Source organism: Jannaschia sp. S6380, from assembly GCF_023015695.1.
Lineage (GTDB): Bacteria > Pseudomonadota > Alphaproteobacteria > Rhodobacterales > Rhodobacteraceae > Jannaschia.
This window is the reverse complement of sequence record NZ_JALKAS010000002.1, coordinates 223,223-279,780: the sequence shown is the minus strand read 5'-3', so window position 1 is coordinate 279,780 and position 56,558 is coordinate 223,223. Positions and strand designations below refer to the sequence as shown.

Sequence of the window (56,558 nt, the reverse complement as noted above, 5' to 3'; positions counted from 1 at the left end):
GACACGCTCGGTCTTGGGGGGCACGAAGGCCTCATGGCTTACGCGCGTGTCGTCGTCCATCGCCACGAAGGTGTCGATCACCGGCAGGTCGTACTTGCGCGCGAAATCCAGGTCGCGCTGGTCATGGGCCGGGCAGCCGAAGATCGCGCCGGTGCCATACTCCATCAGCACGAAGTTCGCGACCCAGACCGGCAGCGTGCCGCCCAGCGGATTGTCCACCGTCAGTCCCGTGTCATAGCCGCGCTTCTCGGCCGTCTCCAGCGCCTCCTCGGTGGTGCCGCCGCGGCGGACGTCGGTGGCGAAGGCGGCGAGGTCGGCATCCTCCCCGGCCAGCGCCTTCGCCAGCGGATGCTCGGGCGCGATGGCGATGAAGGACGCACCGCGAAGCGTATCGGGGCGGGTCGTGTAGACCGCGATGCCGTCGTGGCCGTAGGCCGGCGCCGACAGCGGGAACGTCATCCGCAGCCCCCGCGACTTTCCGATCCAGTTCTCCTGCATCAGGCGAACCTTTTCGGGCCAGTCCTCCAGCCGGCCCAGCCCCTCCAGCAGGTCCTCGGCCATGTCGCTGATGGCGAAGGCCCATTGCGTCAGCTCGCGCCGCTCGACCTCGGCACCCGAGCGCCAGCCGCGGCCGTCGATCACCTGTTCGTTGGCCAGAACGGTCATGTCGACCGGGTCCCAGTTGACCACCGCCGGCTTGCGATAGACCAGACCGGCATCGAGCATGTCGAGGAACAGCGCCTGCTGCTGGCCATAATACTCGGGGTCGCAGGTCGCGAACTCGCGCGACCAGTCGATCGACAGGCCCAGCGGCTTCATCTGGCCGCGCATCGTGTCGATATTGGCGTAGGTCCAGTCCTTGGGGTGGCCGCCGCTCGCCATCGCCGCATTCTCGGCCGGCATCCCGAACGCGTCCCAGCCCATCGGATGCAAGACGCTGAAGCCACACGACATCTTGTAGCGCGCGATGACGTCGCCCATCGTGTAGTTGCGCACGTGACCGATATGGATGCGCCCCGACGGATAGGGAAACATCTCGAGCACGTAGTATTTCGGCCCCTCGCCGCGTCGGGCGGTGAAGACGTCGGCGCCGGTCCAGGCCCGCTGCCACTTCGCCTCGATCGAGGTCGGATCATAGCTCATGTTCAAGTCCCTCGGGCCGCCACGCGCCCCGGTCGGGACGTGGCGTTTGAATGTCAGAGGCCGCCGTCGCGGATGCGCAACTGCCGGGCGCGGGTCAGGATCGCGTCCTCGATCGCGCGCTGCGTGTCGCGGCTGACGGCGCCGCCGCGGGTGCGCAGCGCGACGTTCAGGCTGCGCGCGTCGAGCGCCGGGTCCTGCACCAGGACCGTCGCCTGATAGGCGCGCCCGCCACCGGGCGGGGTGCCGTAGCCGAACTGGATCACGCCCGAGAACGGATCGGCGTTCTGCACCGGCAGGAACGACAGCACGTCCAGCGACGCCGCCCAGAGGTAGCGGTTCACCTCCAGCGTCGTGTTCGGGTCGTCGCGATTCTCGAACAGGTCGAAAAGCGATGACCGGTTGGAGGTGCGCTGCGCCTCGCGCCGGATGGTCAGCGGGTTCTCCTGCGCCGCGATCCTCTCCTCGCGGGTCTGGCCGAACACGGTGCCATCGCCGCAGCCTGCCAGGGTCAGGGCCACGGCCATCGTCGCCATCCCCCGCATCATTGCAGCCTTACGCATCCTTGGTCCCCCGATCGCACCGTCTAGTCGCGCCCTGACTAGCCCATGCGCGGGCCCGCGAACAAGACGTGCTGGGCCGCCCCGGCAACAGTCGGATGCCAACCTTGGCGCGACTTGGGCGGGTCCGGCATCACTGTGGCACGAAAGCACCATGGATCGGGCGAATTCCGGGCCGACCCCGCCCGTTTCGTTGCGGGACTCAGCCCGATGGTGGAAACGACATCTACGCCCAACGCGATTCCCGTGGTGGGGACGACTGAAACACGAGGGAAATCATGAAAAAAGTTCTCCTTACCTCGACCGCTCTGGTTGCCTTCGCCGGCGCCGCGCAAGCCGAGGTCCTCATCACCGGTAACGCCGAGATGGGTATCTACAACTCCGACGGTCACGCCAACGACAACGGCGGCGACACCGAGTTCTTCCAGGACGTCGACGTCGACTTCACCCTGACGGGTGAGACCGATGGCGGTCTGGCCTTCGGTGCCAACGTCGATCTCGACGAAGCCGGCAACCTCGGCGACGAAGATGAGAACCAGGGCGTCGACGTCTTCATCTCCGGCAGCTTCGGCACGCTGACCCTTGGCGACACCGACGGTGCGCTGGACTGGGCCCTGACCGAGGTCGCGTTCAACAGCGGCTCCATCAACGACGACGAGACCGAGCACGCCGGTTACAACGGCAACTCCGGCCTCGACGGCACGTTCGACGGCCAGATCCTTCGCTACGACTACTCGTTCGGTGACTTCGGCGTTGCCGTGTCGGCCGAAATCGACGACAGCGACGACAACGACAGCGACCCGATCCTCGGCCTGGGCTTCAAGTACCAGTTCGACTTCGGCGCCAACACCGTCGGCGTCGGCATCGGCTACCAGGCCACCGACATCGACGACTCGACGCCGCTGGGCATCGACTCCGGTGACTGGGAAGCGATCGGCGCCTCGATCAACGGTGGCTTCGGCGACTTCCAGGCCGGCCTCAGCTTCCTGACGGTCGATGCTCCGACGGACGTGAATTCCTACGACCACATCGGTGTGGGCGTTGGCTTCTCCTCGGGCGCCATCTCGCTGTCGGCCAACTACGGTGAGTTCGACTACGACGCCGGCGAAGACTCCGACGGTTACGGTCTGTCGGCCGGTTACGACCTCGGTGGCGGCGCGGCGATCCAGCTGGGCTACGCCAACGGCGACGAGCGTGGCACGGACGAGGACTCGTTCTCCTTCGGTGTCAGCATGAGCTTCTGATCCAACCGGATCAGCACTTCGGGAGAGAGCGGGCCTTGCGCCCGCTCTTTTCTTTTTGTCCTCTGACGCCCCGCCCACCTTTCGCGCCCGAGGTCGCCGATGTCCCTGCCCACGATCACCGCACGCATCGCCGACGCCTGCACACGCGCCGGGCGCAGCCCCGCCGAGGTGACCCTGATCGCGGTGTCGAAGGTCCAGCCCGTCGAACGGGTCGAGGCGGTCCTGGCCGCCGGCCACCGCATCTTCGGCGAGAACCGCGTGCAGGAGGCCGAGGGCAAATGGCCGGCCTGGAAAGCCGCGCATCGGGGGATTGAGCTGCATCTGCTGGGGCCGCTTCAATCGAACAAGGTCCGCCCGGCCCTGGAGTTGTTCGACGCCATCCACTCGGTCGACCGGCCCAAGCTCGTGCGCCGCATCGCCGACATCGCGCAGGAGACCGGACGCTGCCCCGACCTGTTCGTCCAGATCAACACCGGGGCGGAGCCGCAGAAGGCCGGCCTGCCCCCGGCCGAGGCCGATGCCTTCATCCGTAACATGCGGGCGATGGATGTGCCCCCCGCGGGGCTGATGTGCATCCCGCCCGTGGACGAGGCGCCCTCGCTTCACTTCTCGCTTCTGGCGAAGATCGCCGCGCGGAACGGGCTCGCCGGCCTCAGCATGGGCATGTCCGCCGATTTCGAGGAGGCGATCGCCTTCGGTGCCACCCATGTCCGGGTGGGCTCGGCGATCTTCGGGGAACGCGTGGCGGGCTAGACCACGATCAGCCGGGTACCTGGCTGTACATGCCGGGCGATCCAGCGCAGGTCGCCCGGATCGAACGCGACGCAGCCTTCGGTCGGATAGCCCGGCCGGCGCCAGCGATGCACGAAAATGGCCGACCCGCGCCCCGCCCGCGCCACAGGCCAGTTCCAGTCGGTCAGCAGCACGAGATCGTAGAGCGGGTCGGCCCGTCGCAGACGCTCGGCAGAGGCGGCGAAGGGTGCGCGCACAGCGTGGTTGTAGGCCGCCGCGCCGGGATCGTCGCACCACAGGTCCCGCGGTCCGATCGGCCGGGCCCATCCCACCGGCCGCGCCATCCGGTCGGGGCGATAGAGCAGGCCCACGATCCGATGTACGCCACGCGGCGTCGCACCGTCGCCCTCGCGCTTACAGCCGGTAGTCCCGCCGCGCCCGATCACGCAGGCGAAACGCCGACCGCGAAACCGCACGCCCGTGGGGATCACGACCAGATCCCCGGTCGTCGTGTTCGGGATGTTCCGATCTGAACCTTGCCCGACCGTCACTCCAGATGGCCGGACTTGATGCGTTTGACGTCCAGATAGGCGGCGTTCTCGGGCGTCAAACCGACATGCAACGGCACGCGTTCGGTCACCTCGATCCCTTGTGCGGCCATCATGGCCAGCTTGCGGGGGTTGTTCGTCATCAGGCGGACCGCGTCGATCCCCAGCCGCCGCAGGAGGCCGGCGCCCAGACGGAAGTCGCGCTCGTCATCCTCGAAGCCCAGCCGATGATTGGCCTCGACGGTGTCGAAGCCCTGGTCCTGTAGGTCGTAGGCGCGCATCTTGTTGGCCAGCCCGATGCCCCGCCCCTCCTGGTTCAGATAGAGGAGCACGCCGCCCCCCGCGGCGGCCATCGCGTCCATCGCGGCGTGCAGTTGCGGGCCGCAATCGCATTTCAGCGAGCCGAGAACATCGCCGGTGAAGCAGGCCGAATGCAGCCGCGTCAGCACCGGTCGCGCGCGGTCGATCGTGCCGATCTCGACGGCGTAATGCTCCTCGCCGCCGCCCTCCTCGCGGAAGACATGGACCCGACCCCTGGAATGGGCCGCCATCGGCAGCCGGGCCGCGGCCACCGGCAGGGGCGCGATCCCGGGCGCGTCCTGCGTGAGCGACGGCAGGCGGGTCACCCCCTGAGGTGCGGGGGCCGCCACGCCCACCACCGCCGGCAGCAGATGCGCCGCCTTCGCCAGCGCGATGCCCGCCCGCCACGGCGCCGCATCGCCGTCGCGCAGCGTCCGCAGCGGCCCCTTCATCGGAACGCGCAGATCGTCGGCCGGGTCGGCCACCGCACGCAGCCAGGCCGCATCCGCATCTTCGGGCACCACGATGCGCGCCACTTCGCCGTCATAGGCCCGCGCCTTCAACGTCTCGGCGCGGCGGCCCGACACCGCCAGCGTCAGCGCGCCCTCGGCCCGCATCGCCGCCAGCCGACCCGCCGGCAGCGCCTCGACCGACGCCAGAAGGATATCGCCCACCGCCACCGGCAGCCCGACGCGCAGGTCGGCGCGCGCACGGGCCACGAGTTCGGACGGCGTCGGTGCAAGCATGAGGCGTGAGATCCTGTAACAATCGTCCCGGGGTATCGGGCCCCGGCCTTCACTTATGAAACATTTCACCGCTTGGCGACACGTCGCCGTGAAACCGCCCGCCCGGACTTCCCTGATCGCGGCCATGCAGGCACCAATAGGGCAACGAACAGACCGGAGACGACCCGATGGCGAACCTCAAGAAGATCCTGCTGGTAGATGACGATGACGATCTGCGCGACGCGCTGGCCGAGCAACTGGTGATGACCGAGGATTTCGACGTGTTCGAGGCTGACTCGGGCGCGACCGGCATGTCGCGCGCCAAGGAACAGCTCTACGATCTGATCGTCCTCGACGTAGGCCTGCCGGACACCGACGGGCGCGAGCTGTGCCGCCTGATGCGCAAGCAGGGCGTCAAGTGCCCGATCGTGATGCTGACCGGCCATGACACCGACAGCGACACGATCCTGGGGCTGGATGCCGGGGCGAACGACTACATCTCCAAGCCGTTCAAGTTCCCCGTCCTGCTGGCCCGCATCCGCAGCCAGCTGCGCACCCATGAGCAATCCGAGGATGCGGTGTTCGGCCTGGGGCCCTACACGTTCAAGCCGGCGATGAAGATGCTGGTGACTGAGGACGACCGTAAGATCCGCCTGACCGAGAAGGAGACGAACATCCTCAAGTTCCTCTACCGGGCGGGCGACGGCACTGTCGCGCGCGACGTGCTGCTGCATGAGGTCTGGGGCTACAACGCCGGCGTGACGACCCACACGCTCGAGACGCATATCTACCGCCTGCGTCAGAAGATCGAACCCGATCCGTCGAACGCGCGGCTCCTCGTCACGGAAAGCGGGGGATACCGACTGATGGCGTGACCGCTATGTCACAGGACATCGCGATTGTTGCCGCGGCGCAGATTAACCTTACGTTAACTTTCGTCTGTCATTAGATTCAAAACACACCGGGCATCGGCGGATCTTCCGATGCAACCTCCCTGTTGGACTCGCCCGGGCTTCGTGCCCGGGTTTTCTTTGACATTCCGTCCTTCGCAGAGGCCCGACGCCCCTCGCTTCGACGGCCGACCGGCGATCGTTTCGGGGGGTCCGGGACATGGCGTCCCCTTCTGCGTTATCGTGGTCACGGACCGGACGAAGGCGCATGGCATGACCGATGGCTTCACCGAATTTCTGGACCGTGCGCAAGCCTTCTACGGCCAGCTTGCCGCGAACAATTCCCGCGACTGGTTCGAGCCGCGCAAACAGGGCTGGAAAGACGACATCGAGGCGCCGGCCAAGCTGTTGTCGGAGATCATGGCCGAGGAGATCAGCCGCATCACCGGCGACGCCCATATCCCCAAACTGTTCCGCATCCATCGCGACGTGCGCTTTTCCAAGGACAAGGCGCCCTACAAGACCATGCTGGCGATGACCTGGACGACTGCGGATGCCGATGACCTGGCGCCGGCCTTCTATTTCGGTATCCGGCCCGAGGACACATTCGTCGGTTGCGGGACGCCCGGTTTCGACAAGGACGCGCTGACCCGATACCGCACCATGGTCGACCGCTGGGGCGACCGATTGGCCGCGATCATCGACGACAGCGGCGGCCATCTGGCGCAGATCGGGCCCGCGCCGCTGAAACGCGTGCCCCGGCCCTATTCCCCCGACCACCCCCATGCTGAGTTGATGCGCCGCAAGTCGCTGGCTCTCGGCATGCCGCTTCCGCCGGGGTGGCGCGACACGGGCGACGGGCTGGTCGCCGCCCTCACCGACCGGGTCGAGGCGTTGATGCCGTTCCGCGACTTCCTGGCCGAACGGCTCTAGCTACGCTCCCGGATAAGGGTCGCCTGCCTGCCCGGATCGCGCCCGCCGGTCGACGACGCGTCACGGACCCTCGCCGGCATCGAACCTCCGACCATGGTAGCAGCGCGTCACGTTCGCGATCCCCACGGCGTCCGTCGCGCAGGTGCCGCGTCTGTCTTCGCAACCCGTACCGCCTCAGGCATTAACCTGACCTTCGGAACCCCTTCCAGACGACATCCCGACATGGACGTCCGGCCCCATGGCGCGGCGGGCGCCGACACGCCCGGGGCGGCAGGCGGCGCGAGGCGTATCGAAAATCGTCGGCGCGGCGCGCGTACGGGGGGTGCGCATCCGGTGGCCATGCTAAAAGCCTGCGAATCCCGAACGTCGGAGCGCGCATGCCTTTCACCCTCGCCACCTGGAACATCAACTCGGTCCGCCTGCGCGAAGACCTGGTTCTGCGCTTTCTGCGCGAGGAGGAACCGGACGTCCTGTGCCTGCAGGAATGCAAGTCCCCGGTCGAAAAGATTCCGCGCGAACAGTTCGATAGCCTTGGCTACACCCATATGGTCGCGCGCGGACAGAAGGGCTACAACGGTGTGGCGATCCTGTCGAAGCTGCCCATCACGGAGGTTTCGGCCCATGACCATGCGAATCTCGGCCACGCCCGGCACATCGCGGGACGGCTGGAGAACGGCGTGGTGATCCACAATTTCTACGTCCCCGCCGGCGGCGATATCCCGGACCGCGAGATCAACGAGAAGTTCGGACAGAAGCTCGACTACCTGACCTCGATGCGCGACGCGTTCCATGCCGACCGCCCGGCGCGGTCCATCTTGGTGGGCGATCTGAACATCGCCCCTCGCGAAGACGACGTCTGGTCGCACAAGCAGCTCCTCAAGGTCGTCAGCCACACCCCGGTGGAGGTCGAGGCCCTCGCCCAGACGCAGGACTCCGGCGCCTGGGTCGACGTGACCCGGAAGGACATTCCCGACGGCCCGCTCTACAGTTGGTGGTCCTACCGGGCCCGCGACTGGGATGCGGCCGACAAGGGCCGGCGGCTCGATCACGTCTGGGCCACGCCCGATATCGCCGGCGCGGCGCATTCCAGCCGCATCCTGCGCCACATCCGCGGCTGGGAGAAGCCATCGGACCACGCGCCCGTCCTGGCGCGTTTCGACCTGTAGGACCTGGGCGACCGGGCTGCCGCGGGCACGGCCCGCTTGCTCCGCCGGGCCCGCGCCCCTAGATCAGCAACGACCCGACCTACCGTATCCCGCAGGAGTCGCCCATGCTCGAATTCGGCCAAGCCAAGCCCGACGCCGCCCCCGCCGACCTGATCCGCGACGTCACCGAAGCCACCTTCATGGCCGAGGTCGTCGAGGCGTCGATGACCACACCCGTCATCGTGGATTTCTGGGCGCCTTGGTGCGGCCCGTGCAAGACCCTGGGCCCGCAGCTTGAGGCGGCGGTGACCGCCGCCAAGGGCAAGGTGCGCATGGCCAAGGTCGATGTCGACCAGGCCCAGCAGATCGCCGCGCAGCTGCGCATCCAGTCGATCCCCACGGTCTATGCCTTCTGGCAGGGTCAGCCGGTCGACGGGTTCCAGGGCGCCGTCAGCCAGAACGAGGTGCAGGAGTTCGTCAAGCGCACGGCCGCCCTGGGCGGCGAGGAAGATGACGGTCTGGCCGAGGCCATCGCCGCCGCCGACGAGATGCTGTCCGAAGGCGCCGCCGTGGACGCGGCCCAGACATTCGCCGCGATCCTGGGCGAGGAGCCGGAGAACGCCGCGGCCTATGGCGGTCTCGTCCGCGCGCATGTGGCCCTGGGCGAACTGGACCAGGCCCAGGCGCTGCTGGACCAGGCCCCCGCCGCCATCGCCGGTGCGACCGAGGTCGAGGCGGCGCGGGCGCAGTTGGCCCTTGCACGCCAGTCCGCCGATGCCGGTCCCGTCGCCGATCTGCGCGCGGCGGTCGATGCGGATCCGGAGGACCACCAGGCGCGGTTCGACCTGGCAGCCGCGCTTCAGGCGTCAGGTGACACCGAAGGGGCCATCGAGACCCTGCTGGAGTTGTTCCGCCGCGATCGCGACTGGAACGACGGCGCCGCGCGCAGCCAGCTGTTCACGATCTTCGACGCGGCGGGCCCGAAGGATCCCGCGGTCCTCGCCGGGCGGCGACGGCTGTCCTCGATGATCTTCGCCTGACAGGGTTTCATGTCGGGACGCGCGCCCTATCTCAAAATCATGTACCGCGCGGCCGACCTTCCACGGACGATCCCCGTCTTTCCGCTGCCGGGTGCGCTGCTGCTGCCCCGTGCGCGGCTGCCGCTGCACATATTCGAACCACGCTACCTGCAGATGATCGACGACAGCCTGAAGACCGAGCATCGGTTGATCGGGATGGTCCAGCCGCGCGATCAGGCGTCCGGCGACGGGCGCGCGTTGCAGACCATCGGTTGCGCCGGGCGCATCACGCAGCTGAGCGAGACCGAGGACCGCCGCTACATGATCACGTTGTCCGGGGTCAGTCGATACCGCATCCTGCGCGAGATCTCGGGCTTTCAGCCTTACCTGCAGGCGGATGTGAGCTGGGACGGATACGACCGCGACCTTGGCAAGGCCGAGGTCGATGCCGGGTTCGACCGCCCCGCCTTCCTGGATCTTCTGCACCGGTATTTCGACAGCCAGGACCTGTCGACCGACTGGGACAATCTCAAGGACGCCGACGAGGAACTGCTGATCGACTCGTTGTCGATGCTGTGTCCTTTCGACCCCGAGGAGAAGCAGGCCCTGCTGGAGGCGCCGTCGCTGGCCACGCGGCGCGAGACCGTGGTCACGCTGATGGAGTTCGCCCTGCGCGGCGGGGCGGGCGAGGAGGCGCTGCAGTGACAGAAGAGCCGACCCACGACCGCCGCATGCTCGAGGCGTTGGTCTGCCCGCGCACCCAGGGCACACTGACCTATGACGCCGAACGTCAGGAGCTGGTGTCCCGGGCCGCGGGTCTGGCCTATCCGATCCGTGGCGGCATCCCGATCATGCTGGTCGACGAGGCGCGCGCCCTCGACTGACGGTCAGCCGCGCATCAGGTCGGGCAGGTCGCCCGAGATGCCCGCGGCTTCGCGGATGAAGCGCCGGCGCAGGCCGGGCATTGCCGATATCGCCCCCATCCCGAGGTCGCGCCCCAGCCGCAGGATCGGATTGTCGTTCGAGAACAGTCGGTTCACGGCGTCTGTCGCCAGGCCCATCGCGCCGGTATCGAAGCGCCGCCACCGCTGATAGCGGGCCAGCACATCGGGGGCGCCCACGTCCTCGCCCCGCGCGCGGGCATGCCCGACGACATGCGCCAGCGCGGCCACGTCCTTGACGCCGAGGTTCAGGCCCTGCCCCGCGATCGGGTGGATGCCATGCGCCGCATCTCCCAGCAGCGCCACGCGATCGGCGACGAAGGATTGCGCCAGTCCCAGCGCCAGCGGATAGGAATGCCGCGCCCCGGCGAGCCTGATATCGCCCAGGAAACTGCCGAAACGCGGTCGCAGCACATCGAGATATTGTGGATCGGGCAGCGCGTGCAGGTCGGCGGCGACGTCCGGCGCCTCGGTCCAGACGATGCTGGACCGGTTGCCGCGGAGGGGCAGGATCGCGAGCGGCCCCGGCGGCATGAAGAACTGATGCGCGATCCCGCGATGGGGCAGGTCGTGCTCCACCGCGCAGACCAGCGCCGTCTGTCGATAGTCGCGTCCGACGCGGTGCAGGCCCGCGCGCGCAGCCACCCCGCTGTCGCGCCCGTCGCAGCCCAGCAGGATACGCCCCGCCAGCGGGCCCGACGGCGTCGTCACCGACACCCGGCCCCCGTCGGCCGCCTGATCCGTGACCGGTGCGTCGAAGCGCAGGTCGATCCGATCCTCGGCATCGCAGGCGGCCAGAAGGGCGGGGCGCAGGTGCCGATCCTCGATCATGTGGCCCATCGCCGTCTCGCCGATCTCGCTGGCATCGAAGGCCAGGTGCAGGGGCGAGGCCCCCTCGCCCGCCCGGCCATCGCTGGCGCGGATCGCCGTGATCGGCTGCGCATGGTCCGCCAGCCCGTTCCACAGGTCCAGCGCCCGCAACACACGGACGGATCCCAGCGCAATCGCATAGGCGCGCCCGTCGAAACGGTCGTCGAACACGGCCCGGGGGCGCGTGTCGAGCACGATGCTCGACAGGCCCGTCCGGGCGAGCGCAAGCGCGGTGAGCGGGCCGGTCAGGCCGCCGCCGACGATGAGGGCATCGGTGTCCATGCGCAGACATATGATCGCCCGCGCCCCATTGTCCAACCATCGCCGGGCCCCTAGCCTGCGCCGGAACGGCGGAACGTGACGGAGACGGGCATGCAGGAATGGCTCTGGGCGGGTGCGGGCGATCTCGGTCGCGGCATCGCCCGCGGCGAGATCGACCCCGAGGCGCTCTGCGAGGCGTTCCTCGCGGCGATCGACGCGCACCCGGCCCGCGACCGCATCTTCGCCCGCCTCACGGTGGACCGCGCCCGTGCCGAAGCCCGCACCGCCAGTGCCCGCGCGAAAGCCGGCCTGCGTCGCGGACCGCTCGACGGCGTACCGGTCAGTTGGAAGGACCTATTCGACACCGCCGGCGTCGCGACCGAGGCGGGAACGGCGCTTCTGAAGGGGCGCGTGCCGCAGGACGACGCGGCCGTCCTGGCGACGGCGACCGCCGGCGGATCGATCTGTCTGGGCAAGACGCATATGAGCGAACTGGCCTTTTCCGGACTGGGCCTGAACCCCAAGACGGCGACGCCGCCGAACGTGCATGACGCGAACCTCGTCCCCGGCGGGTCTTCCTCGGGGGCGGCGGCGTCGGTGGCGTTCGGCCTCGCGCCGCTGGCGATCGGGTCCGACACCGGCGGATCGGTCCGCAACCCGGCCGCGTGGAACGACCTGGTAGGGCTGAAGACATCGTTGGGGCGCGTCGACACCACCGGCGCCGTCCCCCTGGTCGAGAGCATGGACACGATCGGCCCGCTTGCGCGCACGGTCGAGGATACGGCCCTCGGGCTCGGCCTGATCGAAGGCCGCCCCGCCCCCGACCTGACGGGCGCGACGCTGGAGGGACGACGCCTGCTGGTCCTGGCCGACTATGCCGACAGCAGCCACGACGCCCCCCGCGCCGCATTCGCCCACGCCGTCGAGCGGTTCCGCGCCGCCGGTGCGACGATCGAACGCGCCGAGATCGCGGCGGTCGGCCGGGCGATGGATCTGACCCCGCTCCTCTTCGCGCCCGAGGGTTACGCGATCTGGCACGCGGAGATCGAGGCCGCGCCGCATCTGATGTTCGACCGGATCCTGGAGCGGTTTCGCAGTGGCCGCGACGCGTCCGCCCGCGACGTGCTGGACGCGCATCGCAAGCGGCGCGCCGCCGAGGCCGAGTACCTGGCCGCAACGGCGGAATACGACGCCGTCATCCTGCCGACCTCGGCCATCCTGCCGCCTGAGGCCGATCGGCTGCTGACGGACGAGGAGTATTACGTGGCCGAGAACCTGATGGCGCTGCGCAACACGCGCGTCGGCAACGTCCTGGGACTGTGCGGCCTGACGCTGCCCACCGGCGTCCCGATGTGCGGCGTGATGGCGCTGGCGCCGCCGATGCACGAACACCGCCTGCTGCGACTGGGCGCGGCCATGGAGCGTGCCCTAGGCTGACGGTCTGGCGCGAAAGCCACACCCGGCCCCGCGCGCGCCCCTTTTCGTTGGACCCCGCCGGCACCCCTTTGCTATCGTGGTGGAAACGGGGCCGGCAGAGCATCCGTATCGAGGCACAGGCATGAATTTTCCGCAGCGGTTCTCCGAACTGCCCGAATACGCGTTTCCGCGCCTGCGGACGTTGCTCGGCGACCTGCCGCCGGGGGCCGAGCCCATACAGATGACCATCGGCGATCCGCGCCATGCGCCCCCCGACTTCGTGGGGCCCGTTGTGGCCGAACACGCCGCCGGTTTCATGTCCTATCCGCCCAATGACGGCCATCCGCAGCTTCTGTCGGCCTGCGCGGGGTGGCTGCGTCGCCGTTATGGCTTCGATGCCGATCCCGAGACGCGGATCCTCGCCCTGAATGGCACGCGCGAAGGTCTCTACAACGCGTCGATGGCGCTCTGCCCCGAGACGAAGGCCGGCGGACGGCCCGCAATCCTGACGCCCAATCCGTTCTATCAGGTCTATGCCGTTGCCTCGCTGTCGGTCGGGGCCGAGCCGGTCTATGTGAACGCGACGGCCGAGACCGGGCACCTTCCGGATTTCGCCTCGGTGGACAGCGGCGTCCTTGACCGTACCGCGCTCGTCTATGTCTGCTCCCCCGCCAATCCGCAGGGTTCCACCGCCTCGATGGCCTATTGGACGGACCTTCTGGCCTTGGCCGAGCGACATGAATTCCGGATCCTGGCCGACGAATGCTATGCCGAGATCTATCGCGGCGCCCCGCCCACCGGCATCCTCGAGGCCGTGCGCCAGACCGGCGCGGACCCGGAGTGGGTCGTGGCGTTCCACTCGCTTTCCAAGCGGTCGAACCTTGCAGGGCTGCGGTCGGGCTTCGCTGTTTCCGGCCCGCAGACCATCGCGCGCATGAAGCAATTGCGGAACTATGCCGGCGCGCCGCTGCCGCTTCCGTTGCAGATGGCGGCCGCCCGGGCCTGGAGCGAGGACGCCCATGTCGAGGCGAACCGCGCCCTTTATGCCGAGAAGTTCCGCGCCGCGGCCGCGATCCTGGGCCCGGACCATATCCCGGAGGCCGGGTTCTTCCTGTGGCTGCCCGTGCCCGAGGCGCGTGGCGACGGTGAGGCGGCCACGGTCGCGCTCTGGCGGGAACAGGGCGTCAAGGTCCTGCCCGGCGCCTATCTCGCCCGCGACACATCCGCCGGCAATCCCGGCGCAAACCATATCCGTGCGGCCCTTGTCGGCCCGCTCGAAGAGACCGTCGAGGGCCTGACACGGCTGCGCGACGGCCTGTACAGGTAAGAGGAGCCCGAATGGCCTATCAGGTGCGGCAACGCGATCCCCTTCTGGACTCGAATATGCAGATCAGCCTGGCCCGCCGGGGCCGCGAGGGGCTGGGCGTCCTGATGGCGCTGCTCGGACTGGCGGCGGCGGTCATGCTGGCCACCTACCATCCCGACGACCCGAGCTGGCTGGCCGCGACGGACGCGCGCCCGCACAATTGGCTGGGCGTGCCCGGCGCCTCGCTGGCCGCGCCGCTCTACCTGATCCTGGGTTACGGCGCGTTCGGGCTTGCCGCCGGACTGATCGTCTGGGGCCTGCGCTTCGCGCTCCATGGCGGGTCGGAACGCGCCCTGCCCCGCGCGCTCTTCGTGCCGGGCTGGGTGCTGATCCTGTCGCTCTGGTCGGCCTCGTTCGTGCCGGGCGCGGGGTGGAGCCATGATTTCGGTCTGGGCGGCCTGTTCGGCGACACCGCCATGGGTGCGCTCCTGTCGATCCTGCCGATCCATGCCAGCATCGGCCTGAAGGTCCTTGCACTGCTGATCGCCGTCTGCGCCGCGTTGTCGGGGGCCTGGGTCCTGGGCTTCACCCGCGAGGACCTCGCCAAGGTGGTAGTGTTCTTCCTCAAGGGCCTGGGCAACGCGCTGCACCTCGTCCGCCTGGCCACCGGCAGCGCCGCGCGCGGGGCCGCGCAGGGCACGCGCAAGGGCGCGCGGGCGTTGCGCGAACGCCGGTCGGCCCGCCAGGCGAATGCCGAAGAGGACCCCGAGGTCGAGGAGACGAGCCGCCGCGGCCTGATGTCATGGCTGCCCAGCCGCGGCATGTCCGATCTGTCTGACACGGAAGATGCCGCATGGGAAGAGGACGATGCCCCCGACGACGATCGTGTCCGCGCGCGCATCGCCAATGCCGTGCGCACGCGGGTGCGCCGCGCGACCATCAGCCAAGCCCTCGCCCCCGGCGCGCAGGTTGTGCCGGCGCCGCGGGCCGAGCCCGTCCTGACGGCGGCCCAGGCCATGCCGTCGGGCCCCCAGACCGCGCCCGACCCGATGCCCGAAGCGATGGCCGCCCCCGACCTGGACCAGGACGCCCTGATCGAGGAGGAGGACGTCGCGCCGCTTCCCCGCCAGGCCATTTCGCGCAAGGTCGTGCAGGCGCCCGCCAAGCCCGCCGCCCCGTCCCGGCAGGCCCGCGCCGAGGCCCAGCCGACCCTGCAGTTCGAGGAGGGCACCACGGCGTACGAGATGCCCCCCCTCGGGCTGCTGACCGACCCGGACACGGTCGAGCGCCACCACCTGTCGGACGAGGCGCTGGAGGAGAACGCACGGATGCTGGAAAGCGTCCTCGACGACTATGGCGTCAAGGGCGAGATCGTGTCGGTCCGACCCGGCCCGGTCGTCACGATGTACGAGCTGGAGCCTGCCGCCGGTCTGAAGGCCAGCCGGGTCATCGGCCTGGCCGACGACATCGCGCGGTCGATGTCGGCGCTCAGCGCCCGCGTCTCGACCGTGCCCGGCCGCAGCGTGATCGGGATAGAGCTGCCCAACGAGCGGCGCGAGAAGGTCGTTCTGCGCGAGATCCTGTCCGCCCGCGACTTCGGCGACACTGGCCAGGAACTGCCGCTGGCACTCGGCAAGGATATCGGCGGCGCACCTGTGGTCGCGAACCTGGCCAAGATGCCGCACCTGCTGATCGCGGGCACGACCGGATCGGGCAAGTCGGTGGCGATCAATACGATGATCCTGTCGCTGCTCTACAAGTTGCCGCCCGAAGACTGCCGCATGATCATGATCGATCCGAAGATGCTGGAACTCAGCGTCTATGACGGCATCCCGCACCTTCTGTCGCCCGTCGTTACCGACCCCAAGAAGGCGGTCGTGGCTCTGAAATGGGTCGTGGGCGAGATGGAGGAACGCTATCGCAAGATGTCGCGCATGGGCGTGCGCAACATCAGCGGCTACAACGGCCGGGTGAAGGATGCCCTGTCAAAGGGCGAGATGTTCAGCCGCACCGTCCAGACCGGTTTCGACGACGACACCGGCGAGCCGATCTTCGAGACCGAGGAGACGGTGCCCGAGAAGCTGCCCTACATCGTCGTCATCGTCGACGAGATGGCCGATCTGATGATGGTCGCCGGCAAGGAGATCGAGGCCTGCATCCAGCGTCTGGCGCAGATGGCGCGCGCCTCCGGCATCCATCTGGTCATGGCGACGCAGCGCCCGTCGGTCGACGTCATCACCGGCACGATCAAGGCGAACTTCCCCACCCGGATCAGCTTCCACGTGACGTCGAAGATCGACAGCCGCACGATCCTGGGCGAGATGGGCGCCGAGCAGCTTCTGGGCATGGGCGACATGCTCTACATGGCCGGCGGCTCCAAGATCACCCGCATCCACGGCCCCTTCTGCTCGGACGAGGAGGTCGAGGAGATCGTCAACCACCTCAAGTCCTTCGGCCCGCCGGACTATGCCGCCAGCGTGCTGGATGGCCCGAACGACGACACGGCGACGGATATCGATGCCGTCCTGGGCCTGACGGGCGGCAATACGGGCGGCGAGGACGCGCTCTACGACCAGGCGCTCGCCATCGTGGCGAACGACCGCAAGTGCTCCACCTCCTACATCCAGCGCAAGCTCGGCATCGGCTACAACAAGGCCGCCCGCCTGGTGGAGCAGATGGAGGAGAACGGGGCCGTCACGCCTGCGAACCACGTCGGCAAGCGCGACATCCTGCTGCCCGACCCGAACGGGTGATGCAGGGAACCGCCTGACAGGGGTCGGTCATTGGATATCGGGGGGCATTCCCGGCAACGCTGCCTATATGTCCCCCGAACGACCATTGCAGAAAGACCCGCACAGATGCGTATCCTGACCCTCGCCGCGACGTTGATCGCCCTCGCCATGCCTGCCTCGGCCCAGATTTCGGTGGGCGAGATCAGCCGCTACCTCAACAGCTTCCGCACCGCCAAGTCCGAGTTCACGCAGATCAACGCCGATGGCTCGATCTCGACGGGCGACCTTTCGATCAGTCGCCCGAACAAGGCGCGCTTCGACTACGATGCGCCGAACAAGGGTCTGGTGATCGCCGGTGGCGGGCAGGTGGCGGTGTTCGACGCGGTCTCGAACACCCCGCCCGAGCAGTACCCGCTGTCGCAGACCCCGCTCAGCCTGATCCTGGCGAACAATGTCGATCTTGGCCGGTCGGGAATGCTGGTGCGCCACGGCGGCGACGCGACGCAGACCTCAGTGACACTTCAGGACCCGGCGCACCCGGAATACGGCAATATCCAGCTGGTCTTCACGCCGAGCCCCACCACCCTGCGCCAATGGGTCATCACCGACGATACCGGCTCGCAGACGACGGTGATCCTGGGTGACATGCAAACCGGCGCGTCGCTGGGCAGCAGCCTGTTCAACATTCCGGTCGAGATGCAACGCCGCGGCCTGTCGAACTGACGCGCGCCTAGGGATCCGCCGTCGCCCGGACCAGGCCCCGGGCGACGGCGGTGAAGACGTCGGAGAAGGAATGCACCGCGCCGGGAAAGGTCGCGCGCATCGCGCCCGAGACCATCGACATCAGGCTGGACCCGCCGACATAGATCACGCGGTCGACCCGCGCGGCATCAATGCCCCCAAGGCGCAGCACCTCCTGCGCGGCGCCCAGAAGTTCGCGCGCGGGCCCTTGCAGGATTTCGGCCAAGACCTCCGCCGTCAGGGGTGCGGACAGTCCCGTCTCCACCTCGTCCAGGACGATGCGGGCCTGCCCGTCGCGGTCGTTGGCCTCGATCTTGCCGCGCTCCACCGCAAAGGCGACGTCATGGCCCAGCTCGTCCCGAAGTACGGTGGCGAGCCGTTCCATCCGGACCGGCTCCTCGGCCAGCCGCGCCATTTCGGCGACCATGCGGCGGTTCTGCGGCGTATAGAGGAAGGGGATCTTCTCCCACGTGGCCAGATCGTTGAAGATCGCGTTCGGCGCGGTCACCCGGCCCTGCCCCAGCGCCTTGCGGAGCTGCATGCCCTTGCCGAAGAGCGGCATCACCCGGTCGATGCTGATCGCGCGGTCGAAATCCGTGCCGCCGAGACGGACCCCGTGGCTGGCCAGGATCTCCACGCCCGTCCCGATCGACCGGAACAATGAGAAATCCGAGGTGCCGCCGCCGATATCGACGATGAGGCCGATCTCCCCCGGCTGCTCCAGGGCGCCGCTGGCGATGGCGGCCGCCTCGGGCTCGGGCATGAAGGCCACGTCCCGAAACCCCGCGGCCAGGTAGCAGGCGCGCAGGTCGTCCTCGGCCCGGGCCTCGCGCGGATCGTTCGCGCCGTGAAAGAAGACCGGGCGCCCGGACAGGACCCGGTCGAAGGTCACGCCCGCCTCGGCCTCGGCGCGGGCCTTCATCACTGCGAGGAACCGCCCGATGATGTCGACGAAGGTCACCCGCTCGTTCAGGATCTGGCGCGTCTCGTGCATGAGCGACGTGCCCAGCACGCGCTTGAGCGCCCGCATGAACCGCCCCTCCGCCCCCTCCAGCAGGGCCTGGTTCGCCGGCACCCCCATAAGCGTCCGCCGCGTGTCGAAGGCGAAGAAGAACGTGGTCGGAAGCGACGTCTGACCCGACGCCATCCGTACGAGATGGGGTTGACCATCCCGGAGATAGCCGGCGGCCGAATTCGACGTGCCGAAATCGACGCCCAGCGTCTGGCGTGCCCCTGCCATGGCGACCTCCCTGCGATGCGACGCGAAGGCGGGGGCTTAGAGCGTTCGGGCGAAGGGCGTCAAGCGGCCATGCCCGAGGGCACCGTCAAAGCCGCCTCATGCGACCGATCGGGACCTTCAGGTAGGTCTCGCCATCCTCTTCGGGCGGCGGCAGTTGCCCCGCCCGCATGTTCACCTGGATCGAGGGAATGATCAGCTTCGGCATGCCGAGCTTCGCGTCCCGCTCGGTCCGGAAGGCCACGAACTCCGCCTGGCTGCGTCCGCCGCCGACATGGACGTTTCCGGCCTTCTCGGCGGCCACCGTCGTCTCCCATCGAAATTCGTCGCGCCCGGGCGCCTTGTAGTCGTGGCAAAGGAACAGCCGCGTCTCGTCGGGCAGGGCCAGCACCCTCTGGATGCTGTCATAAAGCTGCTCCGCCGAACCGCCCGGAAAGTCGCAGCGTGCCGTGCCGTAATCCGGCATGAACAGCGTGTCGCCCACGAAGGCCGCGTCGCCGATCACGTAGGTCACGCAAGCCGGCGTGTGGCCTGGCGTGTGGATCACCCTTGCCCGCAACCCGCCGATATCGAAGCTGTCCCCATCGGCGAAGAGGACGTCGAACTGGCTGCCGTCCATCTGGAAATCGGTGCCGGCGTTGAAGACCTTGCCGAAGACGCGCTGCACCTCGTCGATGCGGGCGCCGATCCCCATCTTCGCGCCGGTCTTCTCGGCGATGTAGGGCATGGCCGACAGGTGGTCGGCATGGACATGCGTCTCCAGCACCCATTCCACGCGCAGCTTTCGGCGCGCGACCTCGGCCAGGACCGCATCGGCCGAGGTGGTCGCGATCTCGCCCGATGCCATGTCGAAATCGAGGATTGAGTCGACGATGGCGCAGGCATCCGATCCGGGGTCCGCCACGATGTGGCAAACGGCGTTCGTGGCCTCGTCGAAAAAACTGCTGACGTCGGGGTTCGTCATCGGATCCTCCTGCCTTGCGGTTGTGCACCGGGTTCGCCGTTTCTAGAGTTTCCCCGAAGAACGGGGAGCCGTCGAGTGGCGAGATTCGAGATCGGGGGCATCCGCCTCGACGTGCCGCGCGCGCTGCTCACGTCCAGCATTCGAAGACGGCTCGAGTCCGGCGATTATGAGAAGTTCGAAGCCGCGTCGGCCCGGCGGCTCGTGCAGGCCGGCAACAGGGTGCTGGAACTGGGCACAGGGGCGGGGTTCGTGACGAATGTCTGCGCGATGGCCGCCGGTCCGGCCAACGTCGTGACCGTCGAGGCGAATCCCGACCTTTTGCCGGTGATCCGACGCAACCTTCGCCTGAACGGCAACGCCGCCGCAACGGTCCTGCATGGCGCCGTGGGCGGCCATGATGCGGGGGCCACGCTGGCCTTTCGCCAGTCGCCCGCCTTCTGGGCCTCCGCCATCGCCGACGGCACCGGGCGCGGACCCGAGATCGAGGTCCCCGTTCTGCGGCTGCCGGACCTTCTGGCCGAATATCGCCCCGCCGTCGTCATCATGGATATCGAAGGCGCCGAGGCGGACCTCTTCGACGCCCCTTGGCCCGACCACGTGCAGGCCGTACTGATGGAGTTGCACCCCAAACGCTATCCGGACACGGTGATCGGCCGCATCTTCGACACCATGTCCGAAAGCGGCCTGATCTATGCGCCGTTTTTGTCGCGCGGGCCGGTGGTCGGGTTCCGTCGCCGGGGCCTGCCGCCGATCTGAACCGCCGTCAGAGCGTGGCGGCCAGCCGCGTGCCCTGATCGATGGCGCGCTTGGCGTCGAGTTCCGCGGCCACGTCGGCCCCGCCGATGACATGCGCCGCGATCCCCTTCGCCGCCAGCGCATCGGCCAGCCCGCGATCCGGCAACTGCCCCGCGCAGAGGACGATCGTGTCCGCCTCGATCACGGTCGGGTTCTCGCGCGTCTCGCCATGGCTGATCAGCAAACCGTCCTGGGTGACGCGCTCGTAATTCACGCCGCCGATCATCTTGACGTCCTTCATCCGCAGCGCCGCGCGGTGGATCCAGCCGGTGGTCTTGCCCAGCCGCTTGCCCGGCGCCTCGGCTTTGCGTTGCAGAAGCGTGACCCGACGCGCGGGCTTGCCCGGCTGCGGCCCTTCGGGGGCCAGGCCGCCGCGATGGGCCTCGGGGTCGGCGACGCCCCAGTCGGTCAGCCATTCGGGCAGGTTCTCGGTCGCGGAATGGCCGTCATGGACCAGATAGTCCGACACGTCGAACCCGATCCCGCCCGCGCCGACGACCGCGACGCGGGCGCCGACCCGGGCCCCGCCGCGCAGCACGTCGATATAGCTGACGACCTTCGCATCGTCCTGCCCCTCGATCTGCGGATCCCGGGGGGTGACGCCGGTGGCGATGACGACCTCGTCGAACCCGGCCAGCGTCTCGGGCGTGACTTCGATGTTCAGCCGCACCTCCACCCCGTGGACGTCGAGCATGTGTTCGTACCATTCGACGAAGCCGATGAACTCCTCCTTGCCCGGGATGACCTTGGCCATGTTCAGTTGCCCCCCGACCTTCGCCGCCCGGTCGAACAACGTGACACGGTGCCCCCGCTCGGCTGCGGTGATCGCGGTCGACAGGCCCGCCGGTCCGGCACCCACCACGGCGATGGATTTGGGCACGTCCGTCGGGGCGACGACCAGCTCCGTCTCGTGGCAGGCGCGCGGGTTGACGAGGCAGGAGCTGATCTTGCCGCCGAAGGTGTGATCCAGGCAGGCCTGGTTGCAGGCGATGCATGGCGCGATTTCCGCCGCCTTGCCGGCCATGGCCTTGGCGACGAAGTCGGGGTCGGCCAGGAACGGGCGCGCCATCGACACCATGTCGGCGCAACCTTCGGCCAGGACCCGGTCGCCGACCTCGGGCGTATTGATCCGGTTCGACGTGATCAGAGGGATGCCGACCTTGCCGCGCAGCTTCTTCGTGACCCAGGCGAAGGCCGCGCGGGGAACCGACGTGGCGATCGTGGGGATCCGCGCCTCGTGCCAGCCGATGCCGGTGTTGATCATCGTGGCGCCCGCCTCCTCGACCGCGTGGGCCAGTTGCACGACCTCGGCATGGGTGGACCCATTGGGGATCAGATCGATCATCGACAGGCGGTAGATGATGATGAAGTCCGGGCCCACGGCCTCGCGGCACCGGCGCACGACCTCCACCGGCAGCCGCATCCGGTTCTCGTAGCTGCCACCCCATTCGTCGGTGCGCTTGTTGGTATGGGTCACCAGGAACTGGTTCAGGAAATACCCCTCCGACCCCATGATCTCCACGCCGTCATACCCGGCCTCGCGCGCCCTGACCGTGGCGGTGACGAAATCCGCGATCTGCTTCTCGATCCCGCCTGCGTCCAGCTCCTTCGGCGGAAATGGCGAGATCGGCGACTTGATCGGGCTGGGCGCCACGCATTCAGGGCCGTAGGCATAGCGCCCGGCATGCAGGATCTGCATCGCGATCAGGCCGCCCGCATCGTGCACGCGGTCGGTGACGATGCGGTGGTTGGCGATGTCCTGGTCGGTGAACAGGCCCGCGGCGCCCGGAAACACCCCGCCCTCGCGGCTGGGCGCCATGCCGCCCGTGACCATCAGCGCGACGCCGCCCCGGGCGCGGGTGGCGTAGAATTCCGCGACCCGGTTCCAGTCCTTCGTCTCCTCCAGGTTCGTGTGCATGGACCCCATCAGGACGCGGTTCTTCAGCGTCACATGACCGAGGTCGAGCGGGGCGAGCAGGTGCGGATACTGGGTCATCGAAGCCTCCGGGGTCGGGTGGCGCAGAGCGTCGTGCAACGGGCAGGCCGGGGCAAGGGCGCGGCCGGATTCCCTTGCGTCGTCAGGGCACCATCGCCTTGATCGCGGCCACATGACCAGCCGCTCCCGGGGCCAGATCGCGCGCGGCGGCGACGGGATCGGGCACGATCCGGTCGATCAGGCCGAAGCTGAGCGCCTCCGACGCGTCTAGCCGGGCCCCTCCGGCCAGGATCAGCTTGGCCCGTGCCGGCCCGACCAGCGCCGCGAGGCGAACGGGGTCGGAGGGCTGCGGCAGGAAGCCGAGCTTCGCCACCGGATAGAAGAACGACGCCTGCGGCACCGACAGACGGATGTCGCAGGCGAGCGCCATGCCGAAGGCACCGCCCGCGAGCGTGCCGTTCAGCGCCGCAACGGTCAGGCAGGGGACGGTGGCGACGGCCCCCGATAGACGCTCCCACAGAGGCGACGTGGCGAGGCCCGCACGTGCCTCCTCTAGATCGGCGCCGGCGCTGAAGGCCTTGTCCCCCGCCCCCGTCAGGATCAACAGACGCAGGTCGCGGGCGTCCTCGACATGGCGGGCCATGTCCGACAGCATCGCGGCGGTCAGCGAATTCGCACGGCCCGGTCTGTCGATCGTCAGCGTCAGGGCATCGCCATCCCGGTCGGCGCGGATCACGCCAGCCCGATCCGGCCCCGAACGCCCCCGTCGCGCAGCGAGACTTCGGTGCCGCGCAGATCGTCCGCCGCCTCGGTGCACATCCAGACCAGGGCGCGCGCCACCCATTCGGGCGGGATATGGTCCGACCAGTCCAGCTGCGCGACCGGGCCGATGCCGCTGGCCTTGATCTCGCGCTGCATCTGGGTCGCCACGGTGCCCGGCGACAGCCCCATGACGCGCAAGGTGGCGCCGTGTTCGGCATGCAGGCATTCCGTCAGCATCTTCGCGCCGGCCTTCGACGCGCAATAGGCCGACCAGCCGCCCAGCGCATGGCTCGCCGCGCCCGAGCTGACGGTGATCGCCGTGCCGGACCGCTGCGCCAGCATGACCGGAACGGCCGCGCGCATGACGTGGTAGACGCCCTTCAGGTTCACGTCGATCGCGTTGCCCCAGGCGCCGGGATCGACCTTGGCCAGACCGCCGATCGGCTCGATCATGCCGGCGTTGTTCACGACGACGTCCAGCCCGCCGAAGGCCGAGACCGTGGCATCGACGGCCCGGGCCACCTCGGACCAGCGGGCGACGTCGCAAGGGATGGCCAACGCGGTGGGACCGATCTCGCCGGACAGATCGGCGATGGCGTCGGTTCCCCTTGCAAGCAGGGCCACGTTCGCCCCCTGATCCGCGAAGGCGCGGGCGGCGGCGGCGCCGATGCCGCGCGATGCCCCGGTGATGAGGATGGTCTTGCCAGTCAGATCGGTCACTTCGGCCCCCCAGTTGACCCCGCCATCGGGGTCCGATTTGGTATCGACGACATTTCCTAAAGGATACGGGACCATGCCGAAACATGCCATCTCCGGGGCAACGGCCCTTTTGCTGACGACCGCCATCGCCCATGCCGAGGTCGACGCCCGCACGATCTGGACGGACTGGCAGGAGGTCTCCGCCCGTTTCGGAGGGGCGTTGACGGCGGCGTCCGAGGACTATTCGAACGGCACCCTGACGCTGACGGACATGATGGCGACCACCACGATGGATGGGGCGGAAAGTCGCATCGAATACGGCACCGTGCGCCTCGTGGAGGGCGAGGACGGAACGGTGACGATCGAGTTGCCCGAAAGCCTCGAGATGACGACAACCAACACCGTGGGCGAGGTCACGCAGACGCAGGATCTGGCGGTGAGATACCAGGACCTGGAGATCGTCGTGTCCGAGGAGGAGGGCGTGCGCGTCTATGACGCGGAGGCGGAGTCGATGACGATGACCACCGCGGTCGCACCCGAGGACGGATCGGGGGGAGCCGAGCTGGTCGTCACGATGAGCGGGATCGACTCGACCTATCGCTCGGGCACGGACGGCGATGACGGCGCGTTGGAGCAGACCCTGGCGGCGGATGGCCTGGAGCTGAGGCTGGCGGTGGAAGACGAGGGTGGCGCTCCGGTGGCGATCACCTCCACGCTCGAAGGGATCACCGGCACTTTCGACGGCAACCTGGGCGAGATGCCCGACTTGCCGGTCACGTCCATGGCGCAGTGGAACATGACCTATCAGGGCGGACTGCGGCACGATGGCGGCACCTTCCGGATGGACGGCGAAGGCCCGCAGGGTCCGTTCTCCGTCGACGGCACGTCCGATACCGGGAACCTCGATTTCTCGCTGACCGAGGACAGCATGGGTTACCGTCTCGGGGCCGAGGACGTGGCGATGACGGTTCAGGCCCCCGGCTTTCCGGTTCCCATCCGGATCGCGGTGGCGGAGTCCGAGACCGGCTTCACCCTGCCCTTCGGCGAACCCGGCACCGAGAAGCCGTTCGGCATGACGCTGGCCTATCGGGACCTCGTCATCGACGACGCGCTCTGGGCGCTGTTCGATCCCACGGGCCAGCTGCCGCGCGATCCGGCGACGCTCGTGGTGGAGCTTGCCGGGACGGCCACGCCCAGTGTCGACATCTTCGGCGACCCCGAGGCGATGGCCACGCTCCAAGGCCCTCCGGGCACCCTGGATTCGCTGACGATCGAACGGATCCTGCTCGACCTGGTCGGCGCGACGCTCCGGGGTTCGGGCGAATTGGCCTTTCCCACGCCCGATCCGTCGCAACCCGTGGGCACGATCGAGCTTTCGCTCGACGGCGGCTTCGCGCTGATCGACAAGCTGGTCGCACTGGGCTTCGTGCCCGCCGAACAGGCGGCCTTCGTCAAGGGCATGGCCGGCGCCGTGGCCAAACCCGTGGGCGACGACCAACTCGAGACGGTGATCGAGTTCACCGAAGGCGGCGGCATCAGCGCGAACGGCTTGCCCCTGCAGTGACCCTGCAGCGACCCCGCGGCGACCCCGTCGGGGCGGCCGGTCGGGGCGTGGGCTTGCTGCGCGGCCTCCCGGGGGCTACCTGCGCGGGGCAAGATGAACGCGAGCGCCCCATGACCGACCTTTCCCGCCTGACCGACGACCTACTTCGCGCCGCCCGCCAGGCGGGGGCCACCGCGGCGGACGCATTGGCCGTGGGCGGGGCGTCGGTTTCGGTCGATGTGCTGGGCGGGCGTCTGGAACATGCCGAACGGTCCGAGGGGACCGAAATCGGGCTGCGTGTGCTGGTGGGGCGGCGGCAGGCCTGCGTCTCCGGCTCGGACCTGACGCCCGGTTCCATGGCGCAGATGGCCGAACGGGCGGTGGCGATGGCGCGCGAGGCGCCCGAGGACCCGCATGCCGGCCTGGCCGATCCCGACCGGTTGGCCCGCGACTGGAATCTGGAACGCCTGGACCTCGTCGACGACGGACCCGTGCCCACGCCCGCCGACCTGCAGGAGATGGCCTTGCGCGCCGAAGCCGCGGCCCTGGACGTGGCGGGTGTGGCGCAGGTGTCGAGCGCGGGAGCCGGATACGGCGACCGACGGATCCACCTGGCCGGCACCAACGGCTTTTCGGCCGGCTACCGGCGAACATCGACATCGGTCAGCTGCGTGGCGATCTCGGGCGAGGGCAGCGGGATGGAGCGCGACTATTATGGTGACAGCCGCATCCACCGGACCGATCTCGATGAGCCCGAAACCGTCGGCCGCATCGCCGGCGAACGGGCGGCGGCACGGCATGGCGCCATCAAGCCGCGGACCGGCGCCTTCCCCGTCGTCTATGACGAACGCGTCGCCGGACAATTGATCGGCCATCTGCTGGGCGCGGTGAACGGGTCCAGCGTCGCCCGCGGCGCCACCTTCCTGCGCGATGCCATGGGCGAAGCCGTCCTGCCCGCGGGACTGTCGCTGACCGAGGATCCGACCCTGCCCCGCATCGCGGGCAGCCGCCCCTTCGACGCCGAAGGGCTGCCGGTCGCATCCCGCGACATCGTCCGCGACGGCGTATTGCGATCCTGGATCCTCGATCTGGCGACCGCCCGCCGGCTGGGCCTGAACAGCACCGGCAACGCATCGCGCGGGACCTCGTCGCCGCCCTCGCCCGCCAGCACGAACGTCCGGCTGACCCAGGGCCCGGCCACGCGCGCGGAGCTGCTGGCGCAGATGGGCACCGGTTTGCTGATCACGTCGATGATCGGCTCGTCCATCTCGGCCACGACGGGGGACTATTCGCGCGGGGCATCGGGCTTCTGGGTCGAGAACGGAGAGATCACCCATCCCGTCAACGAATGTACCGTCGCGGGCAACCTGCGCCCGATGCTGCGTTCGCTGATCCCGGCCAACGACGCGCGCCTGCATGTCGGCCGGCAGGTCCCCTCCCTCCTGGTCGAGGGGCTCACGATTGCCGGCGGATGACCTGGCGCTTCTGGCGCAGGCGGCGCGCGCGGCGGGCACGATCGCGCGCCGGCATTTCGGCAACGGACCGGCCACCTGGGACAAGGGCGACGGCCAGGGTCCGGTGACCGAAGCCGATCTGGAAATCGACGCGATGCTGCGCCGGGACCTGCTGGCGGCCCGGCCCGAATACGGATGGCTGTCGGAGGAGACGACGGATGGACCGGCGCGGCTGAACCGGTCGAAGGTCTTCGTTGTCGATCCGATCGACGGAACCCGCGCCTTCCTCGAGGGGTCGAAGGATTTCAGCCACTCGCTGGCCGTGGTCGAGGACGGCATCCCGGTCGCGGCGGCGATCTACCTTCCCGTCCGGGATCGGCTCTACCTCGCGTCCCGGGGCGGGGGCGCGACATGCGACGGGCGCGCGATCGGCCCCTCCGGCCGGACCGATCTGACGGGCGCGACCGTGCTGGGATCCCGGCCCAACTTCACGCCCGCCCGATGGAAGGGCGGATCGCCCCCGGTCGAGCGGTGCTTCCGCTCCTCGCTGGCCTATCGCCTGGCGCTGGTTGCCGAGGGGCGATTCGACGCGATGCTGGCCCTGCGCCCGGCTTGGGAATGGGACATCGCCGCCGGCGCCCTGATCGTGGCCGAAGCCGGGGGGCAGATCCACGATCGGCGCGGCTGCCCGCTGCGCTTCAACGCCGCCATGCCCCAGCATGACGGGGTCGTGGCCGGCACGCCCGCCATCGCCGGCGCGCTGCTGGCACGGCTGGTCTAGCTTCACGCCACGCGGCGGACGCGCTAAGGGGCGGGGAACGCCAACCCCACAGGAGGCCCGACATGACCCAACGCCTGCACCTCGTCTTTGGCGGCGAACTGGTGAACCCCAGCTCGAACCAGTTCGCGGATGTCGACAAGATCGACATCGTCGGCATGTTCCCCGACTACGCCAGCGCCTACGACGCCTGGAAGGACGCGGCCCAGCGGACCGTGGACGACGCCCATGCACGGTACTTCATCGCGCATATCCATCGTCTGCGCGACGAGGAGACCGAAGCCTCCCCGACCGAGGAACTGGGCTGAGGTCATGCCCCCGCCGGTCCTGCTCGGCCCCTATCTCGCGTGGTCCGAACGCGCCCAACGCTTCGCCGAGCGGACCCTGCGGCGACGCATGGCCGATGGCAAGGAAGACCCTGCGCGGCTGGACGAGCGGCGCGGGAAGCCGGCTGTCGCCCGGCCCGAGGGGCCGTTGATGTGGCTGCACGCCGCCAGCGTCGGGGAAAGCGTCTCGCTGCTGGAGATGATCCGGCGCATGGGCGAGGAACGGCCGGAACTGTCCTTCCTGATGACCACCGGGACGGTCACGTCGAGCCAGGTTCTGGCCGACCGGTTGCCGGACCGGACGGTGCATCAATACGTGCCGCTGGACGTGCGCCCCTGGATCCGCCGTTTCCTCGATCACTGGTCGCCCGACCTGACCGTCCTGGCCGAGGGCGAACTTTGGCCCGCGCTCATGCACGAGACGTCGCGGCGCGGCATCCCGATCGCGATGATCAACGCCCGGATGACCGAACGGGCGCATCGCAACTGGCGCGTGGCGCGCGGGACGGCGCGTGTGCTCCTGGGCCAGATCGCCCATGTCCAGGCGCAGGACAAGGCGACGGCGAACCGGCTGCTTTCACTGGGTTTGCCGGCCGACCGGCTGGAGGTGACGGGCACCCTGAAGGAAGGATCTGCCGCCCTGCCGCATGACGAGGCCGAGCGGCTGCGTCTGGCGCAGGCGCTGGCCGGGCGGCCCTGCTGGCTTGCCGCCTCGACCCATGAAGGCGAGGAGGAGATGGCCGCCCGCGCCTATGCCGAGGCGCTGCGGTCCTGGCACAAGCTTCTGCTGTTCATCGCGCCGCGCCATCCCGGCCGGGCCGCGGGCATCGTCGCCGGTTTGCGCGCGGGCGGCTGGCGTGTCGCCCAGCGCTCCGCCGACGAAGAGATCGGTCCCGACACTCAGATCTACGTCGCCGACACGGTGGGCGAGATGGGGCTGTGGTACCGGCTCTGTTCCGTCAGCCTGATGGGCGGATCGCTGGTGCCGATCGGCGGCCACAACCCGTTCGAGCCCGCCGCCTTGGGAAGCGCGATCCTGCATGGGCCCCATGTCGGCAACTTCGGCGACATCTACGGACGTCTGACCCAGGCCAAGGCCGCCCGCGCCGTCACGCCCGAGACGCTGGGCGCGGCGGTGGCGCAGACCCTGGAGCCCGACGAGGCCGCGCGGATGGCCCATGCCGCCTGGCAGGTCTGCTCGGAAGGGGCGGACGTGACGGAAAAGGCGATGGACCTCCTCTTTGCCATGCTGGACCGGGTCGATTGATGAAGGCGCCCGGCTTCTGGTCGCGTCCGCCGCGCCTGCGCGCCCGTCTGTTGTCGCCGCTGGGCGCGATCTATGCCGCCGCGACGGCCCGGCGCGTGGCGCGGCCCGGCCAGCGGGTCGGCGTCCCGGTGATCTGCGTCGGCAACCTGACGGCGGGCGGCACCGGCAAGACACCGACCGTCATCGCACTGCTGCAGATGCTGGCGGAGCGGGGCGTGGCGGCGCATGTCGTCTCGCGCGGGCATGGCGGGCGACTTGCGGGCCCGGTTCGGGTCGATCCCGCACGCCATACCGATGCCGAAGTGGGTGACGAGCCGCTGCTGCTGGCGGCTTTCGGTCCGACCTGGGTGGCCCGCGACCGCGCCGCCGGGGCCCTGGCCGCCATCCGCGCGGGGGCCGGCGCGATCCTGCTCGATGACGGGTTCCAGAACCCATCGCTGGTCAAGGACCTGTCGATCGTCGTGGTCGATGCGGGGGCGGGGTTCGGCAACGGGCGGGTCATTCCCGCGGGGCCGCTGCGCGAACCGGTGGCCGCCGGGCTGGCGCGTGCCGACTTCACGCTGACGATCGGGGCGGGCACCGTGGTCCTGCCACAGCCGCCGACCCGGCTGCGCGGCCGTCTCGTCCCGCTGACGACGGGGATGGACTGGACCGGTCTGCCGGTTTTCGCCTTCGCCGGGATCGGCCGACCGCAGAAGTTCTTCGACACGCTCAGCGATCTGGGCGCCGATCTGCGCGGGACCGAGGCATTGGCGGATCATCAACCCCTGACCCCGGCGCTTCTGCGCAGGCTGGGGGAACGGGCGGCGCGGCTGTCGGCACAGCCGGTGACGACCGAAAAGGACGCCGTTCGGCTACCGCCTTCCCTTCGGGGCCAAGTCTTGGCCCTGCCCGTCCGCCTGGAGATCGAGGACAGCGCGCCGCTGGAGGCCGCGCTGTCCGAGTTGGGCCTCTAATCGCGCGGGGTCAGAGCGCGTCGTCGACCAGCTTGCCGATCTGCGACAGGCTCATGTTGCCCGAATGCATCTCGCCGTCGATCAGGAAGGACGGGGTCGACCGCACGCCGTCATCCTGGGCGTTCCGCTCGTACCAGGCCACGAGGTTCTGGGCCTTGTCGCCATCCTGCAGGCAGGCATCCGCCTGCTCTGCCGAAAGCCCGGCCTGTGCGCCGATCCGCTTGAGGCTCGCGGCGACCGAGGCCGGATCTTCCTGCCGGGCCCATTCGCCCTGCCGCGAGTAAAGCAGGTCCGACACCCCGAAATAGCGGTCTGCCCCCGCGCAGCGCGCGATCATCGCCGCCCACAGGCCGTAGCGGTCGAAGAACACCTCGCGATAGGTGAAATGCACCTTTCCCGTGTCGATATACTCGCGCTTGAATGCCTTGAACGTGTCGTTGTGGAAGCTGGCGCAGTGCGGGCAGGTATAGCTGGCATATTCGACCACCTTCACCGGCGCGCCCGGATCGCCCAGCGTGATGTCCTCGATCGTGCCGGCGCCCTGGGCGTTGGCGGCGCCGAACTCCGCCAGCCCATCGGCCCGGTCGCCGCGGGTCAGGCTATAGGTCCCGCCGGCGGCCAGGCCGATGGCGGTCAGGGTCAGGGCTTTGCGTCGGGTGATCATCTTGGTCTCCAGTCTGGCGCCGGATCAGGCGCGTTATCTCGATATGATGTTGGCGGCCAGCCGTTCAAGCGAGGCGCGCAGATCCGCGTCGCCGACGCCGTCCGCCGTCTCGCGGGCACGGGCCACGACCTCGGGCGCGGGGTCCGGCCGCGGCGCGGGCTTCCTGGACGCGAACGCGACCTGCCCTTCGGAAAACCCCGTCGGCGCGGTCTGCGTGATATCGATGCGGCTGATGGCGGCATAGCCGTAGCAGGCGTTCACCTTCTCGCGCAGGCCGGGCAACATCATATGCAGCATCGGCGCCTGCGCACCCGTGGTCAGCACGGTCAGGACGGCGCCAAACCCGTTGCGGGGGAACCCGACCTTGACCGGGCGACAGATCGACGCCGCCTCGGCGCCCGCGATTTCCGCCCAATGCGTCAGCAGCCGGGTTTCCGAGAAGCCGCGCTTCTCGCCCATGCGGCGGACGTCCCGCTCCACCAGCGTCGAGACGCGCCGCGCTGTCTTTCGGTATCGGGTCATCTGTGATGGGGTTCCTCGGGGCTTCGATGCATCCTACATGATGCGCGGGGACGGGAAACAGGGGCCATCTCACCAATGCGTGATCCCAGGACGGATCGATTGCTGAGCTGGTACGACGCAAATGCGCGCGTGCTGCCGTGGCGGATGCCCCCGGGCGCCGCCGAACGGGCGGATCCCTATCGCGTCTGGCTGAGCGAGGTGATGCTGCAACAGACCACGGTCGCGGCCGTGCGCGCCTATTTCCACGACTTCACCACCCGTTGGCCCACCGTCGACGCCCTGGCCGCCGCGCCGGATGCCGAGGTGATGGCTGCCTGGGCCGGCCTGGGATACTACGCCAGGGCGCGGAACCTGCTGAAATGCGCGCGTGTCGTGGCGGGCGATCACGACGGACGCTTTCCCGACACGGAGGCGGAATTGCGCGCGCTGCCGGGCGTCGGGCCCTATACGGCCGCTGCCATCGCGGCCATCGCCTTCGGCCGACCCGCCGTGGTCGTCGACGGCAATGTCGAGCGGGTCATGGCCCGCCTCGCCGCGATCGAGACGCCGCTGCCCGCCGCGCGCGCCGAGATCCGCGTGGCAGCCGCCGCGATGACCCCCGCGGATCGACCGGGCGACCATGCGCAGGCGGTCATGGACCTTGGCGCCACCATCTGCCTGCCTAGGCGGCCCGCCTGCCTGCTCTGCCCGCTGTCGGACGATTGCGCGGCCCATGCGGCGGGGATTGCCCCATCGCTGCCGCGCAAGGCCGCCAAGCCCGCCAAGCCGGAACGGCGCGGGTTCGTCTATCTCGCCCGGCGGGGTGAGGACTGGCTGCTGGAGACGCGCCCCGGCACCGGGCTCTTGGGCGGCATGCTCGCCTTTCCCACCTCGGACTGGTCCGACACACCACGAGACGTGCCGCCCTTCGCCGCCGACTGGCGCGACGTGGGCGAAGTTCGGCACAGCTTCACCCATTTCCACCTGACGCTGACGGTGCGGACGACGCGGATGGCGGGCAACCCCGACCGGGGGAGCTATGCCCCACTCGACCCCGCCGCCCTGCCGACCGCCTTCGCCAAGGCGCACCGCATGTTGACGTAGCGTTTCCCAGCCGACGCTTGAGCGACGGGCCGCGAATGCGATATCCTGCACCTCAACCGAAGGGACGCCGCGAACGATGTCGATCACGACCATGCCCGACGAACAGGTCCGCGCGCCCTGGGCCGCGCTGCCGTTCTGGATCTCGCTCACCATGGTGCCGATGGTGTGGCTGGGCGCCGTACTGGGCGGCTGGTGGGTGGCGGCGGTGCCGATCTACGGCTGGGGCCTCTATTCCGCGCTCGACCTGCTGGCAGGGTTGGAGGAGCGCAATGCCGACCCGTTGATGGAGCGGCGCGGCCTGGGCTGGTATCGGGCGATCACGCTGATCTGGGCGCCGGTCCAGTTCGCCACGCTTTTCGGCCTGATCTGGTATGTCGATCACAGCACGCATCTCTCGACGTTGGAGATGTGGGGGCTGTTCTTCGGTATGGGCGTGGTGACCGGGACGATCGGGATCAACTACGCGCATGAACTGGTCCATCAGCGGCCGCGTCTCGACCGGTGGCTGGGCGACATCCTTCTGGCGATGGTCCTTTATTCGCATTTCCGCTCCGAACACCTGCTGGTGCATCACCGCCATGTCGCCACGCCCCGCGACCCCGCGACGGCCCGGTACAACGAGGGGTTCCACCGCTTCCTGCCGCGCGTGCTTCGCAGCAGCATCGTCTCCGCGTGGCAGGCCGAGGTCGCCATGCTCGCGCGCAAGGGCGTGTCGGCGTTCCACCGCTCGAACCCGTTCTGGCGCTACGCCGCGCTGCAGGTCGGCATGCTCCTCCTCGCCGTGGCCCTCGGCGGTTGGACGGGCCTGGTCCTGTTCGCCGTGCAGGCGGTGACCGCGATCTGGCAGCTCGAACTGGTTAATTACATCGAACATTACGGCCTGACCCGCCGCCACCTGGGCGACGGCCGGTACGAACCCGTCCGCCCGCATCATTCGTGGAACAGCGCGCACAAGGCGTCGAACTGGCTGCTGATCAACCTGCAGCGCCATTCGGACCATCACTTCAAGCCCGACCGCCCGTTTCCGCTGCTTCAGACATATGACGCGTCCGAGGCACCGCAGTTGCCCGCGGGCTATCCGGTCATGACGGCGGCCGCGATGGTGCCGCCGATCTGGCGCCGGGTGATGAACCCCCGCGTGCGGGCGTGGCGTCGACAGCATTATCCCGACATCGCGGATTGGTCGGCCTACAAGACCGCGTCGAACCCCGTCGCGCGCTAGCGCCGCCGCAGCAGCCGCCACAGATAGGCCGCCACGATCGCCCCGATCACGATCCAGGAGATCGGGTCCATCCAGGCACCCACCTTCTCGTATTGCGACTCGAGCACGTAGCCCAGCCCTGCCAGGAGGGCGGTGAAGGGCAGGCTGCCCGCCAGCGTATATCCCAGGAACGGCACGAGCGGCATCCGCGCGACCCCTGCCGGAACCGAGATGAATGTGCGGACACCGGGGATCAGACGCCCGAAGAATACGGCCGCCCCGCCATGCCGCCGAAACCAGTCGGAGGCCTGGTCGACATGCCGCCCCTCGATCGTCAGCCAGCGGCCGTGGCGTTCGGCGAAGCGACGCAGCCTTTCCTCGCCGACCTCGCGCCCGATCCAGTACCAGAAGAGCGCGCCTGCCACGGAGCCGAGCGTCCCAGCCACGATCACCAGCCACAGGACCAATGTGCCGCGCGCGGCCAGGAAGCCGGCCAGCGGCATGATGACCTCGGACGGGATCGGGGGAAACACGTTCTCCCCCAACATCAGAAGGAACGTCCCGAAGTATCCGGCGCGTCCCATGACGCTGACGATGATCTCGAACATGCGGGTCTCCGGCGTGGCTGCGCAGCCTCAACGTCGCGGCGCGCGGGTCAGTTGCCCTTGCGCAGGTCGTCGAAGGCGCGAAGTTCCGCGATCAGGTCCGCCATCCGGTCGACGGGAATCATGTTGGGCCCGTCCGAAGGCGCGCTATCCGGGTCCTGATGCGTTTCAATGAACAGGGCCGAGACACCGACGGCGCAGGCCGCGCGCGCCAGCACGGGCGCGAATTCGCGCTGACCGCCCGATGTGGTGCCCTGCCCGCCGGGCTGCTGCACCGAATGGGTGGCGTCGAAGACGACCGGATATCCCGTCCGCTCCATCACCGGAAGGCCACGGAAATCGGTGACCAGGGTGTTGTAGCCGAAGCTCGTCCCCCGATCGCAGAGCAGGATGTTCCCGTTTCCGGTGCTGGCGACCTTGGCCGCGACGTTCTCCATGTCCCAGGGCGCGAGGAACTGTCCCTTCTTGATGTTGATCGCGCGGCCCGTCCCGCCAGCGGCAAGCAGCAGGTCCGTCTGCCGCGACAGGAAGGCGGGGATCTGCAGCACGTCGCAGACCTCCGCCGCCGGCGCGCAATGGTCGGGCAGGTGCACGTCGGTCAGCACCGGACAGCCGAACTCCGCCTTGACCTCGGCCAGGATGCGCAGCCCCTCCTCCATCCCCAGACCCCGCTGGGTGCCGATGGAGGAGCGGTTGGCCTTGTCGTAGCTGGCCTTGAAGACGAACCGCGTGCCGGTCGCATCGCACGCCTCGGCGATATGGGTCGCCATCATGCGGGCATGGTTCAGGCTTTCGAGCTGGCACGGCCCGGTGATCAGCGCGAAGGGGTTCGTGCCGCCAACGGGGATGCCGCCGATCTCGACAATGCGGGTTGCGATGGGCTCCATGCTCAGGCTCCTTGCAGGACGGCTTCGATGCGGGGCACGTCGGCTGGGTTGTTTAACTCCCAGAACACGCGGCCCCGCGCGTCGACCTCGACGCAGGCGACGGTGGCACCGTTTTCCAGAAAGCGCAGCTGCTCCAGCCCCTCGCGCCGCTCCAGCTCGCCTTGCGGCCATCCGGCATAGGCGCGCAGCGCATCGGGGCGATAGGCGTAGACGCCGACATGGTGAAAGACCGGGATCGGATCGGGAACCTTGCCCGGGTCGATATAGGGGATCACTTCCTTTGAGAAGTAGAGCCCGTGCAGGTTGCGGTCGAACACGGCAGTGGTGCCGCCGACGCGCCCGGCCTTCCGATCCTCGATGAACATCGCATAGGTCGCGGCGTCGCAGCGCAGGACGGGCGTGGCGACGGCGGCATCCGTATCGGCCTGCATCCGTTCGATCAGCGCCTCGACGAACCAGGGTGGCGTCAGCGGCGCATCGCCCTGCAGGTTCACCACGAGGTCGGCCTCGATCTGGTCCAGCGCCTCGGCGCAGCGTTCGGTGCCGTTCGCCGCCGCGGGCGACGTCATCAGGACGGTCGCGCCGAAGCCCCGCGCCGCATCCGCGATCCGGTCGTCATCGGTCGCCACGTGCACGGCGTCGACGCCCCGAACTCCCTGCGCCGCCTCCCATGTCATGCGGATCAGGGATTTGACGCTGCCGTCCTTCTGCCGAAGCTCGGCCAGCGGCTTGCCGGGATAGCGGGTGGAGGCATAGCGCGCCGGGATCAGGATCGCGGTCTTCATGCGACACCCGCGCGCAACAGGTCGTGGATGTGCAGCACGCCCACCGGGGCGGGCCCCTCGCAGACGATCAGCACGCTGATCTTGCGCGCATTCAGCAGCGCCAGCGCCTGCGCGGCCAGCATGTCGGGCGGCACCGTCAGCGGATCGCGCGTCGCCACGTCGCCCGCGCGCCGGTCCATCAGCACCGCCATGTTGCGCCGCAAGTCCCCGTCGGTGATCACGCCGGTCAACACGCCGCGATCGACCACGGCGGCGATCCCAAACCCGCCCGAGGTCATCGTCAGCAAGGCATCGGGCATCGGCGTCTCGGACGTCACCGCCGGCACCTCGGAATGCATCAATCGCGACACGCGGGCCATCTGGGCGCCCAGCTTGCCGCCCGGGTGGAAGACGCCGAAATCCTCCGCCCGGAAATTCCTTCGCCGCAGCAGCGCCACGGCCAGCGCGTCGCCCAGGCCCAGCGTCAACGTGGTCGAGGTGGTGGGCACCATCCCGATCCCGCAGGCCTCGGGCAGTGCGGGGATGGTCAGTCGGTGATCGGCGGCCTGCATCAGCGTCGATCCGGGGCGCGAGGACAGCCCCACCAGCGGGACCGAAAAGCGCCGGGTGTGCTCGATCATGTCGCGCAGCTCCGCCGCCTCGCCGGAGTTCGACAGCATCAGGACGACGTCGTCGCGCCCGATCATGCCCATGTCGCCATGGCTGGCCTCGGCCGGATGCACGAACAGCGCGGGCGTGCCCGTGGAGGCCAGGGTCGCCGCGATCTTGCGGGCGATGTGCCCGGACTTGCCGATGCCCGTGACGATCACGCGCCCGGGCGCCGCCGCGATCAGGTCGACCACGGCCGAGAAATCCTCGGGCATGGCCTCGGCCAGCGCCGACAGGGCGGCCGCCTCGGTCCTCAGGACCTCGCGGCCGGTGTCCAATGCGTCGTTCATGCGCCCGCAGATAGGCTGCGCCGCGACGCCGCGCAACTAGAGGCTGAGGCCGCGGCCCTCGGGGACCAGCGCGTTGATCTGGTCGATATGCCGAGGCAGGCACCGGGTCAGGAAGTCGTAGTTGTCGACGACATGCGCGCGCGCCGCCGGTCCCAGCCCGGCATGCGCATCCGGGTTCGACAGCACGTCGATCACCTGCGTGGCCAAGGCATCGGGGTCGAGGAAATCGACCAGCAGCCCGGTCTTGCCATGGGTGATCGCCTCGCGCACGGGGGCCACGTCGGATGCGACGACCGTGGCCTGCATCGCCATCGACTCCAGCAGCGACCAGGACAGCACGAAGGGCATCGTCAGATAGATGTGACATCGGCTGAGCTGCACGATCCGGCGATACGCCTCATAGGGGACCTGACCCAGGAAATGAACGCGGTCCCAGTCGATCAGGTGGCCGACCTCGCGCTCCATCTCGGCGCGGAAACCGCCTTCGGCCTTGCTGGCCTTGCCGTAGGACGCACCCGAGCCGCCGACGACCAGAACACGCGCGTTGGGCCGCGCCTTCTGGATCGCGGGCAGTGCGCGCATGAAGGTGTGGAAGCCGCGGGTCCGTTCCATGTTCCGCGCGAGGTAGGTGAAGATCTCGTCCTCGCGCGTGACCTGGCCGATGCGGCCCAACCCCAGCGTGACGCCCGGATCGGCGCGCAGGCGATCGGTACGGATGCCATCATGGCAGACATAGAGCTTGTCGTGAAAGCTGTCCGGGAAGGTGTCGCGCTGCCACCGGGTCGGCGACAGGCCGCGATCGACCACCTGGATCGCGGTGTTGGGCACGGCGTTGCGGGCATGCAGCAGGAACGGCGTGACCTCGGACGGCGGATCCTCGGGGTCGAAGCCGACAGGTCCGCCCTCGGCCAGGTAGTAGTACTCGAAGAACCCCAGGATGGGCACGTCCGGCAGGACCTGCTTCATGAACAGAAGTTCGCCCCAACCGGTATGCCCCAGGATGATGTCGGGCACGAAGCCCTCGTCGCGCAACCGGGCGGCGGCCTGGGCCGCGCCGAACCCGTTGCCCGCCGCCTCCTCCCACGTCTTGGACAGGCCATAGGCGTCCTCGGCAGGCTTGTGATGGGGCGCGTACACGACCTTCCGGACGCCTTCGCGGTCAGGATAGTTCCGCCGCTGCGTGAGGAACACCAGCTCGTGCCCGCCCTGCGCGATCAGCCAGTCCAGCAACTCGCGGTACTGGCCGGGCATGTTCTGGTGAACCAGGAGGATCCTCACCGGGCGGCCCGCCTAACGCCCGACGGCATCGTAGGCCGCGAACCCGGCCGCCTCGGCCACCTCGCGCGAATAGATGTTGCGCAGGTCCGCCATCCGGGGCGTGCGCATCGCGCCGGCGATCCGCTCCAGGTCCAGGGCGCGGAACTCGTTCCATTCCGTCAGCAACACGATCAGGTCGGCTTCCGCGCAGGCCTCGTAGGGGTCGTCGTGCCAGGCCACGCCGGGCAGCAGCGCCTCGCCCTCGCGCCGGCCTTCGGGGTCGACCACACGCACCTTTGCGCCGCCGCCCACGAGGGCGGGGACGATGGTCAGGCTGGGCGCCTCGCGCATGTCGTCGGTGTTGGGCTTGAAGGTCACGCCCATCACCGCGACCGTGCGGCCGTTGAAGCTGCCGTCGCAGAGGTCGCGCAGCTTCTCGACCATCCGCGCCTTGACGCCTTCGTTGACCTGCATGACCGCCTCGGTGATGCGCATGGGCATGGCGTGGTCCTGCCCGATCCGGGCCAGCGCGGCGGTGTCCTTGGGAAAGCACGATCCGCCATAGCCCGGTCCGGCATGCAGGAACTTGTTCCCGATCCGCCCGTCCAGCCCCATGCCCTTGGACACCTTCTTGACGTCGGCGCCGACACGTTCGCACAGCGCCGCGATCTCGTTGATGAAGGTGATCTTGGTCGCCAGAAACGCGTTCGCCGCGTATTTGATCATCTCGGCCGACTCCAGATCGGTCACCATGATCGCGAAGTCGCGCAGGTAGAGCGGGCGATAGATCGCGGACATCACCTCCTCGGCACGCGCGCTCTCCACGCCCACGACGACGCGGTCGGGTCGCATGAAATCGTCGATCGCCGCGCCCTCGCGCAGGAACTCGGGGTTGGAGGCGACGTCGAACGCGGCCTCGGGCGCGGCGTCGCGAACGGCCTGGGCGACTTTGCGGTTGGTGCCGACGGGCACGGTCGACTTGGTCACGATGACCGCATAGCCGGTCAGCGCGCGCCCGATCTCGGCGGCGGCGTCCATGACATAGGTCAGATCCGCATGGCCATCGCCCCGGCGCGTCGGCGTGCCGACGGCGATGAACACCGCATCGGCCCCGCCGACGGCTGTCTTCAGGTCGGTGGTGAACGACAGGCGCCCCGCCGCCACGTTGCGCGCCATCAGGTCGTCCAGCCCCGGCTCGAAGATGGGAACGCGGCCGGCCTCCAGCATCTCGATCTTCTTCGGGTCGCGGTCCACGCAGACCACCTCGTGCCCGAAATCCGAAAAGCACACACCCGACACCAGGCCCACATAGCCGGTGCCGATCATCGCGATACGCATGATCCGTTCCTTCGTTCTTCCTGCCGTCCGGCCGGACCCGCGCGCGATGCGTGCCTGCCGGGGCGGCTTGTTCCGCGCCATAATGGCAAGGTTGTGGCGGAGGGGCCATGGCGATCGGCGAATTCCGCCGTGCCGCTTGCGTTCCGGCCACGGCACCTGTCCCCTGCGACCCCGTGACGACCCGAGGTTCCCGCATGCCCACCGCCGAGACCGCCCCGCGCCGCGTGCTGATCGTGGTCGAGAACCTGCCCGTCCCACTCGACCGGCGGGTCTGGCTGGAGGCGACCTCGCTGGTCGCGGCGGGCTACGAGGTTTCGGTGATCTGCCCGACGGGCCGCGGCTGGGACGCCGAATACGAGGTCATCGACGGCGTCCACATCCACCGCCACCCCGCCCCGCCCGAGGCGCATGCCGGTGCCCTGGCCTATGCGCGCGAGTATTTGCACGCGATCCGCCACTGGTTCCGGCTGGCCCGGCAGGTGCGACGCGCGCGCGGCTTCGACGTGATCCACGGCTGCAACCCGCCCGATCTGGTCTGGCTTCTGGCGCTGCGCTACCGGCTCGCCGGTGTGCGCTACGTGTTCGATCACCACGACGTCTGCCCCGAGCTGTTCGAGGCCAAGTTCGGCAGGCGCGGCCTGCTTTACGGCGTGATGCGCCTGTGGGAGCGGATCACCTTCGCCTGCGCCGATGTCAGCATCGCCACCAACGAAAGCTTCGCCCGCATCGCCCGCAGGCGCGGCGGAATGGCGGCCGAGGACGTGTTCGTCGTCCGCTCCGCCCCCCGGATCGAGAAGTTCCTGCCCGGCCCCGGCGACGCGTCCTTCCGAAAGGCCGGCACCGTCCTGGGCTGGATCGGCATCATCGGCCAGCAGGAGGGGCTGGAGCTGCTGGTCGAGGCGGTCCGCATCCTGGTGCAGGACATGGGCCGCGCGGATGTGCATATCGTCATCATCGGCTTCGGTCCGCACCAGCCGGTGATCGAGGCGGAGGTGGCGCGAAGGGGCCTCGCCGACCGCTTCACCTTCACCGGTGCGCTCTATGGCGAGGCGATGCTGGGCGCGTTGAACGCGATCGACATCGGCGTCGCGCCGGACCCGAAGAATGCGATGAACGACATCTCGACGATGAACAAGGTCATGGAATACATGACCCTGGAAAAGCCCCTGGTGCAATTCGACCTGACCGAGGGGCGTGCCTCGGCGGGGCATGCGTCGCTTTATGCCCGCGCCAATGACCCGGCCGACTTCGCCCGGATGATCGCCCAGTTGATGGATGACCCGGACATGGCGCGCGCGATGGGCGCGCAGGGCCGGGCCCGCGTGCTGGACACGCTGAGCTGGGATCATTCGGTGCCGGCCCTGCTGGCGGCCTACGACCGCGTCTTCGCGAAACGCTAGCCGGGGATCAGCGGCACGAGACGCGGCACGGCGGCGGCGGCGAGCGCCATGAGGCGCGCCTCCGCGGCGGCGTCGGACTCACCCGCGCCGATGGGCGTGGTGAACCGCACGATCATGCCGTCGCTGCGGCCATGGACCAAGCCGTCGCGCACGGCCGCGAACTTGGCCTGCCATGCGCTGGCCAGCCGGGTGCCGCGCTGCTCGAACCAATAGAGGACCATCTGCCGCTCCGTCCCCTTCTGGATCACGGCGCGGTTGGCGGGAAAGGTGTCACCGCCAAGGGTCATGCGGGTGCGGGCCAGTTCGGCGATTTCCCATCCGGCGGCGGGCAGGCAGATTTCGGGCGAGTGGAGCCCGGCGCCGTCGGCCTGCCGGGCGTACCAGGCGACGAACAGGCCGACCGGCGGCCCGCTGGCGGCGAAGTCGGCCACGACATAGTCGCTGGCCGCCAGAACGCGGGCCACGTCCGGGTCCAGCCGCGCGCGATGACCGGCCCAGTCGCCCAATTGCATCGGAAAGGCCGCGAGACGCGCCTGGGGTGCGCGACCCTCGCCGCCCGCGGCCCAGTGCAGCGCCGCGGCGACCAGGGCCAGCGCGCCCAGCGCCGACAGCGTTCCCGCGCCGGTTACCGCGGTGATCCGGCCCAGCCCGCGCCCCAGCCCGTCGGTGTCGAGATCGAGCATCGCCCCACCGGCCAGCCGCAGCCGCGCCAGAGCGGCCGCCAGCAACAACAACAGCGCCACGCACAGACCGAAGACGACCCAGCCCTCGAACACGTGCAGGAACCCCTGCGCCTGCGCGATGCCGTACCGGTCGACCAAGATGCCGATGACCCCGATTCTCGCGGCGTTGAGCAATACGGCCAGCGGCGCCGCCGCCGCGAAGAGCAGCACCCGGTGCGACATCGGTCCGCGATAGAGGATCGCCGTGAGATACGAAAAGCTGAGGATCGGAAACAGGTAGCGCAGCCCGGAGCAGGCTTCCGCGACCTGCAGCTTCCAGACACCCAGGTCGATGATCTGCCCTTCCAGCAGGACGGGAATGCCAGCCAGTTCCACGAGGGCCACGCCTATCTGCGCCGAAATGCCCTGCAGGGCCGTCGAGACCTGCCAGTAAAGGACCTGCGGCAGCGGCAGCATGAAGATCAGGTGGAAGACCGACGCCCAGTACCGACGTCCCCGCGCCCAGCCCATGCAGATCAGCACCATCGCCATCACCCACAGGATGATCGCGTAGGTGATCAGATCGGGGATCGACGTGCGCTGCCCTGCCAGCGCCAGAAGCAACGCCCCCGCCCCCAGCAGGAACCCCGGCCATCGGCGCACCGCGTCCGCCGCCGGTTCGGGCTGGCGCCGCAGTTCGCGCAGGAACAGGAAAAGCGAGATCGCGGGGATCAGCGGGCCATGGCTGTATTCCGGTGTGGCCCAGGCTTGCGCCAGCGAGACCAGGCCCATCCAGAACAAGGGCAGCGCCGCAAGCGTCGCGAAGACCAGGGCTGCGGGCGCATACCGGATACGACGGGCGGGTGCGGTCGACAGGAACGCCACGGCGATCAGCCCCCCAGGGCGGACAGGCGGCGCAGGGCGTCCCGCGCGATCGGATGATCCGCAGGCGCGAGGTCGAGCGTGGCCGCGAAGGCGGCGCGCGCCTCCTCCGACCGGCCGAGGGCGGCCTGAACCTGGCCCAGCCGCGAACGGACGAGCGCATCGTCGGGCAGCCCACGCGCCGCGCGACGCATCAGCGGCAGCGCGCCTTCGGCGTCGCCGCGACGAAAGGCGATCCAGCCGATCGTGTCGCTGACGGCGGGGTTGGCGGTGCCGCGCAGGGGCGCCACGATACGCGCCGCCCGGGCAAGCGTCGCCGGATCGTCGTCATGCCCAACCAGAAGCGAGGCGAGGTTGTTGGCCACCGTCGGATCGCCGGGCCGATCGGCATGGAGCGCCTCCAGCAGTTCGATCGCGCCCGGCACGTCACCGGTCACCTCGCGACGGTTCGCCTCGATCAGGCGCAGGCCGCGCGATGTCGGGTGATCCGTCAGGCCCTGGCGCAGCACGGCCTCGGCCGCGTCGCGGCGACCCTGCCCTGCCAGCAGCGCGAACAGTCGCAGCGCCGCGGCATCGCCCGGACCGCGGGCCAGGGCGCGATACTCCCGCTCAGCCCGGTCGAAATCGCCTTCGGCCAGGCTCTGCTCGGCGGCCAGGATGCCGAGCGCGGCATCGTCGGGATAAAGCGCCAGCGCCGCCTCGATCTGGCTGCGGGCGGTCACCATTTCGCCGCGCTGCCGGAACCCCGCGACGAGGTCGGCAAAAGCCGCCTGCCGCCCGGGATCGGCCGCCAGCATGTCCTGCATCGCACGGGCGGCATCGGCGTCGCGCCCCTGCCCCAGTAGAAGCGCCGCGCGCAACGGTTCGGCGGCCGATCGCGCGGTGGGCGTGTCGATGCGGCCGAGCCCCGCCAGCACACGCTCGGCCCCGCGCCAATCGCGGTCGGCAATGTAGCGGGCGATCAGGGCGCGCGCCACCGGGACGTCGCCCGGCGCCGCCGTGTGCGCGACCTCCAGCACCCGGCGCGCGACGGCGGGCCGCCCATCCGTCAGCAAGGCGTCGGCATAGCGTTCGCTTTCGCGCGCGGCATGGCCCGAGACCTGTGCGGCCGCCGAGAGCTGCTCCATCGCCAGGCCGCGATTGCCGTCCTGCGCGTGCGCTGCGGCCAGAAGCGTCATCAGTTCCGTGTCGCGGGGCCGTTGCGCCAGCGCGGTGCGCAGATCGACGATGGCCGATTTCGGATCGTCGGCCTCGATCGCCCAGGTCGCGCGCAGCTTGAGGGCCTGCGCGTCATAGGGGTCGAGCGCCAGGACCTCCGCGATCTCGCCCCGCGCGGCCTGCCGTTCGCCCAGCCTGTCCTGCATGCCCGCCAGAAGAACGCGCAGCGCGCGCGCCTCGGCCGAGGCGTCGTCGAGATCCGCCAGCAGCGCGCGCAGCCCCTGCACGGCCCCGTCGCGGTCGCCCTCGTCGAAGCGGATCGAACGGTCCATCCCGGAGTAGAGAAGGGCCGCCGGCGCGTCGCCGGCCCCGTCGATCAGCCGGGCGAGTTCGGCCAGGGCCGCCTCGGCCCCGCGCATGCGGTAGAGGAACCGCACCAGCAGCATGCGCATCGGCGTCTCGCCGGCCGGGGCGCCCTCGGCCAGTGCACGCAGCACGTTCTCGGCCGCGTCGATCCGACCCTTGGATAGATGCCGCGCGACCAGAAGGCCCGCGATCTGCGGGTCGTCGGGATAAAGCCGGGCCAGGTCCAGCAGCCGATCCTCGGCCGCGTCCAGACGATCGGAATCGGCCAGCAAGCGGATGCGCAGCAGTTGCAGTTCGGGCGCATGCGGGTCGATATCCAGCGCCGCGTCCAGCAGCGGAAGCGCCGCGGCGGGATCGGGGCCCTTCGTCAGGTTGTCGACCGCCACGCGCAGCAGCACCGGTTGGTCGGGGCGCCCCGCCAGCAACGCCCGCGCCTCGGCGGCGAGGGCATCCTGCGCGACGGCGTCCTTTTCACGCACGGCGGCGCGATAGCGGGCCGCGATGTCCAGGGCGCGGCTGTCGAGCGCGGTGTCGTCGATGGCGCGCGCGGCGGCGGCCTGCCGATCCAGCGCGGCCCAGTCGGCGCTGACGAGCGCGATCTGGCCCAGGCGGCTTCGGAACTCCAACCTGTCGGGGAACCGCTCGGACAGGATCACGAACTCCTCGCGCGCTTCGCGCAGGGCGCCCTGTTCCAGCAGGACCTGCCCCATCGCGGCGCGCGTCTCGGCATGGTCGGGATCGATCTTCAGCGCGTTGCGGAACTGGACGAGCGCGCGGTCGTAATCGCCCTGTTCGGCATAGTCTCCGCCGCTTTGCAGGTAGGCGCCCAGCCTTTCGCCGTCGGACTTGCAGCCCGACAGCGCCAGCACCAGGGCAAGGGCCATGGTGCACCCCTTGCGGGCGCGATACCTCTTCATGTGTCTGAACCCGTTCTGCTCGGTTCTCTTGTTGGCGTCAGCATGCCCCACCTCGGGGTTGCCGCAAACCGCGGTGGCGGCCCGCGGCGGCGAAGGTCAGCGACCTGTGGCGCGCAGGACAACACCCACCGTCGCCGCGATGATCGCCAGGTCGGCGGTCAGCGACAGCGCGATATCGTAGGCACGATCGAATTCGGCGCGGGCTGCGAAGGTCGTGCGGTTGCGGTCGGATACCTGCCAGGCGCCGGTCAGGCCGGGGCGCAGGCGAAAATAGGCGTGACCGGGATAGAGGGCGCGTTGCTCGGGCAGCATGGGGCGCGGACCGACAAGGCTCATGTCGCCGGTCAGCACGTTCCAGAGCTGCGGCAGTTCGTCGAGCGAGGTGCGACGGATCAGCCGGCCGAGGCGGGTGACACGCGGGTCGTCGCGCAGCTTCTGGTCGCGGTCCCATTCGGCCCGCGCATCCGGGTCGGCGGCGAGATGCGCCGCGAGCGCCGCGTCCGCATCCGTCACCATCGAGCGCAGCTTCCACATGCGGAAGCGGCGACCGCCCAGGCCCAGACGCTCCTGCTCGTAGAAGGGCCGTCCGCCATCCAGCGACACCAGAAGCGCGAGGAGCAGCACCAGCGGCAGGACGAAGGGTGCGGCGGCCAGCACCAGCACCACGTCCATCGCGCGCTTCACATGCGTCCGGTAGGACACGCCCCGCCCGCCATCCGCCACCGCGACGGGGGACACCGCCGTCGCGCCGATCGTGATCGCCTCGGGGTCGAACTGCATGGTCATCCGCATTCTCGCTCATTTGTCGGCTGGGCCGTCGAAGACCCGGAACGAGAGCGAAACTGGCGGATGGTCATGGTCGATTCATGACCCGTTTACCCTGAATCGTGGCAGGGCCGGTGTCATTTCGCGACCGAATGCGGCGCTGCCCGGAACCTGCCCCGAAGCGCCGCCGATTCCTCACGACCGCGCCTTAGTCCTGTCGAATTTTACACGAATAAGACAAGGACGGTTTTGCGTCCGAACGATGCGCAAGAAACAATCGAACAAGAATAACCACTCAGTGGAAACGAGCGATGAGCCAGCTTCAGGATCTCTACAGGGACCACTTCGGAATGTGCGGTCGCCCGTTCAGCGGGCTGGCCGATTCCGGCGTTTTCTACTGGGGTCAGACGCAGGTGCGCGCGCATGCGGCGCTGGAATACGGCATGGTGTCGGGCGCGGCCTTCATCGTGCTGACCGGCGAGACCGGGTCCGGCAAGACTTCGCTTCTGCTGTCGCTGGCCGACGCCGCCGCCGATGACCAGCGGATGGTCTTCGTGGCCGGTCTTCGGCGCGGCGGCGGCTCCGTCCTGCCCTGGATCCTTCATGCGCTGGGACAGCCCGTCACGGGCGACGAGGGCGATACGGTCCTGCACGGGCGCGTCCAGGACATCCTGATCGCCGAATACGCCGCCGGCCGGCGGGTCGCCCTGATCCTAGACGAGGCGCACAACCTGTCCGCCGAGGCGCTGGACGAACTTCGCGTGCTGTCGAATATCAATACCGCGCAGGACCTGCTGGTGCAGATCGTCCTCTGCGGCCAGCCCGCCCTCCGCGACCGGTTGCGGGCCCCCGAGATGTCGGACCTGGGCCAGCGGGTCGCGTCCTGGGGCCACCTCGATGCGCTGGAGCCCGCGGCGATGCAGGCCTATGTCGGCACCCGCCTGGCCGCCGCGCAGGGGCCCGAGGATCTGTTCGACGACGACGCGCTGGCAGCCGTCCATGCCGCGACCGGCGGGCTGCCGCGGGCGATCAACCAGCTTTGCGAACTGGCCCTCGTCTACGCGATGACGGGGGGGTGCGACCGGATCGATGCCGACGCCATCGGTCAGGTTCTCTCCGACGGGCTCTATCAGGTGCCGCTGCCCGCGCCGGATCCCGCACCCCGGCCGGGCCGTCTCCGCCTCGCGGTGGGCTGACGGGGATGTGGGGCGAACTGAAATTCTATGCATCGCTGTTTCGCAGGCGCTTGGGCTGGTTTTTGCTGGCGGTGTTCCTGTGCACCGGCGCGGGCGTGGCCATCGCGGTCTCGCTGCCGCCGATCTACGTGGCCCAGGCCCGGCTGGTCGTCGAGGCCGAGAAGATCCCCGACGAGCTGGCCGCCTCCACCGTCGAGACGCAGGCGCTGGAACACCTCCAGATCGTCGAGCAGCGTGTCCTGTCGCGCGAGGCGCTTCTGGACATGGCCAACCGGCTGCAGATCTATGGCGGCGACCGGCCGGCCCCCGACGTGATCGTCGACGACCTCCGCGGCCGCATCACCTACCGGATCGAGGGTGGGCAGCCGCGTCCGCGCGATCCGATCAAGGCCACCATGCTGATCCTGGGTTTCGAGGCCGACAGCGCCGTCATGTCGGCCGCCGTCGCCAACGAGCTTGTGACGCGCGTCCTGTCTGAAGACGTCGACATGCGCACCACGGTCGCCCGCCAGACGCTGGAATTCTTCGATCACGAGGTGTCGCGCCTGCAGCAGGAACTGGCCGAGACGGGCGCCACGCTGCTGTCCTTCCAGCAGGAGAACCTGGACGTCCTGCCGGACACGCGGGAGCTGCGGACGGCGCGCCTGGCCGCCATCCAGGCCGAGCTGGCCCGCATCGAACGCGACAGCGGCGATCTGCGCCGCGAGCGCGAGCGCCTGACCCGCCTGCACGAGACGATCCGCCGGCGCGAGGGCACGGCCCCCGTGGCCAGTTACGAGGCGCGCCAGATCGCCGCCCTGCGCGAGACGCTGGACAACCTGCCCGCCGGCGACCCGGGCGCGGACGACATCGCCAAGCGGATCGCCGCGCTGACCCGGCGGCTGGAGGCGCAGGGCGGGGTCAACGACGGGCGCACCGCCTTCCACCGCCACCGCGACGAGATCGACGCCCGCCTGGCCGAGGAGGACGCCCGCCGGATCGCGCTTCTGGACGAGATGGAAGACCTCCGCGACGGGCTGGCCCGGACCCCGATCAAGGCGGCCGAACTGGCCAGCCTGGAGCGTGAGGAGGCGAACCTCCGGGCACTCTACGACCAGGCGCTGGAGGCGCGCGCCATCGCCGAGACGGGCGATGCGATCGAGGCGCTGTCCAAGGGCCAGCGCATCGCCGTGATCGAGCAGGCATCGATCCCGCGCGTACCGGACCGGCCCAACCGCAAGATCGTGGCCATCGCCGGGGCGGCGGGCGGCATCCTTCTCGGCCTGCTGGTCGTGACCCTGCTCGAACTCCGCCTTGGCTTCCTGCGACGCCCGATCGATTTGCAGCGCCGGCTGGGGATCACGCCCATCGCGACGCTGCCCCTGCTGGAACTGCCGGCGGTCGCGCCCCGCGTGGGCCGCAGCATCCAGCGCAAGATCACGGTGGCGGCCGCCGTCGTGGTGATCCTGGGCGTCGCCGGCGCCATCGCCACCGGCTTCCTGCCGACACCGGCCGAAATCGCCGCGCGCATCGAACGCGCCGACATCCTCTGAAAGGACCCGCCATGGACCGTCTTCAGACCGCCATCGCCGAAGCCCGCGCCGCGCGGGACGCCATCCTCGCCGGACGGGTCGCCGCCGCCACGGACCAGGAGGCCCCGATCTCGCGCAAGGTCGCCCCGGCCGCCAGCCGCACGGTCGAGGAGGCGTGGGCCGCCCTGCCCCGGTTCGAGCCCGAGGCGGAACACCTGGCCGACAAGCGCGTCGTGACGCGCCAGGGCGGGGCCCGCAGCGCCCCGTTCGATGTGCTGCGCACCCGCACCCTGCAGCAGATGAAGGCGCAGGGTTGGTCCCGCCTGGCCGTCACCTCCCCCGGGCCGGGCTGCGGCAAGAGCACGGTGACCATGAACCTTGCCTTCTCGCTGGCGCGGCAGACCGACATCCGCACCGTGGTGCTGGACCTGGACCTGCGGCGCCCGATGCTGGCGTCGATCCTGGGCCTGCAGGCCCGCCACGAGATCACCGCCGCGATCCGCGGCACGGCCGAACCGGGCGCGCAGATGACCCGGGTGGGCGAGAACCTGGCCTTCGCGACCACGCGCACGCCCGTTCACGACCCCGCCGAGCTGTTGCAGGGCCGCCGGATCGGCAAGCTGCTGGAGCGGATCGAGGCGCAGTTCGCGCCCGACGTGATCGTGTTCGACCTGCCGCCGGTCATGGTCAGCGACGACGCCATCGCCTTTCTGCCCAATGCCGATTGCGCGCTGATGATCGCCGCCGCCGAGCAGAGCACCCTGGGCCAGGTCGACGCCTGCGAGAAGGAGCTGGCCCAGCAGACCAACGTGCTGGGCGTGGTGCTGAACAAATGCGGCCACCCAGGCGACTACCACCATTACGGCTACGGCTACGCCGAGACGGCCTAGCCGCCCAGCATCCAGACCATCCGCGCCAGGCGCAGCCGCGCCAACGTCGCCAGCGCGCGTGCCTTCTCGCCCGCGCCCAGACCCGGTGCCCGCAGGACCCGCGGCGCGTGCACGACGATCGAGGCGGGCATCGCCAACGCGCGAAGGGTCCAGACCCATGCGGGTCGCCCGTCGGCCCGGTGCAGTTCGCGCGCCTCGTCCGTCAGGCGCCGCCATTTGCGCGCCAGGGCCGACCAGTCCGCGCGCGACGGGTGACCGACGCGCAATTCGTGCACATAGATCAGGCTGTGGCCGCGGGCCCGCGCCCGCTGGCACCAATCCTTGTCCTCGGACATGCCCGCGCGGAACGGCCCGACATCGTCGAACACCGCGCGTCGCGTGACCAGGTTGCCGGTGCCCGCAAAGCCGTCGCGCGCGACATAGGTGCGGAAATCAAAGGCAAAGACCTGCTCGAATGCCTGCGCGCCCGTGGCCGGGCCGTCGGTCTCGTGAAAGACGTAGACCTCGCCCGTGACGAGGTCGCCCCGGTCAGCGACGCGCAGGGCGGTCTCCGTCCAGTCGGGATCGGGCAGGCAATCGGCGTCCAGAAACAGCAGCAGCGGGGCTTCGGTCTCGGCCACGCCGCGGTTGCGGGCATTCGCGGCACCGGCCAGCGGTTCCCGCAGCAGGCGAACACCGGGATAGCGCGCCACCAGCCCCGCGACGTCGCCCCGCGATCCGTTGTCGACCACCGCGACGCCGACCCCGCCCGGCAGCGTCGGCACCAGCGCATCCAGACAGCGCGTCAGCCGCACCGGATCGTCGCGATGCGGAATGATGACGACGGCGCGTTCGCCCATCAAAGCGCGGCCAAGGTGTCGCCCAGCGCGGCCTCGTACCGGCCGAGCCGGTCGAGCCCGCGCGCATGGGCTGCACGGACCTCCGTCGCCACGACGTCGCGGTCATGCCAGGCCTCGGCCACCGCATCGAGGATCGTCCGCGCGTCGGAGGCCGTGCAGTCCACCGTCCGGTGGAAGCCGAGCGAGCCGAACAACCCCGCGAACTTGCGGCTGTAGGCCATCGGGACGACCGGAACCCCGGTCGAGAACGCGGCGATGCAGGCATGCATCCGCGCACCGAGGAAGAAATCCATCGCTGCGATATGGGCCTTGGCCTCGGGCGGCGAGGCGAAGGCCGGCGCGAGAACGGTGCCGGGGTGTTTCTCGGCCAGGGCCGCGCAGGCGCGGTAATCGTCCTCGCCCGCCAGCGGGCCGTCGGGGACGATGACATGCGGGATCAGGTGCACGCAGGCACCCTGCCCCTGGAACCAGCGGATCAGATCGTCGATCAGCACGGGATAGTCCAGCGAGACGCCGAACTCGTTCCGGCCGGTATATCCGCCCCCCATCAGCAGACCCGACACGTTCAGCCCGACATGGGGCCCCGCCCCCGGCAGGTCCGGTGCGGGCCCCGCCGGCATGGCCAGCGCCACGTCGGAGGCGAGGACAGGCGGGCGGCGCACGCCCAATTCATACATGTGATCGCGCGACGGCTCGTCCCGGACCGCGACCAGCCGGCACCGGTCCAGATGCATGCGCGCCAGGCGCCGCGACGCGGTACGGTTGAACGGCCCCACCGTCTGCGGCGCGAAGATGAACGGTTTTCCCGCCAGATGCGCCAGCGCCTTGAGCGCGAACATCAGCCGCAGGCGCCTGCGCCCGTAGATGTCGGCGAAGCTGTCGCCGCCGCCGATGTCGATCACGGCATCGGCCCGGCGCAGCTCCGCCCAGTAGCCGCGCGGGTTCTTGACCCAGCGGCCGGACAGCGGAACGATCCGGATATCGTCGCCGGTGACATAGGGCGTGCGCGCGTCGGGATAGTCGACCAGCGTGATCGCAAGTGGCCGGTCCAGCCGCGCGGCGACGCGACGCAGGATGGCGACTTCCGCCACGCTGAGCGCACCGACGCCCAGGTTGTGCGACCGGGTCGAGTGCATCAGCAGCAGGATGCGGAGCGGGGCGCTCATCGCCGCAGGTGGCGACGCAGGGTGCCGAGGAAGTTGCGCAGGTTCCGCCGCCACGGGTTCTGCCGCGCCGCCCGCCGCAAGCCCAGGCCGCGATAGTCGGGGATCGGTTGCCGCAGCAAGCGCAGCGCGGCCAGTCGGGCAGAGAGCGCGCGCCGCCGCTCCCGCTGGCCGGGCTGGATATCGGCCAGCCGCGCCATGTCATAGGGACGCAGGGCCAGCCGGCCCGCGGCCTGGGCCCCACGGGCGATCTGTTCGCCCAGAACGGTGCGCGCCAGGACCAGGCTCTCGCCCGGACGCTCGTCGAAGCGGGGATAGCCGGAATCGTCCACCTCCCACGCGTCGGCGCAGACAAGATCGGCGGCTTTGCCCGTCCCGTCGGCGCAGATCTTGCAGCGATGCTGGACATGCTTCGAAAGGATGCCGCCCCAGCTCTCGCGATAGGTCATCGACCGTTCGGTCCCGTCGTGCAGCACGGCCGTGGCGCGGCCCGGCCAGCCATGGCCGCGATAGCGGAAACGCGCGACCTCGGTCTCTTCCACCCGCAACTGGCGCAGGATCTCGCGCGCGCCGGTGGCCGAGGGGACGCCGGCGCAGAAGAACGACACGATGACCGGGACCGCGCGCGCCACGGCCGGGTCGCGGGCCCGGATCGCCGCCAACGCGGCCGCGTCGCAGGGCTTGCCCACGAAGGCGACGCGGCGCCCGTCGGCCAGGATATCGGGCAGCGCCTCCAGCGGCGCCGAGGGTGCATAGCGCGACCCGGCCGTGGCCGAGAACGCCGCCGGATCGTCGGTCAGCACCGTGCGGTTCGCCAGAGGGGCCTTCGGGTCGGGCGCGTTCTGGACCACCGCCTGCACCACGCCCGCGCGCAGAAGATGCGTCAGAAGCGCCGTGAGCGCGCCGCCCGACGCGCCGCGATGCCGCTCCCCGCCATCCATCGACCAGCCGGTCCAGGCACTGCGCCACGGCCCCCAAAGCGGGTCGTCCCTACGCCCCCCGGGCGCCACGCGCTGTCCCAGGCCCGGGCAGATGTCGGCGATCGCGTCGTCGGCGCCGACGGGCAGCGCCCCCACCTGCACGGGGCGGAGGAAGCCCGGCGCCTTCGTCCGGATGGCGATGGCGTCGGGGAACATGCCGGCACAGCCGCCGCAACCGGCGCACAGATCGCCCTTCGCCACGATGGCGAGTGCCTCGGACGTGGCCATGGCCGCATCCGCGAGAGGGGTGTCGATCGTCTTCACTGCACTGCTCTGTCTGCCGTCATGGGCCTTCTTGCGGGCTTGCGGCTTGACCCCAGCATGGCAAGCCCCGCACAACCCCGCAAGCCTTTTCCCACCGGACATGTCCCGATGCCCCGCCCCGCGCTTCTGATCCTGTCCGGCAACGCCGCCGCCTCGGGCCTGCTGTTCGCGCGCAACCTGACCGTCGCCGCACTGATCCCGGTGGCCGATTACGGCATCGCGGCGACCTTCGCGCTGGCCATGGCGGCGGTCGAGATGGCCACCGCCTTCGGGCTGCAGCAACAGATCGTGCAGGCCCGCGACGGCGACGACCCGCGCCTGCAGGACGCCCTGGCCGGGTTTCAGCTGCTGCGCGGCGCGCTGGCCGGGCTGGCGCTGTTTCTGCTGGCGGGCCCGATGGCCGCGTTCCTGGCCATTCCGGAGGCCGCCTGGGCCTATCGTCTGCTGGCGCTGGTCCCGCTGCTGAACGCGATGCAGCATCTCGACATTCACCGCATGAACCGCAGCGACCGGTTCGGCCCGCTGATGGCGACGGGCACGGCACCGGCGCTTCTGTCGCTTTTGCTGGTCTGGCCGCTGGCGGCCTGGCTGGGCGACTGGCGGATCATGCTGGGCGCGATCCTGGCGCAGGCGGTCGCCGCCGCGATCCTGTCGCATGCAATGGCCGAACGCCCGTGGCGGCCGCGGGTCGACCGCGCGCTCTGGGCCCGGACGCTGCGCTTCGGCTGGCCGATGTTGGTCAATGCCGTGATCCTCTTTCTTGTCTTTCAGGCGGACAAGTTGGCGGTGGGGCACATTCTGGGGATGGAGGCGCTCGGCGTCTTCGCAATGGGCGTGACGCTGACGCTGACGCCCTCGCTGATCGCGGGGAAATCGATCCAGACCGCGCTGTTGCCGCGGCTCTCGGCCCGGGCCGGGTCGGCGGGTTTCGTGCCCACGGCGCATGCCGCGCTGACGGCGTCGATGCTGGCCGGACTGGCGCTGGCGATCTGCGGGGTCGCGGCGGGCTGGCTGGCCGCGCCGCTTCTGGCCGGGACGGGCTACGGCGCGCTGTCCATCCTGCTGGGGCCGCTCGCCATCCTGCAGGGGTTGCGCGTCGCCAAGACCGGAAGCGTGGTGGTGGCGTTGGCGCGCGGCTGGACGGGTAATGCCGCGCTGTCGAACCTACCTCGCGTGGGGGCTCTGGTCCTCGGGATCGCCGCGCTGAGCGCGGGCGCCGAACTGACAGTGCTTATCTGGCTGGGATGCCTCGGCGAAGCGGTGGGATTTGCGCTTTCGCTCCATCTCGTGCGGCGTCGGGACGCGGGCATCGCATGGCCAGTGCACCGGGTATGCCTGTGGTGCCTGGGGATCGCGTTCGCCGCCGGGGCGACGTTCGCGCCATGGCTGCTTGTCGCGGCGCTGGCGGTCCTGTCTGTTCTGGCGATGTGGCGCGAAGGCGAACGCTGACGAGGGGCTTGCCAGTCGAGGGAACGCGCCGCGGAAGCACCGAGTTTGGCGCAAATACGGCCGAAGCTGGACATCGCCGGTCATGACGGCATCGACCCGACGTAGAGACGCCACACCGCGAGGCTAGACCGGCGGCGCCGGCCGGTTTTTGGCCCCCGTCCCCGTGGTGGCGGTCTAACCTGCGCGGTAAGCGGCCCCGTCCGAGGGCCCGAGCAGCAGACCGGGGGACGCCCCGGACCGGAGCAGGCCATGAACTTGCGAATCCTCATGCGCGTCCTCGCCCTGGCGGTGCTGACGGCGGCGAATGCCCACGCGGACGGCGTCCTGCGCGCCGACCCGCAGACGCTTGCGACCGTTCTGGAACGGGCGGGGCCCGGCGACACGGTCCTTCTGGCGCCGGGCGACTACCCGCCGCTGCGCTTGGGTCGGGGCGGATCGCCGACGGCGCCCCTGGCCCTGCGGGCGGCGGACCGGGCGGCGCGGCCCGTCTTTCCCGCGCTGCAGATCACCGAGACCGGGCATCTGGTCCTCGACGGCCTGTCCTTCAAGCTGCGCCCGATCGGGGCCGGCGACCGGCGCAGCTTCGTGATCCGCGACGCGAGGGACATCCGCCTTGGCGATCTGACCTTCGACGGCACGCGCGACGCCGAAGGCCCCTGGGGACTGGGCCTGGGGGTCCACGACACGATCGGGCTGCGGTTGCGGGACAGCACCTTCCGTGGCTTCGCCCAGGGTGTCGTCATCACCCGCTCCTCGGACGTGACGGTGACCGGCAATCTCGTTCACGGCATGCGGTCCGACGGGATGAACTTCGCGCAGGTCTCCGACGTCCGGATCGAGGACAACGTGATCCGCGATTTTGACCGCACCACAGGCATCGGCGATCATGCCGACATGATCCAGTTCTGGACGCGCAACACCGACCGCCCCAGCACCGGGATCGTGATCCGCGGGAACCTGCTGAACTCCGGCACCGGGCTGTTCACCCAATCCATCTTCATGCGCAACGAGGCGGTCGACAGCCATTCGGCCGGCGCCGACATGTTCTACCGCGACGTGGTGATCGAGGAGAACCTGATCCTGAACGCGCATCTGCACGGCATCAGCATCGGCGCGACCGAGGGGCTGACGATCCGCAACAACACCGTGGCGCGAAACGCGGCCTCCTCGGGCAAGCGCGACGACCCGGGCCTGTGGACACCGCGCATCCGCGTCGACGACCGGTCCCGCGATGTGCTGGTGCTGGGCAATGTGGCCCATGCGGTGCCCGATCCGGCCTTCCACGGCGACTGGACGGTGGCGGGCAACCTGCTGATCCAGGATCGCGTGCCGGGCCAGGCCGACCACTACGACCGGGTCTTTCACGCCGTTTCGCCCCTGCGTCCGGCGCTGGCGGAACATTTCGTCGCCCGTGCCGGCGGCCCACTCGACGGCGCGACCGTCGGGGCGCCGATGCTGCGTGCCCTGGGCGCGGCCCTTCCGCAGGTCGCCCCCGACCTGCCCGAGGCGCCGACCGCCGGGATGCGCGGCCGCATCCGCCTCGACCCCGAGGCGCAGGCGCTGGTGGCCGATGGCGGCGCAGGGCGCCCGTTGCAAAGGCTGGAGATCGGCGGCCCCGCGATCCTCGTGGGCGATGCGCTCGACCCGGTCGTGCTGCCGCGCGAAATGACGGCGCCGCTCTTCGACGCCCGCGCGTTCGAGATCACCCTGCACCTGACACCGCGCGACGGCTATCGTTCGCATGGCGAGGTATTGCGCCTGCACCAGGCGATGCGCGTCTGGCTGACCGGTCGCGGCGCGGTCGAGGTGGAGCTGCTGCTGGAAGGCGGCGGCGCCACGCGGCTGCGCACGCGCCCGACCCGCATCCTGCGGGACGGCAGCGGCGAGATCACGATCAGCTATCGCGGCCCGGCCGGCATGCTGACCGTGCGCGAAGGCGACGAGGTCATCGGCGAACGGGCGGCCACGGGCATCCTTCCGCCGCGCGGATCCTGGGGGCTGTCCTTCGGCAACCCCTTCGGCACCAAGGAAAGCTTCGAGGGCAGCATCGACGCCTTCGAGTTGCACGGCGTGCCGGACGCGCTCGCCCAACCCGCGCGAACCGCATGGCGCCCGGACGAGAAGTCGCTGCCATGACGGCGGCCACCGCCGCGCCGGCGGCGATCGGGTCTGGGCGGCTGCACTGGCTCGCCGTGCTCTACCTGCTGACGGTGGTCCTGCCGATCTCGATGAACATCGGCTCGATCCACCTAACCACGCTGCGCATCCTGTTGCTGATGGTCACGCTGCCGATGCTGGTGAACCTGCTGCGCGGGCGCTACGGGCCGGTGCTTGCGACCGACTGGCTGTTCCTGCTCCACGCGGCCTGGCTGACGCTGGCCCTGGCGATCAACAACCCAGACCGCGTCATCCAACAAGCCCCCTCCGTCGGGGTGGAGTTCCTGGGCGGTTATGTCCTGGCGCGGGCGACCATTCGGTCGGCGGCGGACTTCGTGGCGCTCTGCCGGCTGATGGTGATGCTCGTCCTCATTTCGCTGCCCTTCGCGCTGCTCGAGACACAGACGGGCGATCCGCTGATCCTGCAGGTGATCCGCTCGCTTCCGGGCATCACCTCGG

The 56,558-nt window shown here is 69.6% G+C and carries 52 protein-coding genes (2 of these 52 running past the window's edge); 28 read left to right on the top strand and 24 right to left on the bottom strand.

From position 1 onward, the window contains the following. Together leuS and MWU52_RS14380 are read right to left on the bottom strand one after the other, a co-directional pair. On the bottom strand, positions 1–1,143 hold the 5' end (the start) of the coding sequence (leuS, locus tag MWU52_RS14385) for a leucine--tRNA ligase (protein ID WP_246953435.1). The gene continues 1,404 nt to the left of window position 1, outside the view; only the first 1,143 of its 2,547 coding nucleotides appear in the window; the start codon lies at positions 1,141–1,143; its stop codon lies beyond the left edge, outside the window. A 53-nt stretch (positions 1,144–1,196) separates the two neighbouring features. Next, entirely contained in the window at positions 1,197–1,703 is a 507-nt protein-coding gene (locus MWU52_RS14380; protein ID WP_246953433.1) for a DUF3576 domain-containing protein, read from the bottom strand. A 275-nt stretch (positions 1,704–1,978) separates the two neighbouring features. On the opposite strand from MWU52_RS14380, the gene MWU52_RS14375 reads away from it, so the two are divergent. Together MWU52_RS14375 and MWU52_RS14370 are read left to right on the top strand one after the other, a co-directional pair. Next, positions 1,979–2,944, top strand: coding sequence for a porin (locus MWU52_RS14375; RefSeq protein WP_246953430.1), 966 nt, complete (start codon positions 1,979–1,981; stop codon positions 2,942–2,944). 99 nt (positions 2,945–3,043) lie between these two features. Next, positions 3,044–3,697, top strand: coding sequence for a YggS family pyridoxal phosphate-dependent enzyme (locus MWU52_RS14370; protein ID WP_246953427.1), 654 nt, complete (start codon positions 3,044–3,046; stop codon positions 3,695–3,697). Here the strand turns inward: MWU52_RS14370 and MWU52_RS14365 are convergent. Together MWU52_RS14365 and ribA are read right to left on the bottom strand one after the other, a co-directional pair. Next, a complete protein-coding gene (locus MWU52_RS14365; protein WP_246953425.1) occupies positions 3,694–4,167 on the bottom strand; it encodes a L,D-transpeptidase family protein in 474 nt (157 codons plus the stop codon). The two genes, MWU52_RS14370 and MWU52_RS14365, sit on opposite strands and share 4 nt — an antisense overlap. A 56-nt stretch (positions 4,168–4,223) precedes the next feature. Then, the gene (gene ribA, locus MWU52_RS14360) at positions 4,224–5,270 is read right to left on the bottom strand and encodes a GTP cyclohydrolase II (RefSeq protein WP_246953423.1); all 1,047 of its coding nucleotides are present in this window, start codon (positions 5,268–5,270) and stop codon (positions 4,224–4,226) included. Positions 5,271–5,437: 167 nt separating this feature from the next. On the opposite strand from ribA, the gene MWU52_RS14355 reads away from it, so the two are divergent. The 6 genes from MWU52_RS14355 to MWU52_RS14330 all read left to right on the top strand — a co-directional run bounded on the left by MWU52_RS14355 (position 5,438) and on the right by MWU52_RS14330 (position 10,120). After that, positions 5,438–6,124: a response regulator transcription factor gene (locus MWU52_RS14355; RefSeq protein ID WP_246953421.1), complete on the top strand. Its 687-nt coding sequence runs from the start codon at positions 5,438–5,440 to the stop codon at positions 6,122–6,124. Between the two features lie 288 nt (positions 6,125–6,412). Next, positions 6,413–7,072 carry a DUF2461 domain-containing protein gene (locus MWU52_RS14350; RefSeq protein WP_246953419.1) on the top strand — a complete coding sequence of 220 codons (660 nt, stop codon included), beginning with the start codon at positions 6,413–6,415 and terminating at the stop codon, positions 7,070–7,072. Between the two features lie 377 nt (positions 7,073–7,449). Beyond that, entirely contained in the window at positions 7,450–8,238 is a 789-nt protein-coding gene (xth, locus tag MWU52_RS14345; RefSeq protein ID WP_246953404.1) for an exodeoxyribonuclease III, read from the top strand. A gap of 104 nt (positions 8,239–8,342) precedes the next feature. Continuing rightward, positions 8,343–9,257: a co-chaperone YbbN gene (locus MWU52_RS14340; RefSeq protein ID WP_246953401.1), complete on the top strand. Its 915-nt coding sequence runs from the start codon at positions 8,343–8,345 to the stop codon at positions 9,255–9,257. A gap of 39 nt (positions 9,258–9,296) precedes the next feature. Further along, positions 9,297–9,941, top strand: coding sequence for an LON peptidase substrate-binding domain-containing protein (locus MWU52_RS14335; protein ID WP_246954606.1), 645 nt, complete (start codon positions 9,297–9,299; stop codon positions 9,939–9,941). 26 nt (positions 9,942–9,967) lie between these two features. After that, on the top strand, positions 9,968–10,120 hold the full coding sequence (locus tag MWU52_RS14330) for a Trm112 family protein (RefSeq protein ID WP_246954603.1): 153 nt from the start codon (positions 9,968–9,970) through the stop codon (positions 10,118–10,120). A 3-nt stretch (positions 10,121–10,123) separates the two neighbouring features. Here the strand turns inward: MWU52_RS14330 and MWU52_RS14325 are convergent, their stop codons facing one another. Next, positions 10,124–11,329, bottom strand: coding sequence for an FAD-dependent monooxygenase (locus MWU52_RS14325; RefSeq protein WP_246953399.1), 1,206 nt, complete (start codon positions 11,327–11,329; stop codon positions 10,124–10,126). A gap of 90 nt (positions 11,330–11,419) precedes the next feature. On the opposite strand from MWU52_RS14325, the gene MWU52_RS14320 reads away from it, so the two are divergent. The 4 genes from MWU52_RS14320 to MWU52_RS14305 all read left to right on the top strand — a co-directional run bounded on the left by MWU52_RS14320 (position 11,420) and on the right by MWU52_RS14305 (position 17,485). After that, positions 11,420–12,745 (top strand): amidase, encoded by a 1,326-nt coding sequence (locus tag MWU52_RS14320; RefSeq protein WP_246953397.1) that lies wholly within the window; start codon positions 11,420–11,422, stop codon positions 12,743–12,745. Positions 12,746–12,866: 121 nt separating this feature from the next. Next, positions 12,867–14,051: an aminotransferase class I/II-fold pyridoxal phosphate-dependent enzyme gene (locus tag MWU52_RS14315; RefSeq protein ID WP_246953395.1), complete on the top strand. Its 1,185-nt coding sequence runs from the start codon at positions 12,867–12,869 to the stop codon at positions 14,049–14,051. 11 nt (positions 14,052–14,062) lie between these two features. Further along, positions 14,063–16,783, top strand: a complete 2,721-nt coding sequence (locus MWU52_RS14310; RefSeq protein ID WP_246953394.1) for a DNA translocase FtsK — start codon at positions 14,063–14,065, stop codon at positions 16,781–16,783. A gap of 105 nt (positions 16,784–16,888) precedes the next feature. Then, the gene (locus MWU52_RS14305) at positions 16,889–17,485 is read left to right on the top strand and encodes an outer membrane lipoprotein carrier protein LolA (protein WP_246953392.1); all 597 of its coding nucleotides are present in this window, start codon (positions 16,889–16,891) and stop codon (positions 17,483–17,485) included. Positions 17,486–17,492: 7 nt separating this feature from the next. On the opposite strand, the gene MWU52_RS14300 is transcribed toward MWU52_RS14305, so the two are convergent. Next, entirely contained in the window at positions 17,493–18,743 is a 1,251-nt protein-coding gene (locus tag MWU52_RS14300; RefSeq protein ID WP_246953389.1) for an Hsp70 family protein, read from the bottom strand. Positions 18,744–18,828: 85 nt separating this feature from the next. Then, positions 18,829–19,704: an MBL fold metallo-hydrolase gene (locus MWU52_RS14295; protein WP_246953387.1), complete on the bottom strand. Its 876-nt coding sequence runs from the start codon at positions 19,702–19,704 to the stop codon at positions 18,829–18,831. A gap of 75 nt (positions 19,705–19,779) precedes the next feature. On the opposite strand from MWU52_RS14295, the gene MWU52_RS14290 reads away from it, so the two are divergent. Continuing rightward, positions 19,780–20,460: an FkbM family methyltransferase gene (locus tag MWU52_RS14290; RefSeq protein ID WP_246953385.1), complete on the top strand. Its 681-nt coding sequence runs from the start codon at positions 19,780–19,782 to the stop codon at positions 20,458–20,460. A 7-nt stretch (positions 20,461–20,467) separates the two neighbouring features. Here MWU52_RS14290 and MWU52_RS14285 read toward each other — a convergent pair whose 3' ends face one another. The 3 genes from MWU52_RS14285 to MWU52_RS14275 all read right to left on the bottom strand — a co-directional run bounded on the left by MWU52_RS14285 (position 20,468) and on the right by MWU52_RS14275 (position 23,917). Continuing rightward, positions 20,468–22,495 carry an NADPH-dependent 2,4-dienoyl-CoA reductase gene (locus tag MWU52_RS14285; RefSeq protein ID WP_246953383.1) on the bottom strand — a complete coding sequence of 676 codons (2,028 nt, stop codon included), beginning with the start codon at positions 22,493–22,495 and terminating at the stop codon, positions 20,468–20,470. Positions 22,496–22,577: 82 nt separating this feature from the next. Then, complete coding sequence (locus tag MWU52_RS14280) at positions 22,578–23,171, bottom strand: enoyl-CoA hydratase/isomerase family protein (RefSeq protein ID WP_246953381.1); 594 nt, start codon at positions 23,169–23,171, stop codon at positions 22,578–22,580. Further along, on the bottom strand, positions 23,168–23,917 hold the full coding sequence (locus tag MWU52_RS14275; RefSeq protein ID WP_246953379.1) for an SDR family oxidoreductase: 750 nt from the start codon (positions 23,915–23,917) through the stop codon (positions 23,168–23,170). Before MWU52_RS14275 ends, MWU52_RS14280 begins: the two co-directional genes overlap by 4 nt. A 73-nt stretch (positions 23,918–23,990) precedes the next feature. On the opposite strand from MWU52_RS14275, the gene MWU52_RS14270 reads away from it, so the two are divergent. The 6 genes from MWU52_RS14270 to lpxK all read left to right on the top strand — a co-directional run bounded on the left by MWU52_RS14270 (position 23,991) and on the right by lpxK (position 30,220). Further along, positions 23,991–25,460: a DUF2125 domain-containing protein gene (locus MWU52_RS14270; RefSeq protein ID WP_246953377.1), complete on the top strand. Its 1,470-nt coding sequence runs from the start codon at positions 23,991–23,993 to the stop codon at positions 25,458–25,460. A gap of 110 nt (positions 25,461–25,570) precedes the next feature. Next, entirely contained in the window at positions 25,571–26,914 is a 1,344-nt protein-coding gene (locus tag MWU52_RS14265) for a TldD/PmbA family protein (protein ID WP_246953375.1), read from the top strand. Then, on the top strand, positions 26,901–27,674 hold the full coding sequence (locus MWU52_RS14260) for a 3'(2'),5'-bisphosphate nucleotidase CysQ (RefSeq protein ID WP_246953373.1): 774 nt from the start codon (positions 26,901–26,903) through the stop codon (positions 27,672–27,674). The genes MWU52_RS14265 and MWU52_RS14260 overlap by 14 nt, the downstream gene beginning before the upstream one ends. 62 nt (positions 27,675–27,736) lie before the next feature. Further along, the gene (locus MWU52_RS14255) at positions 27,737–27,979 is read left to right on the top strand and encodes a DUF4170 domain-containing protein (RefSeq protein WP_246953371.1); all 243 of its coding nucleotides are present in this window, start codon (positions 27,737–27,739) and stop codon (positions 27,977–27,979) included. 4 nt (positions 27,980–27,983) lie between these two features. Continuing rightward, positions 27,984–29,264: a 3-deoxy-D-manno-octulosonic acid transferase gene (locus MWU52_RS18045; protein WP_281494133.1), complete on the top strand. Its 1,281-nt coding sequence runs from the start codon at positions 27,984–27,986 to the stop codon at positions 29,262–29,264. Continuing rightward, positions 29,264–30,220 (top strand): tetraacyldisaccharide 4'-kinase, encoded by a 957-nt coding sequence (gene lpxK, locus MWU52_RS14245; protein WP_246954601.1) that lies wholly within the window; start codon positions 29,264–29,266, stop codon positions 30,218–30,220. The genes MWU52_RS18045 and lpxK overlap by 1 nt, the downstream gene beginning before the upstream one ends. 10 nt (positions 30,221–30,230) lie before the next feature. Here lpxK and MWU52_RS14240 read toward each other — a convergent pair whose 3' ends face one another. After that, a complete protein-coding gene (locus MWU52_RS14240; protein ID WP_246953368.1) occupies positions 30,231–30,884 on the bottom strand; it encodes a DsbA family protein in 654 nt (217 codons plus the stop codon). A 33-nt stretch (positions 30,885–30,917) separates the two neighbouring features. Further along, positions 30,918–31,406 (bottom strand): DUF721 domain-containing protein, encoded by a 489-nt coding sequence (locus MWU52_RS14235; RefSeq protein ID WP_246953366.1) that lies wholly within the window; start codon positions 31,404–31,406, stop codon positions 30,918–30,920. 75 nt (positions 31,407–31,481) lie between these two features. Here MWU52_RS14235 and mutY point away from each other — a divergent pair, with 75 nt between their 5' ends. Further along, positions 31,482–32,489, top strand: coding sequence for an A/G-specific adenine glycosylase (gene mutY, locus MWU52_RS14230; RefSeq protein ID WP_246953364.1), 1,008 nt, complete (start codon positions 31,482–31,484; stop codon positions 32,487–32,489). 76 nt (positions 32,490–32,565) lie between these two features. Further along, positions 32,566–33,711, top strand: coding sequence for an alkane 1-monooxygenase (locus tag MWU52_RS14225; protein ID WP_246953362.1), 1,146 nt, complete (start codon positions 32,566–32,568; stop codon positions 33,709–33,711). Here the strand turns inward: MWU52_RS14225 and MWU52_RS14220 are convergent. From MWU52_RS14220 to MWU52_RS14195, 6 genes are read right to left on the bottom strand one after another with little or no spacing between them, the layout of a single operon-like run. Further along, positions 33,708–34,298: a DedA family protein gene (locus MWU52_RS14220; RefSeq protein WP_246953360.1), complete on the bottom strand. Its 591-nt coding sequence runs from the start codon at positions 34,296–34,298 to the stop codon at positions 33,708–33,710. The two genes, MWU52_RS14225 and MWU52_RS14220, sit on opposite strands and share 4 nt — an antisense overlap. A gap of 47 nt (positions 34,299–34,345) precedes the next feature. After that, on the bottom strand, positions 34,346–35,182 hold the full coding sequence (kdsA, locus tag MWU52_RS14215) for a 3-deoxy-8-phosphooctulonate synthase (protein WP_246953358.1): 837 nt from the start codon (positions 35,180–35,182) through the stop codon (positions 34,346–34,348). A 2-nt stretch (positions 35,183–35,184) separates the two neighbouring features. Further along, a complete protein-coding gene (locus tag MWU52_RS14210; RefSeq protein ID WP_246953356.1) occupies positions 35,185–35,967 on the bottom strand; it encodes a manno-octulosonate cytidylyltransferase in 783 nt (260 codons plus the stop codon). Next, a complete protein-coding gene (locus tag MWU52_RS14205; RefSeq protein ID WP_246953354.1) occupies positions 35,964–36,905 on the bottom strand; it encodes a KpsF/GutQ family sugar-phosphate isomerase in 942 nt (313 codons plus the stop codon). The genes MWU52_RS14210 and MWU52_RS14205 overlap by 4 nt, the downstream gene beginning before the upstream one ends. Positions 36,906–36,941: 36 nt before the next feature. Continuing rightward, entirely contained in the window at positions 36,942–38,183 is a 1,242-nt protein-coding gene (locus MWU52_RS14200; protein WP_246953352.1) for a glycosyltransferase family 4 protein, read from the bottom strand. Positions 38,184–38,195: 12 nt separating this feature from the next. Beyond that, positions 38,196–39,500, bottom strand: a complete 1,305-nt coding sequence (locus tag MWU52_RS14195; protein ID WP_246953350.1) for a UDP-glucose/GDP-mannose dehydrogenase family protein — start codon at positions 39,498–39,500, stop codon at positions 38,196–38,198. 194 nt (positions 39,501–39,694) lie between these two features. Here MWU52_RS14195 and MWU52_RS14190 point away from each other — a divergent pair, with 194 nt between their 5' ends. Next, a complete protein-coding gene (locus tag MWU52_RS14190) occupies positions 39,695–40,900 on the top strand; it encodes a glycosyltransferase family 4 protein (protein ID WP_246953348.1) in 1,206 nt (401 codons plus the stop codon). Here MWU52_RS14190 and xrtD read toward each other — a convergent pair. From xrtD to MWU52_RS14175, 3 genes are all read right to left on the bottom strand, one after another. Further along, a complete protein-coding gene (xrtD, locus tag MWU52_RS14185; RefSeq protein WP_246953346.1) occupies positions 40,897–42,447 on the bottom strand; it encodes a VPLPA-CTERM-specific exosortase XrtD in 1,551 nt (516 codons plus the stop codon). The genes MWU52_RS14190 and xrtD overlap by 4 nt on opposite strands. Before the next feature lie 5 nt (positions 42,448–42,452). Then, the gene (locus MWU52_RS14180; protein ID WP_246953344.1) at positions 42,453–44,852 is read right to left on the bottom strand and encodes a tetratricopeptide repeat protein; all 2,400 of its coding nucleotides are present in this window, start codon (positions 44,850–44,852) and stop codon (positions 42,453–42,455) included. 129 nt (positions 44,853–44,981) lie between these two features. After that, a complete protein-coding gene (locus MWU52_RS14175) occupies positions 44,982–45,671 on the bottom strand; it encodes a sugar transferase (protein WP_246953342.1) in 690 nt (229 codons plus the stop codon). A gap of 290 nt (positions 45,672–45,961) precedes the next feature. Between MWU52_RS14175 and MWU52_RS14170 the strand changes: the two genes are divergently transcribed. Genes MWU52_RS14170 through MWU52_RS14160 form a run of 3 tightly spaced genes read left to right on the top strand, consistent with a single transcriptional unit; the run spans position 45,962 to position 49,247 of the window. After that, positions 45,962–46,846, top strand: coding sequence for an AAA family ATPase (locus tag MWU52_RS14170; RefSeq protein ID WP_246953340.1), 885 nt, complete (start codon positions 45,962–45,964; stop codon positions 46,844–46,846). A 5-nt stretch (positions 46,847–46,851) separates the two neighbouring features. Beyond that, entirely contained in the window at positions 46,852–48,378 is a 1,527-nt protein-coding gene (locus MWU52_RS14165; RefSeq protein ID WP_246953338.1) for a lipopolysaccharide biosynthesis protein, read from the top strand. 11 nt (positions 48,379–48,389) lie between these two features. Beyond that, on the top strand, positions 48,390–49,247 hold the full coding sequence (locus MWU52_RS14160) for a CpsD/CapB family tyrosine-protein kinase (RefSeq protein ID WP_246953336.1): 858 nt from the start codon (positions 48,390–48,392) through the stop codon (positions 49,245–49,247). On the opposite strand, the gene MWU52_RS14155 is transcribed toward MWU52_RS14160, so the two are convergent. The 3 genes from MWU52_RS14155 to MWU52_RS14145 are packed head-to-tail and all read right to left on the bottom strand — an operon-like array spanning position 49,244 to position 52,493. Beyond that, the gene (locus tag MWU52_RS14155) at positions 49,244–50,086 is read right to left on the bottom strand and encodes a glycosyltransferase family A protein (RefSeq protein WP_246953334.1); all 843 of its coding nucleotides are present in this window, start codon (positions 50,084–50,086) and stop codon (positions 49,244–49,246) included. The genes MWU52_RS14160 and MWU52_RS14155 overlap by 4 nt on opposite strands. Continuing rightward, a complete protein-coding gene (locus MWU52_RS14150; protein ID WP_246953332.1) occupies positions 50,086–51,252 on the bottom strand; it encodes a polysaccharide pyruvyl transferase family protein in 1,167 nt (388 codons plus the stop codon). The genes MWU52_RS14155 and MWU52_RS14150 overlap by 1 nt, the downstream gene beginning before the upstream one ends. Next, positions 51,249–52,493: a Coenzyme F420 hydrogenase/dehydrogenase, beta subunit C-terminal domain gene (locus MWU52_RS14145; protein ID WP_246953331.1), complete on the bottom strand. Its 1,245-nt coding sequence runs from the start codon at positions 52,491–52,493 to the stop codon at positions 51,249–51,251. The genes MWU52_RS14150 and MWU52_RS14145 overlap by 4 nt, the downstream gene beginning before the upstream one ends. A 108-nt stretch (positions 52,494–52,601) precedes the next feature. Between MWU52_RS14145 and MWU52_RS14140 the strand changes: the two genes are divergently transcribed. The 3 genes from MWU52_RS14140 to MWU52_RS14130 form a co-directional block, all read left to right on the top strand. Then, positions 52,602–53,942 carry an oligosaccharide flippase family protein gene (locus tag MWU52_RS14140; RefSeq protein WP_246953330.1) on the top strand — a complete coding sequence of 447 codons (1,341 nt, stop codon included), beginning with the start codon at positions 52,602–52,604 and terminating at the stop codon, positions 53,940–53,942. Between the two features lie 249 nt (positions 53,943–54,191). Continuing rightward, complete coding sequence (locus MWU52_RS14135) at positions 54,192–56,078, top strand: right-handed parallel beta-helix repeat-containing protein (RefSeq protein ID WP_246953328.1); 1,887 nt, start codon at positions 54,192–54,194, stop codon at positions 56,076–56,078. Further along, on the top strand, positions 56,075–56,558 hold the 5' end (the start) of the coding sequence (locus MWU52_RS14130; RefSeq protein WP_246953326.1) for an O-antigen ligase domain-containing protein. 905 nt of this gene lie beyond the right edge of the window; only the first 484 of its 1,389 coding nucleotides appear in the window; the start codon lies at positions 56,075–56,077; the stop codon falls past the right edge of the window. The genes MWU52_RS14135 and MWU52_RS14130 overlap by 4 nt, the downstream gene beginning before the upstream one ends.

Coding starts and splice junctions, on each gene's coding strand:
- MWU52_RS14380 (WP_246953433.1), bottom strand. CDS start 1,703: ATGCGTAAGGCTGCAATGATGCGGGGGATGGCGACGATGGCCGTGGCC.
- MWU52_RS14375 (WP_246953430.1), top strand. CDS start 1,979: ATGAAAAAAGTTCTCCTTACCTCGACCGCTCTGGTTGCCTTCGCCGGC.
- MWU52_RS14370 (WP_246953427.1), top strand. CDS start 3,044: ATGTCCCTGCCCACGATCACCGCACGCATCGCCGACGCCTGCACACGC.
- ribA (WP_246953423.1), bottom strand. CDS start 5,270: ATGCTTGCACCGACGCCGTCCGAACTCGTGGCCCGTGCGCGCGCCGAC.
- MWU52_RS14355 (WP_246953421.1), top strand. CDS start 5,438: ATGGCGAACCTCAAGAAGATCCTGCTGGTAGATGACGATGACGATCTG.
- MWU52_RS14350 (WP_246953419.1), top strand. CDS start 6,413: ATGACCGATGGCTTCACCGAATTTCTGGACCGTGCGCAAGCCTTCTAC.
- xth (WP_246953404.1), top strand. CDS start 7,450: ATGCCTTTCACCCTCGCCACCTGGAACATCAACTCGGTCCGCCTGCGC.
- MWU52_RS14340 (WP_246953401.1), top strand. CDS start 8,343: ATGCTCGAATTCGGCCAAGCCAAGCCCGACGCCGCCCCCGCCGACCTG.
- MWU52_RS14335 (WP_246954606.1), top strand. CDS start 9,297: ATGTACCGCGCGGCCGACCTTCCACGGACGATCCCCGTCTTTCCGCTG.
- MWU52_RS14330 (WP_246954603.1), top strand. CDS start 9,968: ATGCTCGAGGCGTTGGTCTGCCCGCGCACCCAGGGCACACTGACCTAT.
- MWU52_RS14325 (WP_246953399.1), bottom strand. CDS start 11,329: ATGGACACCGATGCCCTCATCGTCGGCGGCGGCCTGACCGGCCCGCTC.
- MWU52_RS14320 (WP_246953397.1), top strand. CDS start 11,420: ATGCAGGAATGGCTCTGGGCGGGTGCGGGCGATCTCGGTCGCGGCATC.
- MWU52_RS14315 (WP_246953395.1), top strand. CDS start 12,867: ATGAATTTTCCGCAGCGGTTCTCCGAACTGCCCGAATACGCGTTTCCG.
- MWU52_RS14310 (WP_246953394.1), top strand. CDS start 14,063: ATGGCCTATCAGGTGCGGCAACGCGATCCCCTTCTGGACTCGAATATG.
- MWU52_RS14305 (WP_246953392.1), top strand. CDS start 16,889: ATGCGTATCCTGACCCTCGCCGCGACGTTGATCGCCCTCGCCATGCCT.
- MWU52_RS14300 (WP_246953389.1), bottom strand. CDS start 18,743: ATGGCAGGGGCACGCCAGACGCTGGGCGTCGATTTCGGCACGTCGAAT.
- MWU52_RS14295 (WP_246953387.1), bottom strand. CDS start 19,704: ATGACGAACCCCGACGTCAGCAGTTTTTTCGACGAGGCCACGAACGCC.
- MWU52_RS14285 (WP_246953383.1), bottom strand. CDS start 22,495: ATGACCCAGTATCCGCACCTGCTCGCCCCGCTCGACCTCGGTCATGTG.
- MWU52_RS14270 (WP_246953377.1), top strand. CDS start 23,991: ATGCCGAAACATGCCATCTCCGGGGCAACGGCCCTTTTGCTGACGACC.
- MWU52_RS14265 (WP_246953375.1), top strand. CDS start 25,571: ATGACCGACCTTTCCCGCCTGACCGACGACCTACTTCGCGCCGCCCGC.
- MWU52_RS14255 (WP_246953371.1), top strand. CDS start 27,737: ATGACCCAACGCCTGCACCTCGTCTTTGGCGGCGAACTGGTGAACCCC.
- MWU52_RS18045 (WP_281494133.1), top strand. CDS start 27,984: ATGCCCCCGCCGGTCCTGCTCGGCCCCTATCTCGCGTGGTCCGAACGC.
- lpxK (WP_246954601.1), top strand. CDS start 29,264: ATGAAGGCGCCCGGCTTCTGGTCGCGTCCGCCGCGCCTGCGCGCCCGT.
- MWU52_RS14240 (WP_246953368.1), bottom strand. CDS start 30,884: ATGATCACCCGACGCAAAGCCCTGACCCTGACCGCCATCGGCCTGGCC.
- MWU52_RS14235 (WP_246953366.1), bottom strand. CDS start 31,406: ATGACCCGATACCGAAAGACAGCGCGGCGCGTCTCGACGCTGGTGGAG.
- mutY (WP_246953364.1), top strand. CDS start 31,482: ATGCGTGATCCCAGGACGGATCGATTGCTGAGCTGGTACGACGCAAAT.
- MWU52_RS14225 (WP_246953362.1), top strand. CDS start 32,566: ATGTCGATCACGACCATGCCCGACGAACAGGTCCGCGCGCCCTGGGCC.
- MWU52_RS14220 (WP_246953360.1), bottom strand. CDS start 34,298: ATGTTCGAGATCATCGTCAGCGTCATGGGACGCGCCGGATACTTCGGG.
- kdsA (WP_246953358.1), bottom strand. CDS start 35,182: ATGGAGCCCATCGCAACCCGCATTGTCGAGATCGGCGGCATCCCCGTT.
- MWU52_RS14210 (WP_246953356.1), bottom strand. CDS start 35,967: ATGAAGACCGCGATCCTGATCCCGGCGCGCTATGCCTCCACCCGCTAT.
- MWU52_RS14205 (WP_246953354.1), bottom strand. CDS start 36,905: ATGAACGACGCATTGGACACCGGCCGCGAGGTCCTGAGGACCGAGGCG.
- MWU52_RS14195 (WP_246953350.1), bottom strand. CDS start 39,500: ATGCGTATCGCGATGATCGGCACCGGCTATGTGGGCCTGGTGTCGGGT.
- MWU52_RS14190 (WP_246953348.1), top strand. CDS start 39,695: ATGCCCACCGCCGAGACCGCCCCGCGCCGCGTGCTGATCGTGGTCGAG.
- MWU52_RS14180 (WP_246953344.1), bottom strand. CDS start 44,852: ATGGCCCTTGCCCTGGTGCTGGCGCTGTCGGGCTGCAAGTCCGACGGC.
- MWU52_RS14175 (WP_246953342.1), bottom strand. CDS start 45,671: ATGACCATGCAGTTCGACCCCGAGGCGATCACGATCGGCGCGACGGCG.
- MWU52_RS14170 (WP_246953340.1), top strand. CDS start 45,962: ATGAGCCAGCTTCAGGATCTCTACAGGGACCACTTCGGAATGTGCGGT.
- MWU52_RS14165 (WP_246953338.1), top strand. CDS start 46,852: ATGTGGGGCGAACTGAAATTCTATGCATCGCTGTTTCGCAGGCGCTTG.
- MWU52_RS14160 (WP_246953336.1), top strand. CDS start 48,390: ATGGACCGTCTTCAGACCGCCATCGCCGAAGCCCGCGCCGCGCGGGAC.
- MWU52_RS14155 (WP_246953334.1), bottom strand. CDS start 50,086: ATGGGCGAACGCGCCGTCGTCATCATTCCGCATCGCGACGATCCGGTG.
- MWU52_RS14150 (WP_246953332.1), bottom strand. CDS start 51,252: ATGAGCGCCCCGCTCCGCATCCTGCTGCTGATGCACTCGACCCGGTCG.
- MWU52_RS14140 (WP_246953330.1), top strand. CDS start 52,602: ATGCCCCGCCCCGCGCTTCTGATCCTGTCCGGCAACGCCGCCGCCTCG.
- MWU52_RS14135 (WP_246953328.1), top strand. CDS start 54,192: ATGAACTTGCGAATCCTCATGCGCGTCCTCGCCCTGGCGGTGCTGACG.